The organism is Streptomyces sp. NPDC005811 (assembly GCF_040630405.1).
Lineage (GTDB): Bacteria > Actinomycetota > Actinomycetes > Streptomycetales > Streptomycetaceae > Streptomyces.
Genome location: NZ_JBEXXK010000057.1, coordinates 1 through 57671 on the forward strand (window position 1 = coordinate 1; position 57671 = coordinate 57671).

45 protein-coding genes and 3 pseudogenes (1 of these 48 running past the window's edge) are annotated in these 57671 nt (G+C 73.1%); 28 read left to right on the forward strand and 20 right to left on the reverse strand.

Going from position 1 to position 57671, the window contains the following annotated elements; all coding sequences use genetic code 11:
• Both ABZ490_RS41640 and ABZ490_RS41645 read right to left on the reverse strand, forming a co-directional pair.
• Window positions 1-63: pseudogene (locus ABZ490_RS41640) on the reverse strand (phenylacetate-CoA oxygenase subunit PaaJ); the annotation flags it as partial.
• Between the two features lie 78 nt (window positions 64-141).
• Window positions 142-2457 (reverse strand): glycoside hydrolase family 3 C-terminal domain-containing protein, encoded by a 2316-nt coding sequence (locus ABZ490_RS41645; protein WP_359002728.1) that lies wholly within the window; start codon window positions 2455-2457, stop codon window positions 142-144.
• A gap of 350 nt (window positions 2458-2807) precedes the next feature.
• Here ABZ490_RS41645 and ABZ490_RS41650 point away from each other — a divergent pair, with 350 nt between their 5' ends.
• The 3 genes from ABZ490_RS41650 to ABZ490_RS41660 all read left to right on the forward strand — a co-directional run bounded on the left by ABZ490_RS41650 (window position 2808) and on the right by ABZ490_RS41660 (window position 7051).
• Entirely contained in the window at window positions 2808-5021 is a 2214-nt protein-coding gene (locus tag ABZ490_RS41650; RefSeq protein ID WP_359002729.1) for an MMPL family transporter, read from the forward strand.
• A gap of 138 nt (window positions 5022-5159) precedes the next feature.
• Entirely contained in the window at window positions 5160-6377 is a 1218-nt protein-coding gene (locus ABZ490_RS41655) for a sensor histidine kinase (RefSeq protein WP_359002731.1), read from the forward strand.
• Window positions 6374-7051: a response regulator transcription factor gene (locus ABZ490_RS41660; protein WP_359002733.1), complete on the forward strand. Its 678-nt coding sequence runs from the start codon at window positions 6374-6376 to the stop codon at window positions 7049-7051. The genes ABZ490_RS41655 and ABZ490_RS41660 overlap by 4 nt, the downstream gene beginning before the upstream one ends.
• Window positions 7052-7076: 25 nt before the next feature.
• On the opposite strand, the gene ABZ490_RS41665 is transcribed toward ABZ490_RS41660, so the two are convergent.
• A complete protein-coding gene (locus ABZ490_RS41665; RefSeq protein WP_359002852.1) occupies window positions 7077-8447 on the reverse strand; it encodes a hypothetical protein in 1371 nt (456 codons plus the stop codon).
• Window positions 8448-8591: 144 nt separating this feature from the next.
• Here ABZ490_RS41665 and ABZ490_RS41670 point away from each other — a divergent pair.
• Window positions 8592-9166, forward strand: a pseudogene (locus ABZ490_RS41670) (molybdopterin-dependent oxidoreductase); the annotation flags it as partial.
• Between the two features lie 301 nt (window positions 9167-9467).
• On the opposite strand, the gene ABZ490_RS41675 reads toward ABZ490_RS41670, so the two are convergent.
• The 3 genes and pseudogenes from ABZ490_RS41675 to ABZ490_RS41685 form a co-directional block, all read right to left on the reverse strand.
• Window positions 9468-10208 carry a class I SAM-dependent methyltransferase gene (locus ABZ490_RS41675; protein WP_359002735.1) on the reverse strand — a complete coding sequence of 247 codons (741 nt, stop codon included), beginning with the start codon at window positions 10206-10208 and terminating at the stop codon, window positions 9468-9470.
• Complete coding sequence (locus ABZ490_RS41680; RefSeq protein WP_359002738.1) at window positions 10205-10825, reverse strand: DUF2064 domain-containing protein; 621 nt, start codon at window positions 10823-10825, stop codon at window positions 10205-10207. The genes ABZ490_RS41675 and ABZ490_RS41680 overlap by 4 nt, the downstream gene beginning before the upstream one ends.
• Window positions 10822-11528 (reverse strand): annotated as a pseudogene (locus ABZ490_RS41685) (glycosyltransferase family 2 protein). The gene ABZ490_RS41680 and the pseudogene ABZ490_RS41685 overlap by 4 nt, the downstream one beginning before the upstream one ends.
• Before the next feature lie 115 nt (window positions 11529-11643).
• Here ABZ490_RS41685 and ABZ490_RS41690 point away from each other — a divergent pair.
• On the forward strand, window positions 11644-12351 hold the full coding sequence (locus ABZ490_RS41690) for a response regulator transcription factor (RefSeq protein ID WP_359002740.1): 708 nt from the start codon (window positions 11644-11646) through the stop codon (window positions 12349-12351).
• Between the two features lie 2 nt (window positions 12352-12353).
• A complete protein-coding gene (locus ABZ490_RS41695) occupies window positions 12354-13466 on the forward strand; it encodes a HAMP domain-containing sensor histidine kinase (RefSeq protein WP_359002742.1) in 1113 nt (370 codons plus the stop codon).
• 21 nt (window positions 13467-13487) lie between these two features.
• On the opposite strand, the gene ABZ490_RS41700 is transcribed toward ABZ490_RS41695, so the two are convergent.
• Together ABZ490_RS41700 and ABZ490_RS41705 are read right to left on the reverse strand one after the other, a co-directional pair.
• Complete coding sequence (locus ABZ490_RS41700) at window positions 13488-14489, reverse strand: NAD-dependent epimerase/dehydratase family protein (RefSeq protein ID WP_359002744.1); 1002 nt, start codon at window positions 14487-14489, stop codon at window positions 13488-13490.
• Window positions 14490-14630: 141 nt separating this feature from the next.
• Entirely contained in the window at window positions 14631-15152 is a 522-nt protein-coding gene (locus ABZ490_RS41705; RefSeq protein ID WP_359002746.1) for an N-acetyltransferase family protein, read from the reverse strand.
• Here ABZ490_RS41705 and ABZ490_RS41710 point away from each other — a divergent pair.
• The 3 genes from ABZ490_RS41710 to ABZ490_RS41720 are packed head-to-tail and all read left to right on the forward strand — an operon-like array spanning window position 15151 to window position 17630.
• Window positions 15151-15765, forward strand: coding sequence for an XRE family transcriptional regulator (locus ABZ490_RS41710; protein WP_359002748.1), 615 nt, complete (start codon window positions 15151-15153; stop codon window positions 15763-15765). The two genes, ABZ490_RS41705 and ABZ490_RS41710, sit on opposite strands and share 2 nt — an antisense overlap.
• A complete protein-coding gene (locus ABZ490_RS41715) occupies window positions 15762-17027 on the forward strand; it encodes an MFS transporter (protein WP_359002750.1) in 1266 nt (421 codons plus the stop codon). Before ABZ490_RS41710 ends, ABZ490_RS41715 begins: the two co-directional genes overlap by 4 nt.
• 9 nt (window positions 17028-17036) lie before the next feature.
• Entirely contained in the window at window positions 17037-17630 is a 594-nt protein-coding gene (locus ABZ490_RS41720; protein WP_359002752.1) for a 3'-5' exonuclease, read from the forward strand.
• A gap of 34 nt (window positions 17631-17664) precedes the next feature.
• Here ABZ490_RS41720 and ABZ490_RS41725 read toward each other — a convergent pair whose 3' ends face one another.
• Entirely contained in the window at window positions 17665-21324 is a 3660-nt protein-coding gene (locus ABZ490_RS41725; RefSeq protein ID WP_359002754.1) for a LamG-like jellyroll fold domain-containing protein, read from the reverse strand.
• 255 nt (window positions 21325-21579) lie between these two features.
• Between ABZ490_RS41725 and ABZ490_RS41730 the strand changes: the two genes are divergently transcribed.
• The 5 genes from ABZ490_RS41730 to ABZ490_RS41750 all read left to right on the forward strand — a co-directional run bounded on the left by ABZ490_RS41730 (window position 21580) and on the right by ABZ490_RS41750 (window position 27707).
• Window positions 21580-22602, forward strand: a complete 1023-nt coding sequence (locus ABZ490_RS41730; protein WP_359002756.1) for a LacI family DNA-binding transcriptional regulator — start codon at window positions 21580-21582, stop codon at window positions 22600-22602.
• Between the two features lie 229 nt (window positions 22603-22831).
• Window positions 22832-24079 (forward strand): extracellular solute-binding protein, encoded by a 1248-nt coding sequence (locus ABZ490_RS41735; protein ID WP_359002758.1) that lies wholly within the window; start codon window positions 22832-22834, stop codon window positions 24077-24079.
• A gap of 21 nt (window positions 24080-24100) precedes the next feature.
• Complete coding sequence (locus ABZ490_RS41740) at window positions 24101-25081, forward strand: sugar ABC transporter permease (RefSeq protein ID WP_359002760.1); 981 nt, start codon at window positions 24101-24103, stop codon at window positions 25079-25081.
• Window positions 25078-25887, forward strand: coding sequence for a carbohydrate ABC transporter permease (locus ABZ490_RS41745; RefSeq protein ID WP_359002762.1), 810 nt, complete (start codon window positions 25078-25080; stop codon window positions 25885-25887). Before ABZ490_RS41740 ends, ABZ490_RS41745 begins: the two co-directional genes overlap by 4 nt.
• Before the next feature lie 83 nt (window positions 25888-25970).
• Window positions 25971-27707, forward strand: a complete 1737-nt coding sequence (locus ABZ490_RS41750; protein WP_359002764.1) for a trehalase family glycosidase — start codon at window positions 25971-25973, stop codon at window positions 27705-27707.
• A 99-nt stretch (window positions 27708-27806) separates the two neighbouring features.
• Here ABZ490_RS41750 and ABZ490_RS41755 read toward each other — a convergent pair whose 3' ends face one another.
• Window positions 27807-28493 carry a response regulator transcription factor gene (locus ABZ490_RS41755; RefSeq protein WP_359002766.1) on the reverse strand — a complete coding sequence of 229 codons (687 nt, stop codon included), beginning with the start codon at window positions 28491-28493 and terminating at the stop codon, window positions 27807-27809.
• The gene (locus tag ABZ490_RS41760) at window positions 28490-29746 is read right to left on the reverse strand and encodes a histidine kinase (RefSeq protein WP_359002768.1); all 1257 of its coding nucleotides are present in this window, start codon (window positions 29744-29746) and stop codon (window positions 28490-28492) included. Before ABZ490_RS41760 ends, ABZ490_RS41755 begins: the two co-directional genes overlap by 4 nt.
• A gap of 132 nt (window positions 29747-29878) precedes the next feature.
• Here ABZ490_RS41760 and ABZ490_RS41765 point away from each other — a divergent pair, with 132 nt between their 5' ends.
• Window positions 29879-30466, forward strand: coding sequence for a methyltransferase domain-containing protein (locus ABZ490_RS41765; protein ID WP_359002770.1), 588 nt, complete (start codon window positions 29879-29881; stop codon window positions 30464-30466).
• A 19-nt stretch (window positions 30467-30485) separates the two neighbouring features.
• Here ABZ490_RS41765 and ABZ490_RS41770 read toward each other — a convergent pair whose 3' ends face one another.
• The 3 genes from ABZ490_RS41770 to ABZ490_RS41780 form a co-directional block, all read right to left on the reverse strand.
• On the reverse strand, window positions 30486-30977 hold the full coding sequence (locus tag ABZ490_RS41770; RefSeq protein WP_359002772.1) for a DUF4188 domain-containing protein: 492 nt from the start codon (window positions 30975-30977) through the stop codon (window positions 30486-30488).
• A gap of 37 nt (window positions 30978-31014) precedes the next feature.
• Entirely contained in the window at window positions 31015-31224 is a 210-nt protein-coding gene (locus ABZ490_RS41775; RefSeq protein ID WP_359002774.1) for a 2TM domain-containing protein, read from the reverse strand.
• Between the two features lie 91 nt (window positions 31225-31315).
• On the reverse strand, window positions 31316-32038 hold the full coding sequence (locus ABZ490_RS41780) for an alpha/beta hydrolase (protein ID WP_359002776.1): 723 nt from the start codon (window positions 32036-32038) through the stop codon (window positions 31316-31318).
• Between the two features lie 176 nt (window positions 32039-32214).
• On the opposite strand from ABZ490_RS41780, the gene ABZ490_RS41785 reads away from it, so the two are divergent.
• A complete protein-coding gene (locus ABZ490_RS41785) occupies window positions 32215-34812 on the forward strand; it encodes an FAD-dependent oxidoreductase (protein WP_359002778.1) in 2598 nt (865 codons plus the stop codon).
• A 49-nt stretch (window positions 34813-34861) separates the two neighbouring features.
• Here ABZ490_RS41785 and ABZ490_RS41790 read toward each other — a convergent pair whose 3' ends face one another.
• Together ABZ490_RS41790 and ABZ490_RS41795 are read right to left on the reverse strand one after the other, a co-directional pair.
• Window positions 34862-35521, reverse strand: a complete 660-nt coding sequence (locus ABZ490_RS41790) for a 1,4-alpha-glucan branching protein (protein ID WP_359002780.1) — start codon at window positions 35519-35521, stop codon at window positions 34862-34864.
• 38 nt (window positions 35522-35559) lie between these two features.
• Window positions 35560-36516, reverse strand: coding sequence for an EamA family transporter (locus ABZ490_RS41795; RefSeq protein WP_359002782.1), 957 nt, complete (start codon window positions 36514-36516; stop codon window positions 35560-35562).
• 21 nt (window positions 36517-36537) lie between these two features.
• Between ABZ490_RS41795 and ABZ490_RS41800 the strand changes: the two genes are divergently transcribed.
• Window positions 36538-38142 carry a PLP-dependent aminotransferase family protein gene (locus tag ABZ490_RS41800; protein ID WP_359002784.1) on the forward strand — a complete coding sequence of 535 codons (1605 nt, stop codon included), beginning with the start codon at window positions 36538-36540 and terminating at the stop codon, window positions 38140-38142.
• A gap of 6 nt (window positions 38143-38148) precedes the next feature.
• On the opposite strand, the gene ABZ490_RS41805 is transcribed toward ABZ490_RS41800, so the two are convergent.
• The gene (locus ABZ490_RS41805; protein ID WP_359002786.1) at window positions 38149-38958 is read right to left on the reverse strand and encodes an IclR family transcriptional regulator C-terminal domain-containing protein; all 810 of its coding nucleotides are present in this window, start codon (window positions 38956-38958) and stop codon (window positions 38149-38151) included.
• Between the two features lie 120 nt (window positions 38959-39078).
• Here ABZ490_RS41805 and ABZ490_RS41810 point away from each other — a divergent pair, with 120 nt between their 5' ends.
• Genes ABZ490_RS41810 through ABZ490_RS41845 form a run of 8 tightly spaced genes read left to right on the forward strand, consistent with a single transcriptional unit; the run spans window position 39079 to window position 49314 of the window.
• Complete coding sequence (locus ABZ490_RS41810; RefSeq protein ID WP_359002788.1) at window positions 39079-41157, forward strand: acetoacetate--CoA ligase; 2079 nt, start codon at window positions 39079-39081, stop codon at window positions 41155-41157.
• Window positions 41158-41202: 45 nt separating this feature from the next.
• The gene (locus tag ABZ490_RS41815) at window positions 41203-43023 is read left to right on the forward strand and encodes a PEP-utilizing enzyme (RefSeq protein WP_359002790.1); all 1821 of its coding nucleotides are present in this window, start codon (window positions 41203-41205) and stop codon (window positions 43021-43023) included.
• Window positions 43024-43040: 17 nt separating this feature from the next.
• Window positions 43041-44135 (forward strand): PEP/pyruvate-binding domain-containing protein, encoded by a 1095-nt coding sequence (locus tag ABZ490_RS41820; protein WP_359002792.1) that lies wholly within the window; start codon window positions 43041-43043, stop codon window positions 44133-44135.
• Window positions 44132-44623: a biotin/lipoyl-containing protein gene (locus tag ABZ490_RS41825; protein WP_359002794.1), complete on the forward strand. Its 492-nt coding sequence runs from the start codon at window positions 44132-44134 to the stop codon at window positions 44621-44623. The genes ABZ490_RS41820 and ABZ490_RS41825 overlap by 4 nt, the downstream gene beginning before the upstream one ends.
• Entirely contained in the window at window positions 44620-45984 is a 1365-nt protein-coding gene (locus ABZ490_RS41830) for a biotin carboxylase N-terminal domain-containing protein (RefSeq protein ID WP_359002796.1), read from the forward strand. Before ABZ490_RS41825 ends, ABZ490_RS41830 begins: the two co-directional genes overlap by 4 nt.
• Window positions 45977-47452, forward strand: coding sequence for a biotin carboxyl carrier protein (locus tag ABZ490_RS41835; RefSeq protein WP_359002798.1), 1476 nt, complete (start codon window positions 45977-45979; stop codon window positions 47450-47452). Before ABZ490_RS41830 ends, ABZ490_RS41835 begins: the two co-directional genes overlap by 8 nt.
• Window positions 47433-48296: an HAD-IIA family hydrolase gene (locus ABZ490_RS41840; protein WP_359002800.1), complete on the forward strand. Its 864-nt coding sequence runs from the start codon at window positions 47433-47435 to the stop codon at window positions 48294-48296. Before ABZ490_RS41835 ends, ABZ490_RS41840 begins: the two co-directional genes overlap by 20 nt.
• 52 nt (window positions 48297-48348) lie before the next feature.
• Window positions 48349-49314, forward strand: a complete 966-nt coding sequence (locus ABZ490_RS41845; RefSeq protein ID WP_359002803.1) for a D-2-hydroxyacid dehydrogenase family protein — start codon at window positions 48349-48351, stop codon at window positions 49312-49314.
• A gap of 7 nt (window positions 49315-49321) precedes the next feature.
• Here ABZ490_RS41845 and ABZ490_RS41850 read toward each other — a convergent pair whose 3' ends face one another.
• Window positions 49322-51655 carry an excinuclease ABC subunit UvrA gene (locus tag ABZ490_RS41850; RefSeq protein ID WP_359002805.1) on the reverse strand — a complete coding sequence of 778 codons (2334 nt, stop codon included), beginning with the start codon at window positions 51653-51655 and terminating at the stop codon, window positions 49322-49324.
• Between the two features lie 86 nt (window positions 51656-51741).
• Window positions 51742-52950, reverse strand: coding sequence for a GNAT family N-acetyltransferase (locus tag ABZ490_RS41855; protein ID WP_359002807.1), 1209 nt, complete (start codon window positions 52948-52950; stop codon window positions 51742-51744).
• A gap of 160 nt (window positions 52951-53110) precedes the next feature.
• Between ABZ490_RS41855 and ABZ490_RS41860 the strand changes: the two genes are divergently transcribed.
• Window positions 53111-54313: a cytochrome P450 gene (locus tag ABZ490_RS41860; protein WP_359002809.1), complete on the forward strand. Its 1203-nt coding sequence runs from the start codon at window positions 53111-53113 to the stop codon at window positions 54311-54313.
• Window positions 54314-54325: 12 nt separating this feature from the next.
• Here the strand turns inward: ABZ490_RS41860 and ABZ490_RS41865 are convergent, their stop codons facing one another.
• Window positions 54326-55768: an MFS transporter gene (locus tag ABZ490_RS41865; protein ID WP_359002812.1), complete on the reverse strand. Its 1443-nt coding sequence runs from the start codon at window positions 55766-55768 to the stop codon at window positions 54326-54328.
• A 355-nt stretch (window positions 55769-56123) separates the two neighbouring features.
• Here ABZ490_RS41865 and ABZ490_RS41870 point away from each other — a divergent pair, with 355 nt between their 5' ends.
• On the forward strand, window positions 56124-57386 hold the full coding sequence (locus ABZ490_RS41870) for a tryptophan 2,3-dioxygenase (protein WP_359002820.1): 1263 nt from the start codon (window positions 56124-56126) through the stop codon (window positions 57384-57386).
• Between the two features lie 57 nt (window positions 57387-57443).
• On the forward strand, window positions 57444-57671 hold the beginning of the coding sequence (locus tag ABZ490_RS41875) for a hypothetical protein (protein ID WP_359002822.1). The gene runs 786 nt beyond the window's last position; 228 of the gene's 1014 nt are visible here — the first part of the coding sequence; it begins with the start codon at window positions 57444-57446; the stop codon falls past the right edge of the window.

Sequence of the window (57671 nt, forward strand, 5' to 3'; positions counted from 1 at the left end):
GCAGGCCAGACAGCGGCGCAGCGCCTTGCAGGCGGTGGAGGAGAACCGGCTGAGCAGCTCGGTGATGCGCATCACCGGAAGGCGGCCCCGGGGACGGCGGACCCGCCGTGGCCGGGGCGGGGTGTGCGAGGGCCCCGGCCGTCACCCGGTGGGACGGGTGCGGGCCATCAGGCGCTCCAGGGTCTCGTCCAGGAGCCCGTCGCCGGCCAGTCCGACGACCCGCTTCATCGGTACGTCCTGCACCGCCTGGAGCAGTTCCGGCCTGTCGCCGATGTGGCTGCCCTGTTCCTGGGGCAGGGCGGCGGTCAGCTCCTGGAGGAGGGTGGGGCCGACGACGGGATGAGTGATCCACTCGCCGAAGGTGGAGTCGAGCGTGAGGTGCCCGGCAGCCGTGTCACCGGTGAGGGTGACGGATGCCTCGGCGGTCACCGTTTCGGCGTTCTCGCCGATCTGGACGAGGTAGTCGCCGGGTGCGACCGCCCAGACGGCGTCCTGGACGTCGTAGTACGCGAAGGCGCGGCGGTCCAGGTCGAAGGCGACCGTCCGGGACTCGCCGGGTTCGAGGTGGACCTTGGTGAAGGCGCGCAGCTCGCGGGTCGGCCGCCTGACCGGTCCGGCCTGCGTGGCGACGTAGACCTGGACGACGTGTTTGCCCGCGCGGCCGCCGGTGTTGGTGACGGTGAGCGAGGCGCGGGCGGAGTCGTCGCCGGTGGTCTCCACGGCGAGGTCGCCGACGGCGAAGGTGGTGTAGGACAGGCCGTGGCCGAACGGGTAGCGCACCCGCGTGCGGGTGGTCGCGTACCAGCGGTAGCCCACCATGACGCCCTCGCCGTACCGGACATGCCCCTGTTCGCCGGGGAAGTTGACGAAGCTCGGGTTGTCCTCCAGGCGGAGCGGGATCGTCTCCGCGAGGCGGCCGGAGGGGTCGGCCCCGCCGAACAGCAGGTCGGCCAGGGCGCTTCCGCCGCCCTGGCCGAGCAGGAAGCCTTCCAGGATCGCGTCGACCTCGTCGTGCCAGCCCTCCAGCGAGACGACCCCGCCGTTGGACAGCACCACGACCGTCCGCGGGGCTTGTGCGGCGACGGCCCGGATCAGGTCGGTCTGTGCGGCCGGGAGGTGGAGGGTGTCGCGGTCGAACCCCTCGGACTCCTCGCTCTCCGGCAGTCCGGCGAAGACGACGGCCACGTCCGAGGCGCGGGCGAGGTCCACCGCGGCCGCCCGCAGTCCCTCGGCGTCACCGGAACCGTCCAGGGTGAAGCCCGGCGCGAACTCCACCGGGCTGCCGCGCCCGTCCGCCCACGTCCGGATCGCGTCCAGGGCGTTGTCGAGCCGGGTCGGGTTGAGGTGCGAACTGCCGCCCGCCTGATAGCGGGGGGTGGCCGCGAACTCCCCTATGACGGCGATGCGCTGACCGGAGCCGAGCGGCAGCACGCCGTGCTCGTTGCGCAGCAGCACGGCGCACTCGGCGGCCAGCTCGCGCGCCAGCCGGTGGTGGGCGTCCTGGTCGAACCCATCGGCCCCATCGGCCCCATCGGCCTCGTCGGTCCTGTCGGCCCCGTCGGCCCCGTCGGCCCCGTCGGCCCCGTCGGACGGTCGGGCCGTGCGGTCGGCCAGGGCCAGGATCCGTCGTACGGCCCTGTCGACCACCGATTCGTCCAGCTCACCGGCGCGTACGGCGTCCACGATCCGTCGCGCGTTCTCGGGGGAGGGGCCGGGCATCTCCAGGTCCAGCCCCGCGAGCACCGAGGCCACCGGGTCGTGGACCGCGCCCCAGTCGGAGACCACCGCGCCGTCGAACCCCCACTCCTCGCGCAGCACCTCGGTGAGCAGCCGGTGGTGCTGTGCCGCGTGCACGCCGTTGACCTTGTTGTAGGCGGCCATCACCGTGGCCGGGGCCGCCTCGGTCACGACGTGCTCGAAGGCCGGCAGGTAGATCTCGCGCAGGGTGCGCTCGTCGACGTCGGCGCTGACCCGCATCCGGTCGGTCTCCTGGTTGTTGACCGCGAAGTGCTTCAGCGAGGCGCCCACGCCCTGTTCCTGCTGGCCGCGGACATGGGCCGCGCCGAGCCGCCCGGAGAGCAGGGGGTCCTCGGAGTAGTACTCGAAGTTGCGTCCGCACAACGGGGAGCGCTTGATGTTCACGCCGGGCCCGAGGACGACGTGGACGCCGAGTGCGCGGGCCTCGCGCCCGACCGCGGCCCCGATGCGGTGGGCGACGTCCGGGTCCCAGCTGCTGCCGACGGCCACCGCGGGCGGGAAACACGTGGAGGGCAGGCTCTCGTAGATCCCCATGTGGTCGAACTCCCCGACCTGCCGCCGCACGCCGTGCGGCCCGTCGGTCAGCACGACCGAGGGCAGGCCGGCGTCCTCCGACGGGCGGGTGGACCAGAAGTCCTGACCCGACAGGAGCGAGGCCTTCTCCTCCAGGGAGAGGCGGGACAGGTCGATCTGCGGCATCTGGAAGTCCTTAGGGGTCGAGGCGGCGGAGCCGTGGCGCGAACCGGTCGTCCGTCGGTGCGCCGTGCTGCTCGTGTACGCACCGTCACACGCTGACGTGGTTACTGATGCGCGTCAGTGACCCTAATCGGAAGGCCGTGGCCGGACAAGGGTGGTTGAATCGTTTTATTGCAGCGGGTTCCCCTCGTCATCCCCAGGCACGGTTCGGCCCTCCTCCTCGAGGAGGAGAGGACCGGCGCGTCTGGTGCGTCGGCACCAAGCGGTATTGCCCGCACCGGCACGATGTCCCGGCGGCTCCGGGCCGCCAGGCTGGTGATCCACCCGAAACCAGACCTGGAGACCCGTTTCCCGTGGCTACCTTGCTCTACCGCCTGGGCCGCACCGCGTTCCGGCGGCGCTGGCTCGTGACGTTGTTGTGGGCACTCATACTCGGCGCCGTCGGCCTCGGCGCGGCCCAGGCCCCCGCCTCCTCAGACGACGGCACGTCCTTCATGCCCGGCATCGAGGCGCAGAAGGCCTTCGACCTGATCGGGGAGCGCTTCCCCGGCACGGACGCCAACGGCGCCAACGCGCGCATCGTGTTCGTCGCACCCGACGGCGAGAAGGTGACCGCGGCCGGGAACCGCGCCGCCGTCGACGCCCTCGTGAAGGAGGCCGCGGACGAACCCGAGGTGGCGAGCGCCGTCAACCCGTTCACGGCGGGTGCGGTGAGCCGGGACGGCACCACCGCCTACGCGACGGTGAACTTCAAGGTCGGGGCCTCCGACCTCACGGACGCCGACAAGAAGGCCCTGGAGAAGGCGATCGACGAGGCACGCGCCGCCGGCCTCACCGTCGAGGTCGGGGGGACCGCGCTGGCGGAGCAGCCCGAGGCCGGCGGCTCGGCCGAGGCCATCGGCATCGCCCTCGCCGCGGTCGTCCTGCTGATCACCTTCGGCTCGCTCGCGGCCGCGGGCCTTCCGCTGCTGACGGCGGTCGTCGGCGTCGGGGTCGCGATGGCCGCGATCATGGCCCTGGGCAGCACCTTCGGCCTGTCGCTGACCACGGGCACGCTGGCCTCGATGCTCGGCCTGGCGGTCGGCATCGACTACGCCCTCTTCGTGGTCTCCCGCTACCGGGAGGAACGCGCCCGCGGCCACGCCCCGGACGAGGCGGCCGGGCTCGCCGTCGGTACGGCCGGTTCCGCCGTGGTCTTCGCGGGCCTCACCGTCGTCATCGCCCTGGCCGGTCTGGCGGTGATCGGCGTGCCGATGCTCACCAAGATGGGCCTGTGCGCCGCCGGTGCCGTCGTCGTCGCCGTCCTGATCGCCCTGACCCTCGTCCCCGCCCTGCTGGGCATGTGGCCGGACGCCGTCCTGGCCCGCTCGGTCCGCAAGGGCCGCCCGCAGCCCGGCCCGGACAACGGCGGCTCCCGCTGGGCGCGGTTCGTGCTGCGCCGCCCGGTCGCCGTCCTCCTCGTCTGTGTCGCCGGCCTGGGCGCCCTCGCCGTACCCGCCGCCCACCTGGAGATGGGCATGCCCGGCGCCGAGTCGAAACCCGTGTCGTCCACGGAGCGGCGCGCCTACGACGCGCTCGCCGAGGGCTTCGGGGCGGGCTTCAACGGCCCGCTCACGATCGTCGTCGACGTCAAGGACGCGACCGACCCCGCGACGGCCGTCAGCGGGATCGCAGAGCGGATCGGCGCCACCCGCGGGGTCGTGTCCGTCTCCGCCCCGCAGTTCAACCAGGCCGGTGACACCGCGCTGTTCTCGGCGGTGCCCACGAGCGGCCCCAACGACGAGCGCACCAAGTCCCTCGTCCAGACCATCCGCGGCGAACGCCCCGGCCTGGAGCGGGAGACGGGGGCGACCTTCGAGGTCACCGGCAGCACGGCGATGAACATCGACGTCGCCCAGGCCCTGAAGGACGCGCTCGTGCCCTACCTGGCCGTCATCGTCGGCCTGGCCCTGGTGCTGCTCCTCGTCGTGTTCCGTTCCGTGCTCGTCCCCGTCAAGGCCGCCTTCGGGTTCCTGCTGTCGGTGCTGGCCGCCCTCGGCGCGGTGGTCGCGGTCTTCCAGTGGGGCTGGGGCGCCGCGCTGCTGGGGGTGGAGCAGACCGGGCCGATCATGAGCCTGATGCCGATCTTCCTGGTGGGCATCGTCTTCGGCCTGGCCATGGACTACGAGGTGTTCCTCGTGGCCCGCATGCGGGAGGCGTACGTCCACGGCGACGGGGCCCAGCAGGCCGTCGTCACCGGGTTCCGGCACAGCGCGCGGGTGGTCGTCGCGGCGGCCGTGATCATGATCGCGGTCTTCTCCGGGTTCATCGGCTCCGGTGAGTCGATGATCAAGACCATCGGGTTCGGACTCGCCGTCGCCGTGCTCTTCGACGCCTTCGTGGTACGCATGACCCTGGTGCCCGCGGTGCTGGCCCTGCTCGGCGACAAGGCGTGGTGGCTGCCGCGCAGGCTCGACCGGCTGCTGCCCGACATCGACGTCGAGGGCTCGGGACTCACCGCGCCGCCGGTGCGCGGAGAGGCGCCGGCCTCCGGTGAGCCGGTGGCCCGGGAAACCGCCCGGACGTGAGCGGGGGCGCCCCGGGGGCACGGCATCGGAGACGATGGTGTGACCCCCGGAGCGTCGAGGGGCTCCGCCTGTGACCGGGCGGGTCGCTTCTTCAGCGGACATGAGGCAGATCTTTCGGTGAACACGAGGCGGAGTGCGATGAACGGAGACCGGCCGTGGCAGGCCCTGGTCCGCCGCGGCGGTCCCGGAGCGCTGCTGCTCGCCTTCACGGTCTCCGGTGTGCTCCTCACCCGCGCGCTGATGAAGGACCACCCCTCCGTGTGGCCGGGGATCGCCCTGGCCGTGCTGACCTGCGCGGCCCTGCGCGGGCGCGACCGCCACCCGCTGCGCGTCCTCGCCGTGACCACGCTGTGCACCGTGGCCCAGGGCGCCCTCGGCTATCTGCTGACCCCGCTCCTCATGGGCCCGCTGCTCGTCGCCCAGTACTCCGTGAGCCTGCACACCCCCCGGCGGACGGCCTGGAACAGCGCCCTCGCGGTCGCGGCCGGCATGGTCCTCACGGGCCTGCTGCTCAGCTCGTTCCACGACTCCGTGGTCCTCGGCGCCGTCAATCCGGCGGCCTGGGTCCTGATGTCCGCCGCCTTCGGCAGCTATGTGCGGGTGCGCCGCGAGTACGCCGTGGCCCGCGCCGAACACGCCGACCGGCAGCGGGAGGAGGAGGCGCGGCGCCGGGTGATCCAGGAACGCATGCGCATCGCCCGGGAACTGCACGACGTGGTCGCCCACCACCTCACCCTCGCCGACGCCCAGGCCGGCACCGCCGCCCACCTGGCCCGGCAGGACCCGGACAAGGCCCTGGAGATCGTCGCGAAGCTCCCGGAGACCACGGCGGCGGCCCTGCGCGAACTCAAGGCCACCGTCGGCCTGCTGCGTCAGGAGAGCGACCCCGCCGACGAACTGACCCCCGCGCCCGGCCTCGGCCAGCTGCCCGACCTCACCGACGCCTGTGCCGCGGCGGGCCTGGAGGTCACCGTCACCGCCGAGGGGCCGGCCCGCGACCTCACACCGGTCCTCGATCTGACGGCCTACCGGATCGTCCAGGAGGCGCTGACCAACGTCGCGAAACACGCCGCGCCCCGCACCGCGCGCGTCCGGCTCGCCTACACCTCCCGGTCGCTGACCCTGACCGTCACCAACCCCACCACCGCCGGCCGCACGCCGGAACCACCCGGTGCCGTACGGGGGTTCGGCCTGGTCAGCATGCGGGAGCGGGCCGCCGCCGTCGGCGGCGCCTTCGAGGCCGGGCACCGCCCCGACGGCGGCTTCGAGGTCTCCTGCACCCTGCCGCTCGACAGCCCCGCTCCGCTCGACAGCCCCGCTCCGCTCGACAGCCCCGACGAAAGCCGCGCCCCATGACCATCCGTGTCCTGCTCGCCGACGACCAGGCTCTGCTGCGGGCCACGTTCCGCATCCTCATCGACTCGGTCGAGGACATGACCGTGGTGGCGGAGGCGGCCGACGGGCAGGAGGCCCTCGATCTCGCCGACACCCACCGGCCCGACGTGATCCTCATGGACCTCCGGATGCCGCACGTGGACGGGGTCGCCGCCACCGCCGCGATCTGCGCGCGCCCGGAACTCGCGGAGAGCCGGGTGCTGATCCTCACCACCTTCGAGAACGACCTGAACGTCGCCAAGGCGCTGCGCGCGGGGGCGAGCGGGTTCCTCGGCAAGGGCGTCAGCCCCGAGGTGCTGCTGTCCGGGATCCGCACGGTCGCCGCCGGCGACGCCCTGCTGTCCCCGGCCGCCACCCGGTCCCTGATCACCCGCTTCCTGGCCACACCCGAGGCCCCCGAGTACGGCGACCTCCCCGCGGCCGTCCGCACGCTCACCGAGCGCGAACGCGAGGTCATGGCGCTCGCCGCGTACGGAAAGTCCAACGCCGAGATCGCGGCCGAACTCGTCCTCAGCCCGCTGACCGTCCGCAGCCACATCCAGCGGGCCATGACGAAACTCGACGCCCGGGACCGCGCCCAGCTCGTCGTCATCGCGTACCGCAGCGGCCTGGTGAAGCCGGGGCCCGACAGCTGACCCGCGGGCGTGGACGCCCCAGGTGTCACCAGCCGGTCCTCAGCAGATGGTTGAGGAGGAGCGCGAGCACGGCCTGGGCGGTGAGCCAGGCACGGGGACGGGGGAGGAACGCGCAGGACGGGAGAAGCCACATCGCGAAGGGAAGCCAGATGCGCTCTGTCTCCGCCTTGCTCATGCCGGAGAGGTCGGCGACGAGCAGGGAGAGCAGGGCGGCGGCCACGAGAAGCGCCAGGCGGACGCTGTCGCGGTCCGCGGAGCGCCGCCCCAGCAGGCCGGCCCCCGACCGAAGCAGTCCCCCCGCCGTCGCCAGACCCGTGATCAGGACCGTGCAGGCCGGGTTGGCCCACACCCAGTACGCGTACGGCCGTACGCCGCCCGCGCCCTGCCGGTACCGGGTGACCAGCAGCCGGTACGCCTCCCACCAGTCGAACCCGGCGAGCGTGAACACCGCCGGCACGACGGCCGCTCCCGCGCACAGCGCCACGAGCAGCACCGGCCGTCCCCGCACACCGCGCCGCCCGAGCCACAGCACGGCCGCGGCGATCGGCGCGAGGAGCGTCAGGCCGTACGAGAGATAGCAGGTCAGGCCGAACAGGAGCCCGGACGCCCCGGCCGCGACGGGGGAAGCCCTGGTGACGGCCAGCGCGAGCAGCGCCACCGCCCAGGCCGCCACCGCCGCGAAGTACGCGTCCGCCGACGTGCCCATCCACACCGCCGCCGGGGCCAGCACCAGGAAGGGGGCCGCGCGTCGGGCCAGATGCTCACCGGCCAGGCTGCGCACGGCGACCAGGACCGCCACGCACGCCGTCGCACCCACGGTGATGCACCAGACGCCGGCCCAGCCGCCGCCCCGCAGCCCGATCCGGTCCAGCAGGACGAAGATGAGGGTGGCCGCCGGGGGATGGCCGGCGACATGGGCGGGCCAGTTGTCGGGGGAGTGGAGCAGGATGTGGTGGGTGAAGTCCCGCAGGGTGCCCGGCACGTCGTGGAAGCGGTCGATGACCTGGAGGTATTCGTGGCGGGTGGTGAGGCGCCCGGCGATGCCGCGCTGCCATCCGTCGATCAGCGCCAGGGAGAACGTCCACGCCAGGGACGTTCCCCAGGCCGTCGGGAGCAGCGCCCGCCAGGGGAGACGGGCGGCGAGGGAGGGGCCGTATGCCACGGTGACGGCCGCGACGAGCAGGGCCGCCGGGGTGCCGGGGCCCAGATGGGGTCCCCAGGAGGCCAGCAGCGGAGGCCAGTCGACGCGCAGCGTGTGGTCGGTGTCCTGGACATGGCGGCCGATCAGCACGGCCGCCGTCACCAGCAGGGCCGCGGCTGCGGCGGCGTACAGGTCACGGCGCAGGGCACGGGAGGGGTCACCGGAACGTGGGGCGTGCGGCTCGGCGGAGGGCAGCGTGCGGGTCACACCGGAACGCTAGGCCGACCGACGGGACGCGGACCGCCGTCCGGGCCGGACGTCAGCGTTTCGTCACAGGTCGCGGACCCCTGCCGAGGGGTGGCCGGCCCTACGGTCGGCCCATGCGAGACGATGCGCCGCTCACTGCTGCTGTTCCTGACCACGGTCGGGCAGAGCTTCGACGGGCTGCGCCGCACCGCCCTCCTCGCGCCGCACGGCGGAGCCGATCCCGGCACCGGCCCGAACGGCTTCCAGATCAACAAGACCGCGGCGTACGCCGGCATCGACCCGGCGGAGACGACCGAGGACGCCTGGCGCCTCGTCGTCGTCGGCCGCGCCGGCACGGTCCGCCTCAGCCGGGCCCGGCTCGCCGGACTCCCGCTGCACAGCGCGGCGCTGCCCATCGCCTGCGTCGAAGGCTGGTCGACGTCCGACCAGTGGTGGCGCGGAGTGCGGCTGCGCGACCTCGCCGCGCTCGCCGGGTACGAGGGCGACCCGCCGGACCTCCTCGTCGAGTCCCTCCAGCGGCACGGAGCCTCCGCCGCGCCGCCCTGAGCGCCGACCAGGTCGGCGACCCGCGCTCCCTGCTCGCCCTGTACGTCAACGGCGAGGACCTGTCCCCCGACCACGGTCATCCGGCGCGGATCATCGTGCCCGCCGCGCCCGGTGTGCTGAACACCAAATGGGTCGCCCGGCTGACGTTCGGAGACCTGTGATGCGCACGCCGCGGATCCCTGTCGGAAGTCCCCTGCAACTCCTGCTGCTGGCCTGCTCGTTCGCGCTCGCCGCCTATGCCGGCGTACGACTGTTCGCGGACGACTGGTTCGGTGTGGCCCGGTGGATCGTGGGCGCCGCGCTGCTGCACGATCTCGTCCTGCTCCCGCTGTACGCGGCGGCGGACCGGGCGGTCGCGGGACGGCTCGGGGCGCGGACGCTGTACGTCCGGGTCCCGGCCGCCCTCTCCGGTCTGCTGCTCCTCGTGTGGTTCCCGCTGATCGCCGGCCGGGTGGACCGGCGCTACCGGTCGGCCACCGGACTGTCCCCGGACGGCTTCCTCGCCCGCTGGCTGCTGATCACCGCCGCCCTCTTCGCCGGCTCGGCCCTGCTGCTGGCGCTGAGGCTGCGCAGGGCGAGGAACCGGCGCCCCCCGGCCGACCACTGATCCGCCGGCACCCAGCCCCGCGCGCACCGCAGCAGGGCCGGGGTGCCGAGCCGCGCCCAGAGGAAGGGAGCACCCACGGCGGCGCGGGCGTCGGCGAGACGGACGCGCACGCGTTCGTCGACGTCCGCCGGCGCGGTCTCGGCGATCAGCAGCCCGCCGGGCGCGAGCAGGGCGGCCACTCGCGCGAGGAGCGCGGGCGGGTCGCCGCCGATGCCCACGTTGCCGTCCATCAGCAGGGCCGTGTCCCACCGGCCCTCTCCCGGCAGCGGATCGAAGACCGAGCGGCGCAGTGCCGGGCCCCCGAGGCGGCCGGTGCGCTCGACGGCGGCCCGGCTGACGTCGACGCCGAGGACGGTCCGCCCCCGGGCGGCGAGCTCGGCGACCAGCCGTCCCGGTCCGCAGCCGACGTCCAGCACGGCGCCCTCGCACCGGTCCAGTACGTCACGGTCGACCGCGTCGGCCCGCCCGCACCAGCGTTCGACATCCAGCGGCAGCAGCCGGCCGTCGGCGTGACGCAGGAACAGCGGGCCGCGCCCGGCGTGCAGAGCGGCGTCGTAGGGGTCGGCGGCGGACCACGGGGGCACGGTGGTGCTCACGGGCGGCTCGCGGCGGGCGCCAGACGGGCCAGGCGCCGTGCGAACCGGCCGTGCGGGGCCAGAGCGGCGACCGCGTGGGCGTCGGCGGCGGTGTCGACGTCCCGCAGGCACGGCAGATCACGCACCCGCAGTCCGGCCGCGACGAGCCGCTCCCGTTGCACGGCCCCGGTCACCGGCGTCGACATGGGCACACCCCGCAGCAGGCCGGGATCGGGCTCGGCGAGCCCCAGCGCCCAGAAGCCGCCGTCCTCGGCCGGCCCGAAGCAGGCGTCACAGTCCGCGAAGTCCACGGCGAGCAGTTCCGGGGTCACCTGCGGGGTGTCCATACCGATGAGCAGCGCGGGGCCCGCGCAGCGCGCGAACGCCTGCGCCAGCCGCTCGTCGAGACCGCCCGGGCACTGCGGGACGACGTCGAAGCCGGACGGCAGCCAGGCACCGGGGGCACCGTCGAGGACCAGGACCCGTCGCGCCGCGGGCGCCGCGGCCACGGTGCGCAGGGTGTCGGCCAGTGCCGCCTCCGCCAGCTGCGCCGCTTCCCCGGGCGTGAACGGCGGGGTCAGCCGGGTCTTCACCCGCCCGGCCCGGGGCTCCTTGGCGATGACGAGGAGGGTGGTCACCGTGCGCCTTCCTCACCGACGGGTGCCTCCTGGAGAACGCGGCTCATGTCCCGTACGGCCTGCCAGGTGCCCCGCCAGGTGCCCCCGTCACCTTGGAGGCGCCGGTGCGGGGCAGATACGGCACATCGTGCTCGCTGATGCGCCAGCCCGCGTCGGCGGCCCGCACCACCGTCTGGAGCGGATAGCCGCTGCGCCGGTCGGTCAGGCCGAGGGCGAGCAGCGGCTCCCGGCGGGCCGCCCGCAGCGGACCGAGGTCGTGCAGTCGCAGACCGGTGCGGCGGCGCAGCAGCCGAGCCAGCGCCAGATTGCCCGCACGGGCGTGCGCGGGCCAGGCGGTACGGCCGTGCGGCCGGCGCCGCCCGAGCACCAGGTCGGCGTGGCCCGCGCGGATCTCCTCGACGAAGGGCACGAGCAGCCCGGGATCGAGGGAGGCGTCGCAGTCGCAGAAGCACACGACGTCGGCGCGGGCGGCGCCGAGCCCGGCGTGGCAGGCGGCGCCGAAGCCGCGGCGCGGCTCGTGCACGACGGTCGCGCCGAGGGCGCGGGCGATCTCCGCGGAGCCGTCGGTGGAGCCGTTGTCGACCACGACGGCCCGCCAGCCGGCGGGGATCCGCGCGAGCACCCAGGGCAGTGCCTGGGCCTCGTCGAGGCAGGGCAGCACGACGTCGACGTCGGGAGGTGAGGAAAGGGTCACGGCTTTCACCCTACGAACGCGAATGCCGCACAACGGTCTTCCGGTCCTTACGAAACGCTGACGGCGCGGCCCCACGGGCCCTCGCGCTCCACCCTCTGCGCGGGGCCGGTGGGAGGCTGGAGGCATGCAGCAGCCAGACACCACCGCAGGCTCCGCCCGGGTCCTGGTCGTCGACGACGACCCGACGGTCGCGGAGATCGTCGCCGGCTACCTGGACCGGGCCGGATACGTCGTCGACCGTGCGGACGACGGCCCGACCGCGCTCACCGCGGCCGCCGCGCACCGGCCCGACCTCGTGGTCCTCGACCTGATGCTGCCCGGCATGGATGGCCTGGAGGTGTGCCGCCGCATGCGCGGCCACGGACCCGTGCCGGTCATCATGCTCACGGCGCGCGGCGACGAGGAGGACCGCATCCTCGGTCTGGAGGTCGGCGCCGACGACTACGTCACCAAGCCGTTCAGCCCCCGGGAACTGGTCCTGCGGGTCGAGTCCGTCCTGCGCCGCTCCCGTCCCGACGCGGGCACCCGCCCCCTGCGCGCGGCAGGCCTCACCGTCGATCCCGCCGCACGCCGTGCCACCCGTGACGGAAGCGAACTCTCCCTGACGCTCCGCGAGTTCGATCTGCTCTCGTACTTTCTGCGCCACCCCGGGCGGGCCTTCAGCCGGGAGGACCTGATGCGTGAGGTGTGGGGCTGGGACTTCGGCGATCTGTCCACCGTCACCGTCCACATCCGCCGACTGCGCGGCAAGATCGAGCACGACCCGGCCCGGCCCCGCCTGATCCAGACCGTGTGGGGCGTGGGCTACCGCTTCGCGACGGGCGGTGAATGACCATGGGCGACACCGTCCTGATCGCCCTGTACGCCTTCGCGGGCGCCGCCGTCACCGGCCTCGCCGGAGCCGCCGCGCTGCGGCCGATCCGCCGCCGTTCGCTGACCGCCTCGCTGTCCGTGGTCGCGGCGGTCGGGGTCGTCGCGATGCTCGCGGGCACGCTCGCCGTCGCCTGGGCGATGTTCCTCTCCCCGCACGACCTGACCGTGGTGACCACGGTCGGCGCCATGGCGGCCGTGGTCTCCCTGGCCACCGCGCTGCTGCTCGGACGCTGGGTCGTCGCCCGCAGCCGTGAACTCGCCCTGGCGGCACGCTCGTTCGGCGACGGCGGGGACTTCGCCCCTCCCGCGGGCCCGACGACCGCCGAACTGGACGGTCTCAGCCGCGAGTTGGCGGCCACCAGCGTGCGGCTCGCCGAATCCCGGGAGCGGGAACGGGCGCTGGAGACCTCGCGGCGTGAACTCGTCGCCTGGATCTCGCACGACCTGCGCACCCCGCTGGCCGGTCTGCGCGCCATGGCGGAGGCCCTGGAGGACGGTGTCGCCGCCGATCCCGACCGCTACCTCCGGCAGATCCGCACCGAGGTCGAACGCCTCGACGGCATGGTCGGCGACCTCTTCGAGCTCTCCCGGATCCACGCGGGCACCCTGCCGCTCGCGCCCACCCGGATGTCGTCGTACGACCTCGTCGGCGACGCGCTCGCGGGAGCGGACCCGCTCGCCCGGGAGCACGGCGTACGGCTGGTCGGAGGCCGCATCGAGCCGGTGCCGGTGGAGGTGGACGGCAAGGAGATGAGCCGGGTGCTGGGCAATCTGCTGGTCAACGCGATCCGCCGGACCCCGGCCGACGGGACGGTCGCGGTCGCCGCGGAGCGTTCCCCGGGCGGCGTGGTGCTGTCGGTGACGGACGGCTGCGGCGGCATCCCCGAGGCGGACCTGCCCCGCGTCTTCGACACCGGCTGGCGCGGCACGCACGCCCGGACGCCCCCGGCCGGTGCGGGCCTGGGCCTCGCCATCGTCCGGGGGATCGTGGAGGCGCACCAGGGCCGGGCCACGGTGTGCAACATCCCCGGGGGCTGCCGCTTCGAGGTGGTGCTGCCCGCCGCAGCTCCATGAACGCGGGCAGCACCACCGGCCCTATGCCTCCCGCGTCCCGGCCCGCGCGAACTCCGCCATGCCGTCCTCGAAGGCGACCTCCGGTCTCCACCCCAGTTCGGCCCGCAGCCGCGCGGAGTCCGCGGTGATGTGCCGTACGTCCCCGAGCCGGTACTCACCGGTGACGACCGGGTCGGGCCCGCCGCACGCGGCGGCCAGCGCCCGGGCCATCTCCCCCACGGTGTGCGGCTCGCCGCTGCCGGTGTTGTACGCGGTCAGCGCCCCCGGCGCGGACCCGGCCTCCAGCGCGACGGCGTTGGCCGCCGCGACGTCACGCACATGGACGAAGTCGCGCCGCTGCCGCCCGTCCTCGAAGACGCGGGGAGCCTCGCCCCGGGCGAGCGCGGAGCGGAAGAAGGAGGCCACACCGGCGTACGGGGTGTCGCGGGGCATCCGGGGCCCGTACACGTTGTGGTAGCGCAGCGACACCGCCGACCCGCCCGTCGACCGGGCCCAGGCGGCGGCCAGGTGCTCCTGGGCGAGCTTGGTCGCGGCGTACACGTTGCGCGGATCGGCCGGGGCGGTCTCGCCGACCAGGCCGGGGGAGAGGGCGTCCCCGCACAGGGGGCAGGTGGGCTCGAAGCGGGCGGCGTCGAGGTCGGCGACGGCCCGTGGCCCCGGCCGTACGCGCCCGTGCCCGCGGCACTCGTACCGCCCCTCGCCGTACACCACCATCGACCCCGCCAGCACGAGGTTCCCGACGTCGGCCTCGGCCATGGCGGCGAGCAGCACGGCCGTGCCCAGGTCGTTGCGCGAGACGTACTCCGCCGCGTCGGCGACCCCGTCACCGAGCCCGACCATCGCCGCCTGATGGCACACCGCGTCGACCCCGGCGAGGGCCCGGGCCACGGCGGCAGGGGTGCGGACGTCGGCGCCGGGAGCCTGCCGGACGTCGAACACCACCGGTTCGTGTCCCCGCTCCCGCAGCACGTCGACGACATGGGACCCGATGAATCCGGCACCGCCGGTGACCAGTACGCGCATACGGCCACGCTAGGACGGCCCGCCCGCGACGGGCCGTGACCCGCCGGGTACGTCACCACTCCGTAAGACGTGCGGAGGCGGGCCGCCGTCCGGGCATGGACAACCCCGAACACCGCTGATCCGTTCCGCCGTTCCGTCGGTTCAGCTCAGCCCGAGCCGCAGGAGCGTGAGATCGAGCCGGCGGCCGAACTTGACGCCGACCTCCCGCAGGGTGCCGGCGTCCTGGAAGCCGAACCGCTCGTGCAGCCGGACGGATGCCGTGTTCTCCGTCTCGATGGCGGCGATCATGACGTGATGACCGGCCTCGCGCGCGGCGGCGACCAGCGCGCCGAGCAGCGCCGAACCGATGCCGAGCCCGTGCCGGCCCTCGCGGACGTAGACCGAGTCCTCGACGGTGTCGCGGTAGCCGTCGAGCTCCCGCCAGGGACCGTAGACGGCGTACCCGGCGACCTCCCCGTCCACCTCGGCCACGAACGCCGAGCCGCGCTCCAGATGGGCGGCCAGCCAGGCGGCCCCGTCGGCGGGGGACTGCGGGGTGTCCGTCCACAGCGCCGTCGACGTCGCGACCGCGTGGTTGCGGATCGCGCGGACCGCCTCGGCGTCGCCCGGCCGTGCGGGCCGGACGGTCACCGCCGTCCGGTTTCTCTCGTATATTGGATTCATGTCCAACATAGTAGATCCTCTGGTGCGGCAGATCGCCACCCGCGTCCGCACCGAACGGGAACGCCGCCGCTGGACCCTGGCCCGGCTCGCCGACGCCTCCGGTGTCTCCCAGGCCATGATCAGCAGGATCGAGCGCGGCGAGAGCAGCCCCACCGCCGTCGTCCTCGGCAAGCTGTCGGCCGCGTTCCAGCTCAGCGTCGCCTCCCTGCTCGCCCTCGCCGAAGCCGAAGCAGACACCGAAGCCGTGCGGGAGGACGTGGGAGAGGGGACGGGGACGGGCGTACGCCGGGGCGCCGACGTGCCCGAGTGGCGGGACCCCGGCACCGGCTACCGACGGCGCCAGATCACCGGCCCGCACTTCCCCGCCGAGGTCGCCGAGATCCGGCTGCCCGCCGGCGCCCATGTGCCGTACCCGGCCGCCGCCTTCGCCTTCGTACGGCAGATCGTGTGGGTCCTCGACGGACATCTGACCTTCCACGACGGCGACACCGTCCATGAACTCGACGCCGGCGACACCATCGAACTCGGCGAGCCCAGCGAGCGCGCCTTCGCCAACACCACCGACACCGAGTGCCGTTACGCCGTCGTCCTCGCCCGCGACACCCGGCCATGACCCGCCCTCTGCCCCGGGGCGGCACCCTCCTCCTGGCCACCGCCGCCGGTACGGCCCTCGCGAACAACTACGCCCTCCAGCCCGCCCTCTCCACGGTCGCCGCCGATCTGGACGTCCCCGCCTCCGTGATCGGCCTGGTCCCGACCGCCGCGCTCGTCGGCTGCATGACCGGCTTCGCCCTCCTGCTCCCGCTCGCCGACCGCCTCGCCCCCCACCGGCTGGTGGCCGCCCACCTCACCACGCTGGCCGCCGCCCTCGCCGTCGCCGCGACCGCCTCCGGACCGGCCGTGCTGCTCACCGCGTACCTGTTCATCGGCGCGGCAGCCAGTGTCGCCGCCCAGGCCGGCAGCATCGCCGGCCGCCATGCCCCGCCCGGCCGCCGCGCACGGGGAGTCGCCACGGTCGCCGCCGGCATGTCGGCGGGCATCCTGCTCAGCCGGCTGGCCGGCGGCGCCCTCACGGACCTCCTCGGCTGGCGGCGCATGCTGCTCGTCTTCGCCGGCCTCTCCCTGCTCTGCGCGCTCGCCGCCGCCACACTCCTGCCCCGCGAGCGCCCGCACTCCCCGCAGGGCTACCGCGCCACCCTCGCCGCGCTCCCCCCGCTGCTGCGCGCGTTCCCGCCCCTGCGCCGCGCCGTCCTCGCCGGCGGACTCTGGTACTTCGCCTTCAACCTCGTCTGGGTCGCCCTCGCGCTCGCCCTGGCCGCACCACCGCACTCCCTGGATCCGACCGCCATCGGCCTGTACAGCCTCACCGGACTGCTCGGCCTCGCCGCCCTCCCGCTCACCGGACGCCTCGCCGACCGCCGCGGCCCGGCCACCGTGATCGGTCTCGGCATGTCCGCCGCCGCGACCGGAACGGCCGTCCTGGCCGCAGGCCTGGACACCCCGCCGGCCGTCGCCCTCGGCCTCGCCCTCTTCGACGCCGGCTGCTTCGCCGCCCAGGCCGCCAACACCAGCCGGGTCATCGCCCTCGACCCCCAACGCTCCGGCAGTCTCTCCAGCGTCTACCTCGTGCTGTACTTCACCACCGGCGCTCTCGGCACCGCCGTCGCCGCGCCCCTGCTCGACACCCTCGGCTGGCGGGGGACCGCCCTCACCGCCTGCGCGGCGCTGTCTCTCGCCGCCCTGCTCGGCCGTACCGGACGAGAACACCCACGCACGGTCCCGCCCGCAACCGCCGTACCCGCACAGCGGGTTCCTCCCGCGGTGCGGAGCGAGGGGGCGGAAAAGCGGATGCCGGACGGCCCGGCCCCCTCGTAGCCTCGCCCCATGCGAGACGACCACCCGATCCTCCTCAACGTCATCGACGTCGAAGCCACCTGCTGGGACGGACAGCCCCCGCCGGGCTCGGTGAACGAGATCATCGAGATCGGCCTCACGGTCGTCGACGTGCGGGCCCGGCGCCGCCTGTCCCGGCACGGCATCATGGTCCGCCCCACCCGTTCCACCGTCAGCCCCTTCTGCACCGAACTGACCGGTCTGACGCAGGCGGACGTGGCGCGCGGCACGACCTTCGCCGAGGCGTGCCGCCTCCTGGTCGAGGAGTACGGGGCGGCGGAGCGGCCCTGGGCGAGCTGGGGCGACTACGACCGCCGCCAGTTCGCCCGCCAGAGCCTGGCCGGCGGGGTGGCCTACCCGTTCGGGTATCCCGTCGAGCGCGGCCACACCAACGCCAAGGCGGTCTTCACCACCGCCCACGGCCTGCGCAGGAAACCCGGCATGAGCCAGGCCCTGAAGATCGCCGGACTGCCCCTCGAAGGACGCCACCACCGCGGCGAGGACGACGCCTGGAACATCGCGGCCCTCGTCCTGGACCTGCTGGACCGCGGGGCCTGGCCGGCCCCGGCTCCGGCGGACGGCTGACCAGGCCGACGGCACGCGGGGCCGTCAGGTCACCTCAGCGCACCTCCCTGGCGTACGGCGCGACCGCGATCCGGTCGATCAGCGGTGCGTAGCGCGAGCGCAGGAGCACCCCCGGGAAGGTGTCCGAGGCGTAGGTGGTGCCGTCGAAGTCCGGTAGTTCCTCGGACCGGAAGGCGATCGTGTTCCGTCCCTCGTCGAGCCGGACCGGGACGGTCAGCTCCCAGAAGTTGTTCTGGTGGAAGGTGTGCGGGAAGCCGACCCGCCGTGTCTCACCGCCGTTGACGGAGAGGTCGGCGTGCCGGGCGAGCGGGTCCGGGTTGTAGTGGGTGGCCGGGGACTGCTCGGGGTTGGAGTAGCGGATCCGCAGCGCGTACAGACCGGCCCGGTCGGCCGTGACGGTGAACGTCGCGGTGTTGCCGTTGCCCGGATCGCCGCCGATGCCGGTGATCGCCGTGCCGTCGGTGGCCCGGGTGAGCGGGGTGAGCGAGGCCGTGCCCGCCAGCGTGGCGTCCCGCGCCCCGTACGTCCGCACCGGGAGCGCGCCCTCGGAGGGGGTGACCGTGAGACGGTCGACGAGGGTGGTGGACGAACCGCCGGTCACCGTCACCTTGTTGACGCCGCCCGAGAGGGAGACCGCCACCGCGTTCCGTCCCTCGGCCAGCCGCAGGACGTCGTGCCCGTCGACGGAGAGCCGGGCGCCCGAACCGCCCAGGGTGCCGACCCTCAGCGTGGCCTCCCGGTCGGCGGGGGAGTAGACCCAGAACGTGGCCGTCTGGCCCTTCGCGAGCCGGGCCGCGCCCGAGCCGGTGGCGGGGGCCGGAGTGTGCTTCGGCAGGGTGTAGACGGGGCGCGCCCCGCCGCCCAGCCAGGCCAGCTCGCCCTCGTACACCCGGGTGCCGGCCGAGGCGTCCGGCAGGGACAGGGTGAGGCGGTCGACGATCGCGTCGCCCTTCGTGGCGCCCCTGCCGTCTAGGCTCCTCGCGGCGAGCGTGAGGGTGTGTCTGCCCCGGGTCAGACGGACCTCGGTGTCGGTGTGGTCCCACACCACCCACTTGTAGCCGAGCGGCAGGTACAGCTTCTGCTCGGTGTCCGCCTCGCCGTCGACCCGGAGGAACACATCGGTGGGCCCCCGGTCCTTCACCTTGTCGAAGGTGTTGAGGGAGTTGGCGAAGACGCTCAGGTCGTAGTCGCCGTCCTCGGGCACGTCCACGGTGAAGTCGAGGGTGACGTCGGAGCCGGTGCGCAGGCCGCCCACGTCGTAGCCGCCGGAGGTGTAGAACTTCGACACGTCGCTCGTCGAGCCCTCCGGACCGTTCCTCGAGTAGCCGGACCCGGTGTGCGCGGCGTCCTCCGCCTCGTACGACCCCTGCCAGCGCACGGGTGCGGACTGGGTGCCCTTCGCCTTCCCGGCCGGGCTGAGGACGATCTCGTAGGCCGACGACTCCTTCAGCTCAGGCAGCCCGCCGTCGCCGAAGTCCAGGACCGCCGTGCCGTCCTGATTGACCGTCAGATCGGTCTCCGTCAGCAGCTTCGGGCCGGAGGAGTCGCCGATCTGACCGCTCCACTCGATCTCGCGCACCCAGGCGTGCACCCGGTCCCCGAAGACCTTCGCCGGCACGTCGGCGAAGGTGAGGTGCCCCTTGCCAGCGGAACCGCCGAAGAGCAGCCGGGCCTGCTTCTTCCGCTCGTCCAGCGTGGCCACGCCCTGCATGGTGTAGTTCTCGCCGGGGAACGGCGGGGTCACCGTCACCGTGTGGCCGCTCATCGAGGCGTACGCGTTCAGCAGCCACCACTGGCCGTTGCCGCGGCCCGACTGCACCGCGGAGTCGGACAGGTTGCCGTCGATGTTCCAGTACGCGATGTCGGCGTCGACCTTGGACTCCTCGATCGCCGACACCCACTGGATCATCTGGCCCGGGACGGAGGTGTGGTAGTTGAAGGCGTACTCGTTGATGTTGACGGGGAGTCGGGTTCCCTCCTCGGCCGTGCCCCGGAACAACTCCTCCTCCCACGCCCGGTACTTGGCGACGTTCCGGCGCACCGCCTCCGGGTGGCTCAGCTCGTGCCAGGTGATCACGTCGGGGAGCGTGCCCGCGGCCAGGGTGTGGCCGAGGAAGCCCTTCACCTGGTCGTACAGGACACTGGTGTTGGGGCCGGCGACGCGGGCGTCCGGCATCTTCCCCTTGATGAGCCGGTGGACCTCGTCCCAGGCGGCGAAGAAGTCCTCGGGGTCGGTGAGCCAGCTGACCTTGTCGTAACTCCACTCGCCGGTGCCGAACATATTGCCCTCGGGCTCGTTGAACGGCACGAAGACGATGTTGTCCCGGTAGCGCTCGGGCAGCGCCAGCACCTGGTCGACCTGCTGGGCGATCTTCTTCTCGTAGAGGTCGAGCTTCTCCGCGGGCGTGGCGCCCGGCCACTCGTACGGGAAGCCGCGGTGGATGTCTGTCATGTAGATGTACACGTCACCGTCGGTGGCGTCGGCCAGGGGCCGCACCACGTCCAGCGCGTCGGCGCCCGGGTGCTGCGGGCCGTCCTGGGCCTTGGTGGAGACCGTGCGCAGTCCCATGCCCTCGATGAGGTTGCCGGTGGGGACGTCCGGCCCGTACACGCCGTAGAGGGTGCCGGAGGCGCCGCCGTGGAAGGCGCCGGTGTCCGAGCCGAGGTCGACGGTCAGCGCTCCCTCGCGGACCACGGTGACGGTGGCCCGCACCGGCCGTCCGGCGGCCGTCCCGGCCACCGTGAAGGTCCCCGGCCGGTCGTACGCCCCGGCCGGTACGGCGTCCCAGCCGACGGGGGTGTCGCGGTCGTAGCCGTCGGAGAAGGAGGAGCGGACGGTGGCCGGGAGGGAGGGGGCGGTCCCGGTCGTCGTACGGACCTCGAACGACGTCCGCGAGAGCCGATCGAGGGTGGGCGGCGTTCCGACCGTGCCGGCCACCTGCTCGGCGGTGAGCGCCGAGTGCCAGACCGTGAAGTCGTCGATCGCCCCCTTGAGCAGCGGGTCCTGGTAGAAGGACCGGCCGATGTACCCGGCCGCCGTGGCCGAACCGTCCAGCAGGTCCTTGGCCCGGACGCTCGTCGCCGCGGAGGAGACCGCGACGCCGTCGAGGTAGGTGGTGACCCGGCGGGCGGCGGTGTCGAGGGTGACGGTGACGGTCCGCCAGCCGTCGGCGGGCAGGGGCGCGTAGCCGGAGACCTGTGCCTCCGCGCCGCCTCCGCCGGTGGTCACGGCGGTGCGCAGGACGCTGCCGTTGGAGGGGGTGGTGAACAGGTATCTGCCGGTGTCCGTGCCCAGGTCGAAGAGGCGCTGCCAGGGCGAGGTGTCGCCGCTCCACCGCACCCGGGCCGAGACCGTCAGATCGCTCGCGTCGCCGAGGACCTCGCGGGGCAGCCGGACGTAGGCGCCGCCGGAGGACGGCTCCCCGCCGGGCAGGGAGAGCGCCCTGCCGCCGCCCGTGCCGGTGACGGACTCGGCGGTGGAGGCGTTGACCAGCGTCGCCGTGAGGCCGTTGCCGGAACTGTCGCTGATCCTGCCGGAGGCGAGGTCGTCCTGGTCGAAGGTGTAGTGCGCGGCGGGCGGGGGTGCCTCGGCGGCCTGGGCCGGGACGGCCGGGGCGGCCAGCAGGCCCGCGCCGAGGGCCAGCGCCACGGCGGCCGGGGCCCGGTGGCGGGCCGGTCTGTCAGCGGATGGCATGGATCGCGTCCTCAATCCTTGGGGTGGTCGAGTGGTCGGCAGTCGTCGAACCGGTTCGATGATCTGTTGCCGGGGAGGAGGGCTTGCTCGATGGGGGACGGGTGACGGCCGGGCGAGGCCGTCGAACCGGTTCGCGAAACTAGCACCGGGCGATGCGGCCAGCAATCCTTTGGACGGAAGTCGTCCAGGGTGTTGACAGCAGGGTGGGCGATTCCTACCTTCACTTCACGCGAACCGGTTCGACGAAGGAGTCCCGTGAACATCGGTGAGATCGCCCGCAGGGCCGGTGTCTCGCGGAGCACCGTGTCGTACGCGCTGAGCGGCAAGCGCCCGGTCTCGGACGAGACCCGCCTGAAGATCCAGCAGGTCATCGACGAGCTGGGCTACCGGCCCAACGCCAGCGCACGCGCCCTGGCCAACGGCCGGACCAGCACCGTCGGTCTGGTCTTCCCGCCGGCCGGCAACCACTACACGGGGATGCAGCTCGACTTCATCGGCAGTGTCGTGGAGGCCGCGGCGGCCCACGACCACGACGTGCTGCTCTCACCGAGCGGCGTGGACAGCGACCGCTCGTTCCAGCGGCTGCTGGGGGAGCGGCGCGTCGACGGGGCGATCCTGATGGAGATCAGGCTGGCGGACGACCGGGTCGATCACCTGGCCGCCCTGGATTTCCCCTCCGTCGCCATCGGCCGCACCGCGCACCCCGAGGGCGGTTGGTGGGTGGGCCTGGACCACACCGCGCTGGCGGCGGCGTGCGTCCATCACCTGGCGGACCTCGGTCACAGCCGGGTCGCCTTCGTCAACCGTCCCGAACAGCTGTTGCGGGCCGGGTACGAGTCCGCCCACCGCGGCCTCGACGGCTTCACCAAGGCCGCGGCCGAACGCGGGCTCACGGTCCGGACGTACTGCTGCGGGGACGACGCCGCCTCGGGGCAGGACTGCCTGGAGCGGATCCTCCACGACGACCCGGCGACCACCGCCCTGGTCACCCTGAACGAGGCCGCGCTGGGAGGCCTCTACCGGGGGCTCGCCCGGGCGGGCCGCCATGTGCCGCGCGACTTCTCCGTCACCGGGGTCGTCGCCGCCCGCTGGGCGGAGACGGTCACCCCGCAGCTCACCGCCGCCGACGTACCCGCCGAGGAGATGGGCCGCCGCGCCGTCGACCTGCTGATGGAGCGGCTCGGCCACCCCGGGGCCCAGCCCCGCCACCACCTCCTGACGCCGCCCATCTCCCTGCGGGCCAGCACCGGACCCGCCGGGCCCGTCACCACCATCTGACACCACCGCCGTACACCACCTCACCTCACGGGACGCAACGAACCGCTCGACAGCGCCGTTCGCCGTGCCCGCACTCACCCCGTCACCCCGTGCCTCGGCACCCGTATGCCCGAAACCACCCGTGGCCCCGGCCCCGCAGGCGCCTCCGCACCGCCCGAAGCCCGGCACCCGCACGCGTGAAGACCCCATGCCCTCGGCACCCGCACGCCCGCAGACGAAGGAATCCGCCATGACCCACTCCTCCAGACAGCGCCGGCTGACCACCGCGGCCCTCACCGTCCTCGCCCTCGTCGGCGGTGCCACCGCCTGCTCCTCCGGCTCGGGCAGCACCGACAGCAACGGCGCCGGCAGCGGTACCTACACCGTCTGGGACCCGTACCCGCAGTTCGACAAGGCCTCGGACTGGAAGAAGCTGCTGGACCGGTGCGGCACCGAGGCCGGGGTGAAGATCAAACGGACCGCCTTCGACACCAGCGACCTGGCCAACAAGACGCTGCTCGCGGCACAGCAGGGCAACTCCCCGGACGTCCTCATCGTCGACAACCCGGTAGTCTCCACCCTCGCCGAGGCGGGCGTGCTCACCACGACCGACGACAACAAGCTCGACACCTCCGCGGTCGACCCCAACCTGCTCGCGGCCGGCCAGTCCGGCGGCAAGACCTACGGCACGCCCATCGGCGCCAACACCCTCGCCCTCTACTACAACAAGGACGTGCTGAAGAAGGCCGGCGTCGACATCGCCTCGGTGAAGGACTGGAGTTCCCTGACCGCGGCGCTGGCGAAGGTCAAGAAGTCCGGCGAGAAGGGCATCACCTTCTCCGCCATCGGCACCGAGGAGGGCAGCTTCCAGTTCCTGCCCTGGTTCTGGGGCTCGGGTGCCCGGCTGACCGCACTCGACTCCCCCCAGGCCGAGTCCGCCCTCTCCCTCTGGAAGGGCTGGCTGGACGACGGATACGCCCCCAACTCGGTCCTCGACAACACCCAGACCACCAGCTGGCAGGAGTTCGCCGCCGGCGACTACGCCTTCGCCGAGAACGGCACCTGGCAGCTCGCCAACGCCGACAAGGCCGGCTTCCCGTACGGAGTCCTGCCCGTCCCCGCCGCCGACGGGGGCAACGCCTCCGCCCCGACCGGCGGCGAGTTCGTCACGATCCCCGTCCAGGACGACACCGGCCGCTACACCACCTCCCAGAAGCTGGTGACCTGCCTGACCAGCGGCGACAACAGCTACGCCACCGACACCACGCTGTCCTACGTGGCCCCCACCGGCGCGGTCCAGGACAAGCAGGTGGCCGCGAACGCCGAGCTGAAGCCCTGGGTGGACGCGGTCAAGGCGGCCAAGGGACGCACCAGCGACGACCTCGGCACCAAGTACCCCAAGATCTCGGAGCAGTTGTGGAAGGCCGTCCAGTCCGCCCTGAGCGGATCCCGGTCGCCCAAGGACGCGCTGGCCGCCGCGCAGTCCGCCGCCCGGTAGCCAGGACTCCCCGGAGCACCGATGAACCAGACGAAGCTGCCGGACCCCGGGTCCGTGCGCGTCCGGGGCGGGGCGGCCGGCGCCGCCCCACGCCCGGACCGCGCCACCACCCGGCGACGGCCCACCTCCACCCCGTGGGCCGCCTGGGGGTTCCTCACCCCCGTGACCCTCTACCTCGCCCTCTTCTACGCCTATCCGCTCTACCGCAACCTCGACCTCAGCCTGCGCCACTACACCGTCCGCTCGTTCGTCCGGGGCGACGCGCCGTTCACCGGCCTGCAGAACTACCGGACCGTGCTCGACGACCCGGTCTTCGCCCCGGCCCTGCTGCACACCGTGGTCTTCACCACCGTCTGCCTGGCCCTCCAGTACGCCATCGGGCTGGCGCTCGCGGTCTTCTTCCACCAGCACTTCCGGCTCTCGGCCACCCTGCGGGCCCTGTTCCTGGTGCCCTGGCTGCTGCCGCTGATCGTCTCGGCCTCCACCTGGTCCTGGATGCTCAACAGCGACTCCGGGATCGTCAACGCCGCCCTGCGCGTCGTCGGCGTCGACCCGGTGCACTGGCTGACCTCGCCGTCCTGGTCACTGGCCTCGGTGATCATCGCGAACATCTGGATCGGCGTCCCGTTCAACCTCGTCGTCCTCCACAGCGGCCTGCAGTCCATCCCCGCGAGCCTGTACGAGGCGGCGGCACTCGACGGGGCCGGTGCGTGGCAGCGGTTCCGCCATGTCACCTTCCCGCTGCTGCGGCCGGTGTCCGCGATCACGCTGTTGCTCGGACTGATCTACACGCTCAAGGTCTTCGACATCATCTGGATCATGACCAAGGGCGGCCCGGCGGACTCCTCCACCACCTTCGCCACCTGGTCCTACCGACTCGGCTTCGGCAACCTCCTGCCCGCCTTCGGCCCCGGAGCGGCCGTCGGGAACCTGCTGGTCGTCGCGGCCCTGCTGTTCGGCCTGGTCTACATCAGGGTCCAGCGGAAGCAGGTGCAGTCATGAGAACCGGCTGGAAGACGGCCGTCGGGCTGCTGCTGACCGCGATCATGCTCTTCCCGGTCTACTGGATGATCAACGTGTCCTTCACCCGCGACCAGGACATGCGCAAGAGCCCGCCCGACCTGTTCCCCACCCACGGCACCCTGGCCGGCTACCGCAGTGTCCTCGACGTGCAGCTGCCCTACCTCGGCACCAGCCTCGTCATCGGCCTGGGCACCGTCGCGCTGACCGTCGCGCTGTCCGCGCCCGCCGGCTACGCCCTGGCCAAGCTGCGCCCGCGCGGCGGCGGCCTCCTGAGCTTCCTGCTGCTGGCCGCCCAGATGATCCCCGGCATCATCATGGCGATGGGCTTCTACGCCATCTACCTCGGCCTCGGCCTGCTCCAGTCCGTCCCCGGCCTGATCGTCGCCGACTCCACCCTGGCCGTCCCCTTCGCCGTGCTCATCTTCACCGCGTTCATGTCCGGCATCCCCGGCGAACTCCTCCAGGCCGCGAGGACCGACGGCGCCGGAACGCTGCGCACCTTCCGGTCGATCGTCCTGCCGATGAGCCGCAACGCCGTCGTCACGGTGTCCCTGTTCGCGTTCCTGTGGTCCTGGTCCGACTTCGTCTTCGCCGGCACCCTCGTCAACGGCGGCGCGCACGAACCGATCACCCTCGGCATCTACCACTACATCGGCAACAACAACCAGCAGTGGAACGCCATCATGGCCACCGCCGTCGTGGCCTCGCTGCCGGCCGCGGTCATCCTCGTCCTCGCCCAGCGCTATGTCGCCGCCGGTGTGACCGCCGGAGCGGTCAAGGACTGAGCCGCTCCCCCTGTCCTTGTCACGACGGCCGAGCCCACGCGCCCGGCCGGCCGTCGCCCTGCTGCAGAATCGAGTCACGCCCCATGACCGCCGCCCCGTCCGGCCCGGCCTTCTCCGTCCACGACATCCCGTTCAGCACGTACGGCTCCTGGTTCGGCATCTCGCCCGTGCTGGCGGAGAGGACGCGCGCCGAGGACCTCCACCTCGTCTCGCACCAGAACGGCATGCACGCCGTCCTGCGCCTCGTCTCCCTCGATGCGAGGGGCGGCCGTGCCGAGACCCGCGTGGAGGCGACCCCGGGCCTGCTGAGCTGGATCGGCCGGGACGGCGGCCGTGTCGACCTCGTCTACGCGTCGCCGGACACCGTTCGGCTGCGGGGGAGCGGCCTCGGTCTCGGCGTCCTCGCCGCCGCGCGGACCCTGACCCCCTTCAGCGGGACGTACTTCTTCCACGACCCGGCGGCGAACGCCCATGTGTTCACCTCGTACGAGACCGGACGCCGCTACCGCGTCACGCTCCTGTCCGGCGCCCGCGGGGAGCCGGCCGGTGCCCAGGCACTGGGCGGCGCCGACCGCGGGGTCGCCGTGACCGCGGACGCGGGCGGCACCTGGGAGCTCGCGATCGAGGAACTCGACACCGCCCGCCCGCCGTACGGGTCCACCGCATCCTTCGACGAGATCCTCCGGACCGCGCGGAGGAGCTTCGCGGAGTTCGTCGACGACATCGCCCCCTGGCGCTCGGCCGCCACTCCGGCCGCCGAACTCGCCGCCTACGTCGTCTGGTCGGCCACCGTACGGCCCACGGGCCTGGTCACCCGGCCCGCCGTGCTGATGTCCAAGCACTGGATGGACAAGGTCTGGAGCTGGGACCACTGCTTCAACGCCCTCGCGCTGGCACCCGGACGCCCGCTACTCGCCCTGCACCAGTTCTCCCTGCCCTTCGACCACCAGGACGACAGTGGCGCCCTGCCCGACTCGGTCACGCACTCCGAGGTCCTGCACAACTTCGTCAAGCCGCCCATCCACGGCTGGGCCTTCGGCCGCCTGCGCCGCCGGCTCCCGGTCCCGCCCGGCACGGACGAACTGGCCACGATCTACGACCGGTTGCGGCGCTGGACCGACTTCTGGCTCACCGCGCGACGCGCACCGGACGCCGAACTGCCCTACTACCAGCACGGCAACGACAGCGGCTGGGACAACGCGACCACCTTCGACCCCGCGCGCGTGGTCGTCACCGCCGACCTGACCGCCTTCCTCGTCCTGCAACTCCATCAACTCGCCATGCTGGCCGCCGAGTTGGGAAGACCCGACGAGGCCGGAGGATGGACACGGACCGCCGAGGACCTCCAGGCGGCGTTGCTCGACCAGCTCTGGGACACAGACCGGTTCGTCGCCCGGGACGCCGCCACCGGGGACACCTGGCGCAGCGCGAGCCTGCTCGACCTGATGCCCGTCGTGCTCGGCGAGCACCTCCCCGCCGAGGTCGCCGCCGCGCTCGCCGACCACATCAAAACCCATCTGACGCCGTACGGCCTCGCCACCGAACGGACCACCTCGCCGCACTACCTCGCCGACGGCTACTGGCGCGGCCCGATCTGGGCCCCCGCCACCGTCCTCGTCGAGGACGGTCTGCGCCGCGCCGGCCACCACCGCCTCGCCGACGACATCAGCGCCCGCTTCCGCGCCCTGTGCGAGACCCACGGCTTCGCCGAGAACTTCGACGCCCTCACCGGAACGGGCCTGCGCGACCGCGCCTACACCTGGACCGCCAGCAGCTATCTCCTCCTCGCGGAAGCGCACGCGCACCGGGGCGGCCACTGACCGGCCGTCGCCGTCCTCATCAGGCATGCCTGCTGCAGGCATGACCTCAGGTCCCGAGGAACGGTACGACATCGGCAAGGTCGTTCTTCGGGACGTTGTTCAGTCCCCGGCCCGTATCAGTCCGCTCTCGTAGGCGAAGATCACCGCGTGGATACGGTCGCGGAGGCCGAGTTTGGTCAGGATGCGCCCGAGGTGGGTCTTGACGGTCGTCTCCCCGACGAAGAGGCGGTCGGCGATCTCGCCGTTGGTCAGTCCTCCGGCGACCAGGACAAGGACGTCCCGTTCCCGGTCGGTGAGCGCGGCCAGTCGGGTGCGCTGGGCGGGCACGGAGGCGGGGGCTTGGCGGACGAAGCGGTCGACCAGGCGCCGGGTGAGTGAGGGCCCCACCATGATCTCGCCCCGCAGCACCGCCCGGACGGTCACCAGGATCTCCTCGGCGGGGGCGTCCTTGACGAGGAAGCCGTTCGCGCCGGCGCGCAGGGCCGCGTAGGCGTACTCGTCGAGGTCGAAGGTCGTGACGACAAGGATCCGGGGTCCATCGGGCTGCGCGCAGAGGTGCTCGGTCGCGGCGAGTCCGTCCAGGCCGGGCATCCGTACGTCCATCAGGACGAGGTCCGGTTCCAGGGCCGCCACGCCCGTGATCGCCGTCTCCCCGTCGGCGGCCTCGCCCACCACGGTGAGGTCGGGCTGGCTGTCGATGACCATGCGCAGTCCCATCCGGATGAGTTCCTGGTCGTCGCAGATCAGCACCCGCGACGGTGAGGGGGTCGGGGTCCGGCCGGTCATGGGGTCGCCGTGGTGGGCTCGGACCGAGTGGGGCGCAGGGTCGCGGTGACGCGGTAGCCCCCGTCGGGCGTGGGCCCGGCGTCGACGCTCCCGCCGTACAGGGCGGTGCGTTCGCGCATGCCGGTGAGGCCGTGACCGGGAGAAGGCGGTGGGCTGGGGTGCTCCGGGACGGTTCCCGCTCCGGCTGAGTTCTCCACACGGACGCGGACCAGCCGCCCCGGCCCCTCGATGCCCGTGTCCAGCCGTACATGGATCGTGGCGTCCGGCGGCGCGTGCTTGACGACGTTGGTGAGCGCCTCCTGCACGATGCGGTACGTCTGCGCGGTGAGGTCCGTCGGAAGACCGCCCCGCTCTCCACGAAGGTCCAGCCGGGCGCGCGTGCCGCTCGTGTTGAGGCGCGCGACCAGCCGCCGTAGATCGGCCGCGAGCGAGGCGCCGGCCCCACCGCTGCCGGGGCCGCCGGCCGGGGCGTCCGCGTCGGGGGTACGCAGGACCTCCAGCAGCCGGCGCAGTTCGTCCAGGGCCTCGCGGCCGGTCGTACTGATGACACCGAGCGTGCGGTCGACGACCGTGGGGTCGGCGTGCCGCATCAGCCTGCCGCCCTCGGCGTTGAGCACCATCACGCTCACGCTGTGCGCGAGGACGTCGTGGATCTCTCGGGCGATGCGGGCCCGCTCCTCGGCGACGGCGACCCGGGCCAGGGCCAGGCGCTCCGACTCGGCGAGCGCGGCCCGTCGTTCGAACTCGGCGACATAGGCGCGGCGGGCCCGGACGTACTCGCCGAACACCCAGGCCCCGGCCAGCAGGAGACCGACGGCGAGCGGGGTGAGCCAGGCGCCGCGGGCACCCGGACCCTCGTACTCCCGCTGCCAGGCGGGAATCCACAGCAGGACGCAGCCCGCGGCACAGACCACCGTGGCCGCGGCGGCGCGGCGCAGGCCGCGCACGGTGAGGGTGGCCAGGACCGCGGCCAGGGCGACGGCGCCGCGTCCCGGCTCCTGTCCCCACACCTGCCCGAGGTACTGCGCCCAGAACGCGGCCGTCACCAGGGCCGCGACGAGGACCGGCCGGCGGCGGCGCCACAGCAGGGGCAGCACCAGCGCGGCGTAGACGCCCGCCTGTACCCAGACGGGCCGCCAGCCCGGCTGCGGGCGGATCACCGGGGGCACGGCCACCAGCACGAGCAGCAGAACGTCCGTCAGCCACGGATGTCCGCGCCGCAGGCGGGGCAGGGTCTCGATCAGCCGTTGCACCGCCTCACGCTACGGCCGGGGCCCGCTCCCCGGCATCGTCCTGGCGGGCGTCACCGGGTCCTCCCGCAGTCGTACGGACACCGGCCGGGGATACGACGTGCGGCCACCCGGGGCGCTTCCACCATGGCCGCCATGTCGATCACCACCGAGTTCCTCAGACGGCCCCTCATGACCGGTGCCGTGGCCGCCAGTTCACGGCGGCTGGCGTACGCGATGACCGAGGGCATCGGCCTGGAGGGGGCCCGGCTCGTCGCCGAACTCGGCCCGGGAACCGGGGTGTTCACCGACGCGATCCTCGCCCGGCTCGCACCCGACGCACGGCTCGTCGCCATCGAGCTCAACCCGGTGCTCGCGGCCCGGCTGTCGGCCACCCGGCGCGACAGCCGACTGACCGTGGTCCGGGGTTCGGCCGCCGGGCTGGCCGCGGCGGTGGGCGAACCGGTGGACGCGGTGGTCTCCGGGCTGCCGTGGACGGTCATGCCGCAGGACCGGCGCGGGCACATCCTGGACGCCGTGACCGAAGTCCTCGCGCCCGGCGGCCGGTTCACCACCTTCGCCTATCTGCACGCGGCCTGGACCCCGCCCGCCCGCCACTTCACCGCCGAACTCGCCTGCCGCTTCGACCGGCTGGAGCGCTCGAAGGCGGTGTGGGGGAACCTTCCGCCCGCCTTCGTGCACCGGGCCATCCTCGTCGGACCTGACGGACGGAACGAAAGCTGAGTCGTGCGTGGGACATGGCTCAGCTCTTCGTCGCCCTCAGGCGCTGGGCCGCCGTGTCGCCGCGTCTGCCGACCGGTACGACGCCTGTCGCGGCGGCGAGGCCGTAGGCGGGCATGTCGACGTACACCGATTCGTAGGAGCCCGCCGGGACGATGAACGTCTCGTGCCAGATACCCACGTGCCCCTTCCCGGCGCGGGCCCGGCGGTTGAACGCCGTCCACGCGGGCCGGTGTTCGGCGTCCTGCTGGTGGGCGTAGGCGAGGAGCCGTTCCTTGTCGGTCCAGTACTGGACGACGTAGAAGTCCCGGGGGCTGCCGTAGAGCACCTTGTAGCCGAGAAGCCCGCTGTCCTTTTCCCGTGACAGCTCGCGCAGCATGCGCGGCATCGACATGAACGCCGGGAACCAACTGGAGAAGGCGCGCAGCCGGTTGATCCGCAGCCCGATGTGGAAGACGACGACCTCGCCCTCGGCGGCGGCGGTGTTGCGGCCCGGAACTACTTTCTCGGACATGATGCGTCTCTGTCCTTCCGTGTGGCGGCGGCTCGGGTCATGGCCGGGCGAGTGAGCGGGAATGCGAACGGATCGCCCAGAAGTGGCTCACCAGCCCGACACCCCATCCCACGATCGACCACAGGGGCCAGAAGAAGTGATCCGGGGTGAGGATCGCCCACAGCACCACCTGGGCGAGATTGGCGACGAGGTACCAGAACAGGTGGATCCACAGGCCCCACTTCAGGGCCTTCTCGCTCTTGTGCATGTTCCCTCCCAGGGAAGGGTGGATCGCCGGATGGGTGGATCGCCGGATGGGTGGCTCGGTGGATCGGTGCGCATGTGCGTGTGCAGTGGTGTCATCGCCCGAGCACCCGCTCCTGCGCGGCCGTCTCGATGAGGCCCACCGCCGCGCCCGGCCTGGAGACGAACACCAGGTGCGAGGCCCCGTCGGCCACCTGGATCTTCGCGCCGGAGCGCTGGGCCATGAACTCCTGCGTGGCCGGCGGGATGATCCTGTCGGCGCCGCTGATCAGGTGGTAGCTCGGGATCGTGTGCCAGGCCTGCGGTCCGGCCGCGGGCTCACCGAGGGCGGCGGCGGTGGCCGGGCGCTGTGCGATCGAGTAGAGCGTGGCCTCCTCGGCCGAGACGTCGGCCGCGAAATGGGGATGGAAGACCTTCGGGTCGATGTACAGGTCGACCTGACCGTCGGACAGCGGCACCGGCTTCAGGGACTCGCCCACGGTGCTGCCCGGGAACTTCTCGACCAGTGCCTGCACGCTCTCGCCCGTCTCCGGCACGAACGCCGCCAGGTAGACCAGGGCCTTCACGTTCGCGTTTCCCTCGGCGGCGGCGGAGATGACCGCTCCGCCGTACGAGTGGCCGACCAGCACGATCGGTCCCTCGATGCTGTCCAGCAGCGACCTGACCTGCGCGGCGTCGAAGGCGAGCCCGCGCAGCGGGTTCGGCGCGGCGACCACCGGATACCCGTCGGCGACGAGCCGCTTGGTGACGGCGTTGAAGCCGCTGCTGTCGGCAAAGGCTCCGTGTACGAGCACGATCGTCGGATTCCCGTTCATCATGGACCAACCTCTCCTTCGGACGACGGCCGTGTCCGAAGCTAGGGCGCCGCACTGGACGGGAAGGGAACGCGCCCGAGACGCGGTTCCCGGTGGCCTTCACGGATCGTTCAGTCGACGTCAAGCCGGTGCGGCCAGTGTCTGAGCCCTCGGAGGACGGACGACTGGGGGTGCGGACGGTGTCGAACGAGGAAGCCGATGTCGTGGTGATCGGGTCGGGCATGGGCGGTCTCGCGGCGGCGCGCACGATCGCGCAGTTCGGGGGGAGGCGGGTGCTCGTCCTCGAACAGCACTACACGCCCGGCGGGATGACGCACGAGTTCTCCCGCGCCGGGCGCTACCGGTTCGGCACCGGGCTGCACTACATGAGCGCGAGCGCCGGACCGTTCCTGGGGTTCATGACGGACGGACGGGCGCAGCTCTCGCCCCTGCCGGACGAGTACGACGCGCTCCACTTCCCGGGGTTCGACTTTGCCGTCCCCGCCACGGAGGAACGGTTCCGTGCGCGTCTGAAGGAACGGTTCCCCGCCGAGGCCGACGCCATCGACGCGTTCTTCCGGACCACGCGCCGGGCCATGGCGGGACTGACCGCGCGCAATGTCCTCGCGTCGTTCCCCGCCGGGCTGCGACGAGCGGGTGCGCCCGTCGTCGAGCGGCTGTTCCCGTCGACGTTCCGGTCGTTGCGGGATCAGGTCGCCCGCAGTTTCCGCGACCCGCGCCTGCGCGCCGTTATGGCCGCCCGGTGGGGGCTCTACGGCACTCCGCCGGCGTCGGGCGCGTTCGGCTGTCACGCGGCGGTCCCGCTGACCTTCTTCATGGAAGGCACCGCACACCCCGTGGGCGGCCCGCAGGAGCTCAACCGGGTCGTTCTGGAGATCCTGGGCCGGTACGGCGTGGAGGTGCGCTCCCGGCAGCGGGTCCACGAGGTCCTCGTGGAGCGGGGCAGGGTGGCCGGCGTCGACGTCGAGGACACCGGCACCGGCCGCCGCTACCGCGTACGGACGGACACCGTCGTCTCGGCGGCCGGAGTGCGCAACACCTACGCCCTGATCGGCAAGAGCCACGAACTGGCCGAGCTGCCCGAGGAACGGTCGGCGGTCATGCTGTTCCTGGGGCTGGACCGCTCACCGGCCGCGTTCGGGCTGCGCGGCGAGAACCACTGGTTCATGCCGGATCTCGACGATCACGACGGCACCGGGCGCCCTCCCGGGGACGGCACGCTGTATGTGTCGTTCGCGTCGCTCAACAACCCGGCCGCCCGCTTCCACACCGTGGAGCTGCTGGAACTCGTCGACCCGAAGCTGGTCGACCGGTGGCGCGGGACGCCCGGGACCGAGCGGCCGGAGGACTACCGGAGGTTCAAGGACGAGGTGACCGGGCGGATGCTCGCCCGCCTGGAGGAACGCTGGCCCGGTTTCCGGGACACGGTCGCCTTCGCCGAACTGGCGACACCGCTGTCGTTCGAGACCTATCAGCACAGCGTGCGGGGCTCGTTCTACGGACTCGCGGCGACTCCCCAGCGGTTGCGTTCGGCGCGGGCGGGCTGCCGTACACCGGTCAAGGGGCTCTTCGTGGCCGGGCAGGACGCCTGGGGTTCCGGTGTGGTGGGGGCGCTGGCGGGCGGGTTGATGGCGGCGAACGCCGTGCTGAAACCGCGGCAGCTCGGGACGATGTGGCGGGCCATCCGTTCCGGCGGGGCGGTGGCCCGGGATCCGGCAACGCCCTGGGAGGGCTATCTGCGCGTGGCCGGCATCGAGACGCTGACGCCGACGGTCCGCAGGATCCGCTTCGCACCCCTGGCCGGGGACACGATGCCGTTCTCGTTCGTCGCGGGACAGTATGTGAAGGTCGACCTGCCCGTCGCCGTCGAGCCGATCGAACGGTCGTACTCGATCTGCAGCAGCCCCGCCGAGCACGGCTTCGTGGAGATAGCGGTGAAGCACGAACCGGACGGGCTCGGCTCCGGATTCCTGCACGACGAGCTGGAGGTCGGGCTCGCCCTGCGGGTGAGCGGTCCGCACGGCGAGTTCACCTGGGAGCCGGGGCCGGAGCCGGAGCCGGAGCCGGAGCCGGGTGTCGAGGAGGGCACGCTCCTGCTCATCGCCGGGGGCGTCGGCATCACCCCGCTGATGAGTGTGCTGCTCGCGGCGGCCGATGCCGGGCACACGGGCCGGATCACCCTGCTGGCGAGCCAACGGTCTAAGGACGAAGTGCTGTTCAGGCCGGAGATCACCGCACTCCAGGCCCGGCTGCCGGGCCTGGAGGTGGCGTGCTTCCTGACCGACCGGAAGGGGCGGATCGGGCTGGACGAGCTACGGCCCCATGCCGGCCCGACGACCCGCGTGCACCTGTGCGGACCCGCGTCGATGATGCGGGATCTGATCGGCTGCCTGACGGAACTGAGGGTGCCGCGCGAGGCCATCCACACCGAAGCCTTCGTGTCGGGCCGGAGCAAGGAGACCCGTCGGGAGAAGGCGCACGCCGTCGCTCTTGCCGCCGCGGCGGCCGGTGTCCCCGCATACATGATCGACCTGGCGGGCGGCTCCGCGGCGTTCCCCTGCTCACCCGGGCAGTCGGTCCTCGACGCCGCCAACGCCGTCGGCGTACCCCTGCCGCAGTCGTGCGGCGAAGGCGCGTGCGGCACCTGTCGGGTGCGGGTGCTCTCCGGCACCTTCGAGACCGACGACCGGGGAGTGTTCTCGGCCGACGAACTCGCCGAAGGCTGGCGGCTGGCCTGCCAGACACTGCCCACCGAGAATCTGGTGATCACTCTGTAGGGCGGGTAGGACGGGTCCGCCGTTTACGGCCGACAAGAACCCCGGGAGCCTACGCTCCGGTGCCGGTGTGCAGGGCCGCGAACACGCCCCGGACCCGGGTGTCGTCCGGGAGCCGCCAGGCGCCGGTGACCTGGCCGGCCGCTCCCCGGGCGGCGGCGGACGGGTCGTCCGGGGCGGGCTCCAGGACGCGGTGCAGCCGCAGCGCCGGGCCGTGCGTCGAGGTGAGCGCGGTGCCCTCCCGGTCGTCGGCGGCGGTCCAGTCCGCGGGGAGGGGGCCCTCACCGGTGCGGGCGACGGCCACCTCCCGGTCGGGGGCGTCGCTGACGTTCTGGTCCTGGGCCTGCGCACGCCCCTCGAACAGGGCCGCCAACTGGGCGACCAGCACGGGGTCGTGGCAGCCGTCGTACGCCCATCGCCGTCCCAGCACCCCGTGCTCCATCGTGCCGACGAGGGCGTGTTCCGCGCCGTCGAGCGGGGCGCCGCGATACGTGAGCGGCAGCAGGTAGGTGAGCGGGGGAGCGGCCGACGTGTCGGTGACCACCATGAACTCGATCCCGACCTCGCCCTGCGGATCGTCCAGCCGGAAGCCGCCGGCCTTCGCCAACCGCGGTTCGCCCGCGCCCCTTCGGTACCAGGGGCGGGAGGGCAGCCAGGCGGTGAGCAGTTCCAGCTTGGTCGGCGCGAGGACGGTGCGGTGGATGACGGCCATGCGGGGTTCTCTTCCTTCGAGCGGAGAAAACGGGACGGTCACACCCTGGCATCTGGGCGGCGCGGCGGCAGCGGATATTCGGTGGGGTGCGGGGGCCGTTCCGCGGCGGGAGCCCGGCGGGGGCGGATACCGCCGACCAGGCCGAGGATCACTACGACGATGCCCAGCCATACCGACGCGCTGGGCGTGCCGCCGCCGGAGACCGTGCCGACGGCCGCCGCGGCGAGCGGCGCGATCCCGGTGAGCAGTCCGGCCCGGCCGGAACCCACGGCCCGCACCGTCGAGTACCACAGGACGAAGGCGACCGCCGTCACCATCAGGGCGAGATAGCCGACGGCCGCCCACTGGACGCCGGACAGCTCCCCGACCGCCGACGGCCCTTCCGTCACCGCGCCGAGCACCGTGAGCAGCACGGCCGCCAGCCACATCGCGTGCACGGACACCCCCCACGGCGAATGCCGCCGCAGCACCGGTACGGCGAGCAGCGTGAACGCGGCCTCGCAGCCCAGGGCCAGCGCCGCCCACGCCACCCCGACGGCATCGGTGCGGCCCGTTCCCTCCACCAGCACCGCGCCCGCCATCACGACGGGCGCCGCCAGCAGCACCTGCCGGCTCGGCCCGCGCCGCTCCAGCACCGGGCCCAGCACCCCGAGGACCAGCGGCACGCACGCGACCGCGACGGCGATGACCGCCGGCTCGGCATGGGCGACGCCCCGCACCACGGCCACGTTGAACAGCACCAGTCCGCTCACCGCGATCCCCGCCAGCCACAGCCACTCCCGCCCCCGCGGCCGGAGCAGCCGGGCGCCGGCCAGCCGGGCCATGACCAGGAGGATCGCGGTCGCGGCCGTGTACCGGACGGCCTGGGTGGTGAAGAGCGGGGCGTCGACGAGTGTGCGCGAGACGGTGACGCTGCTGCCGACCAGCGTCATCCCGACCATGCCGGGGACGAGCCGGGCCAGTGAGGCGGAGGAGGGTGTGGAAGGTGTGTCCATGGCGTCCACGGTGCCCGCACAATGGACGTCATGGGCAGGTCCAAGAAGTCACCGTCGCAGGGGTCCAAACCGGCGGACGCTTCGGCGGCCGACGGAGCGGTCGGCGGGGCGGTCGGCTCGGACTTCCTCCAGCTGGACATCGGGCAGGCGCCGCCCGGCGGCCGGATCGCCTGGCTCGCCGACCGGCTGCGGTCCGCCGTCGCCGACGGCCGGCTGCCCGTCGGGACGCGGCTGCCCGCCAGCCGGGTCCTCGCGGAGGAACTGCACGTCACCCGGGGCGTGGTCACCGAGGCCTACCGCCGGCTCGCCGAGTCCGGACAGATCGCCGGCCGCGGCCGGCTCGGCACGGTGGTCGTGGCGGCCCCCGCCGCGCCCCGCAGCCCCGTCCGAGACAGGCCGGTATCCGGCCCCGCACCCGGGTCACCTACCGCCGGCTCACCCGCGCCATCCGTCCCCGGATCACCCCCACCCGGCCCCGCCGTCTTCCGCTCGGCCGACCGGGAGGGCGTCGTCGACGCCCTGCGCGCCACGCCCTGCCGTATCGATCTCTCCCCGGGCGTCCCCGACCTCGCCGCCTTTCCCCGCACCGCCTGGCTGCGCGCCGAGCGGGCCGTCCTCGCGGGGGTCGGCCCGGCCGACTTCGGTTACGGCGATCCCCGCGGCGCCCCCTCCCTGCGCCGGGCGGTCGTCGGCTGGCTGGCCCGCAACCGCGGCATCCGCGCCGACCCGGACGAGGTCGTGGTGGTCGCCGGGGTCGCGCAGGCGCTCGGTCTGCTCGGGCGGCTCCTGCGGGAGGAGGGGATCCACCGGATCGCCGTCGAGGACCCCGGGTCGCTCGGGGCGCGCCAGCAGCTCGAGTACGGCGGCCACGCCCTCGTGCCCGTCCCCGTGGACGCGGGCGGCCTGGACGTGGGCGCCCTGCGGGCCGGGGGCGCCCGGGCGGTGCTGCTGACCCCGGCCCACCAGTTCCCCACCGGTGTCGTCCTCGACGGGGAACGCCGCCGCGAGCTGCTGGACTGGGCGGCCGACGGCAAAGTGGTGATCGAGGACGACTACGACGCCGAGCACCGCTACGACCGGCCCCCGGTGCCGGCGCTGCGCTCCCTGATGCCGGAAGGGGTCTGCTACGCGGGCAGCGTCTCCAAACTGCTCGCGCCCGCGCTCCGCGTCGGCTGGCTGCTCGTCCCGCCGGACCGGCTGGACGCCGTGGTGACCGCCAAGCGGTACGCCGACCTCGGCAACGGCATCCTCACCCAGCTGGTCCTCGCCCGCCTGATGGACTCGGGCGACCTGGAACGGCATCTGCGCCATGTCCGGCGCCGCCACCGCCGTCGCCGGGACGTGATGCTGCGGGCCGTGGAGGAGTACCTGCCCGGCGCCCGGGTGCACGGGGCCGCCGCGGGGCTGCACCTCATGGTCACCTTCGACGACGACGGCCTGCGCGATGTCGACCTGGCCGCGGCCGCCCTGGAACGGGGCGTCAAGGCACACCCCCTGTCCTGGCACCGCATCGCCCCCGGCCCGCCCGGTCTGGTCCTCGGCTACGCGGCGGGCCCCGCCCACGAGATCGAGGAGGGTGTCGCCGTCCTCGGCGCGGCCCTGCGGAGCCTCCCGCGCGCCCGCTGAGGCACCTCAGGCGCCCGGGTCGGCCGGCCCGAGCCGGTGGCCGGCCGACACGGCCCGCTCCTCGATCCGGTGCGCCGCGGCCTGGAGGTCGTCGAGGTGGCGCCGTGCCACCTCCTGCGCGGACATGACCGTCCTGCGCCAGGTGACGTTGACACAGCCCAGCACCTCCCCGTGCAGACGGATCGGCACGGCGATCGAGTTGCGGCCGTCGAAGTCGTACTCCGGTGCCCGCACGCTGTACCCGCGGGACCTGGTGGTCGTCAGCAGCCGCCGCAGCCAGGCCGGGTCGTGCGCGTACGCGTTGCCGGGAGCGTCGTGCTCGCGCAGACGGCGCAGCACCGCCTCCCGCTCCCGTTCGGCGCAGAACGAGATGTAGGCCCGGCCCGAGGCGCCGAGCAGCATGTGGGAACGGAAGCCGATGGGCGCGACGGGGACCACCTCGTCGAAGTACGCCTTCGGGCTGTTCGTGTCGATCGTCTCCATGTAGTCCAGCCGGGGCACGGTCACCACGGAGGGCCACATGACGCGCTCGCACAGGTCCTCCAGCACCGGGGACGCCACCTCGCCGAGCCACTCGGCGTCGTCGGACGCGGCGCGGTGCGCCCTGAGGCTCGCGACGAACGCCCCGTCCGCGAGCCGCTGCCAGACCAGACCCTCCTGGTTGCACGTGTGGAGGATGCGGATCAGGGTGGCCTTGGGGATGCCGGTGACCTGATGCAGGTCGTGCAGGCTCGCGGCGCGCATCTCCTCCAGGGTCTTCAGCACCCGCAGGCCGCGCTCCAGTGAGCCGATCGTCTTCACCTGGTACTGCCGCATGCGACCACCCTCACCTGCAAGGACGTGGAGTGGATTTCACCACGTGAAAAGCAGGCAGGCAACTGTTGCCCGTGTCACGGCTCGTCGGTCACCGTTCCTCCCATGACGCGAGGAGGCGACATGGCCGTCGAGGCAGCGGGGGATTTCCCCGGGACCGCACCGGAGTCCGGCGAGGCCGGCGGGCCCGCCGTGGTCGCCGAGGGCGACCTGCTGTGGACGCCCGGCCCGCAGCGGATCGCCGCGGCCCGGGTCACCCGGTTCACGGACTGGCTCGCCCGGGAGCGGGGGCTGCGGTTCGCCGGCTACGACGCGCTGTGGCACTGGTCCGTCACCGACCTGGAGGGATTCTGGGGCGCGCTGTGGGACTACTTCGGCGTCCGGTCCGCGACCCCGTACTCCGCGGTGCTCGGCAGCCGGGAGATGCCGGGTGCCGAGTGGTTTCCCGGGGCGCGGCTGAACTACGCCGAGCACGTCCTGCGGCAGGAGCGGCCGGACGCCGACGCCATGATCTCCTGCGCGGAGGGCGCCGCTCCCGCCGGCCTGCCCTGGGCGGACTTCGCGGGCCGGGTGCGCGTCCTGGCGACCCGGCTGCGGGCGCTCGGCGTCCGCCCCGGCGACCGGGTCTGCGGATATCTGCCGAACGTCCCCGAGGCCGCCGTCGCGATGCTCGCGACGACCGCGATCGGCGCCGTGTGGGCGAGCGTCTCCCCCGACTTCGGCTCGCGGGGCGTCATCGACCGGCTCGGCCAGCTCCGGCCGAAGGTCATGTTCTGCGTCGACGGCTACCACTACGGCGGGAAGACCTTCGACCGCCGGGACGAGGTGCGCCGTATCGCCGACGCGCTTCCCGGCCTGGAGCACGTCGTCCTGCTGCCCGTCCTCGACGACGGGGACGCGGCACCGGCCGTCCCCGGCGCGCTGCGGTGGGACGAGATGCTCGACCACCCGCCCGTGCCCGCCGAGGGCTTCGCCTTCGCGCACGTGCCGTTCGACCACCCGCTGTGGGTGCTGTTCTCCTCGGGCACGACGGGCCTGCCCAAGGCGATCGTGCACGGGCACGGCGGCATCCTGCTCGAACAGCTGAAGCTCCAGACCTTCCACATGGACCTGGGCCCGGGCGACCGGCCGCTGTTCTTCACCACCACCGGCTGGATGATGTGGAACTTCCTGATCAGCTCCCTGCTGGTCGGCGCCTGCCCGGTGCTCTACGACGGCAACCCCGCCCACCCGGAGCCCGACGTGCTGTGGCGGATCGCGCAGGACACCCGGACCACCTTCTTCGGGGCCAGCCCCGCCTACGTCGACCTCATGACCAGGGCCGGCGTCGTGCCCGGCGAACGGTACGACCTGTCCGCCCTGCGCACGGTCATGCCCGCGGGCTCGCCGGTGTCGCCCGCGTGCACGGCCTGGTTCCACGCCAACGTCGGGGCCGACCTGTGGATCGCCACCGGCAGCGGCGGCACCGACTGCTGCACCGGTTTCGTCGGCGGGGTGCCCACCCTGCCGGTGTACGCCGGCGAGATGCAGGCCCGGTCCCTGGGGGTCGCCGCGTACGCCTACGACGAGCGGGGCCGTGCCGTCGTCGACGAGGTCGGCGAACTGGTGATCACCCAGCCCCTGCCGTCCATGCCCGTGACGTTCTGGGGCCCGGACGGGGACGAGCGCTACCGGCGCACCTACTTCGAGGACTTCCCGGGCAGCTGGCGGCACGGCGACTTCTTCAAGGTCAACGCGCGCGGCGGCTGCTTCGTGACGGGCCGCTCCGACGCCACCCTCAACCGGCAGGGCGTACGCATCGGCACCGCGGAGATCTACCGGGTCGTCGAAGCCCTGGACCAGGTCACGGGAGCCCTGGTGGTCAGCCTCGACCTGCCGGACGAGACGTTCTTCATGCCGCTGTTCGTGGCCCTGGACGACGGTGTCACGCTCGACCCCGTCCTGGAGCGGACCATCCGCGACCGGCTCCGCCGGGAGTACAGCCCCCGCCACGTGCCGGACCGGATCATCCAGGTCCCGGCCGTTCCCACCACCCCGACCGGCAAGAAGCTCGAGGTGCCGGCCCGCCGGATCCTGCTCGGCACCCCCGTCGAGCAGGCCGCCGACCGCAGCGCCGTCGCCGACCCGCGCGCCCTCGACGCCCTCGCCCGGTACGCCCGTACCCAGCGCGACTACCCCCTGCCCACCGCCGCCGTCGTCTGAGCCGCCGTCTCCTCCCCTGCCTGAGCCGCACCCCTGGAGAGCACCATGACAGCTGACAGAACCGCCCCCGGCTTCCCCCTCCCCTCGGAACTCCCCGAGGTGGCGGGTGCCGAGAACTGGGCCTCGATGTACCCCTACTACACCCGGTTCCAGCCCGAGGACGACCAGCGGTTCTGGTTCTACAACGCGATGCACTTCCCCGAGCCGATGCCCGCGTTCGACGCCGTCACGGCCGAGACGCCCTACACCGCGCTCGGCGCCAACACCGCGCGCGTGTTCGCCTTCCCCACCACGCTCGGCATCGAGCACCGCATCGTCAACGGCCGGGTCTACATCACCGCCAACCCGGTCACCGACCCCGAGGAGATCGGGCGCAGGCTCGCTGAGTTCAGCGAGCGGGCGGGGTACTACTACGAGAACTGGGACGACCTCTACCAGGGCTGGGTCACCCGCATCACCGCACTGATCGACGAGGTCCAGCGGATCGAGGTGCCCCGGCTGCCCGAGTTCGAGGACCCGGAGGTCGTGTTCCAGGCGAAGGGCGTCGCCCAGAACCACTACGTCCGCGAGAACTACCACCGCCTGATCGACCTCTACTCGAAGATGTGGCACCACCACTCCGAGTTCCTGATGCTCGGCTACGGCGCCTACGTGGTGTTCTTCGAGTTCTGCAAGACCTCCTTCCCGGAGATCCCCGACCAGGACGTGGCCCGTATGGTCGCCGGGATCGACGTCATCCTCTACCGCCCCGACGACGAGCTGAAGAAGCTCGCCGGGCTCGCGGTCGAGTACGGCGTCGACGACCTCTTCGTCGAGGGCTGCGAGCCCGCCAAGGTGCTCGCCGCGCTCGCCGCCCGCGGCGACGGCGGCCGGCGCTGGCTCCAGGCCCTGGACGACGCCCGCGAGCCGTGGTTCAACATGTCGACCGGCGCCGGTTTCTACCACCACCACCGCAGCTGGAACGACGACCTCACGGTGCCGTTCGCGGCGCTGCCCGGCTATGTCGACCAGGCCAGGAGGGGCGAGCTGCTCGACCGCCCCACCGGCCGGCTCACGGCCGAGCGCGAACGCATCGCCCAGGAGTACCGCTCCCTGCTCGCGGGCGAGGACGAACGGGCCGCCTTCGACCAGATGCTGGGCCTGGCCCGGGTCGTGTTCCCCTTCGTGGAGGACCACAACTTCTACTGCGAGCACTACTTCACCACCAAGTTCTTCGGCAAGGTCCGCGAGTTCGGCGAGCTGCTGCGCGACCGGGGAGTGCTGGCCGACACCGAGGACGTCTTCCACCTCGACCACACCGAGGTCGGCCAGGCCCTGACCGATGTGATGCTCGCCTGGGCGGCCGGCACCCGCCCGGCCGGCACGGCCCATGTGCGGGCCAAGGTCGCGGAGCGCAGGCGGATGCTGGAGGCGCTCGCGGGCTGGTCCCCGCCGCCCGCCCTGGGACCGGTCCCCGAGGCGCTCAACGACCCCGCGGTCCGCATGCTGTGGGGCATCACCGCCGAGACCGTCCGGGCCTGGTCCGCACCGGCCACGGCCGACGATCACGAGGTACGCGGCTTCGCCGCCTCGCCCGGCGTGGTCGAGGGCACTGCCCGCGTGCTGCTCAGCGCCAACGACATCGGCCAGGTCCGGGAAGGCGAGGTACTGGTCTGTCCGGTGACCGCGCCCAGCTGGGGCCCGGTCTTCGGCAAGATCGCGGCCGCCGTCTCGGACATCGGCGGCACCATGTCGCACGCCGCGATCGTGGCCCGCGAGTACGGGCTGCCCGCCGTCGTCGGCACCGGCCACGCCACCCGGCGGATCACCACCGGACAACGACTGCGCGTGGACGGCGACCGCGGCATCGTCACCATCCTCGACTGAGCCTGGGGAGCACGACCATGAACACCTCACCCCATGTCCGCCGGTTCGCGGAACTGCGGCTGACAGACCGTCCCACGGTCGGCGGCAAGGGCGCGAGCCTCGGCGAACTCACCTTCGCCGGCGCGCCCGTACCGCCCGGCTACGTCGTCACCACCGCGGCCTTCGAGGCCTTCCTCTCCGCCCTCGACCCGGACGGCGGGATCCGCACCGCGATCGGGGCGCTCGACTCCGAGGACACCGAGGCGATCGCCCGCGTGGCCGGACCCGTCAGGGAGCGCATCGAGGCGGCCGAGCTGCCCGAGGAGGTCGCGGCGGCGATCCGCGGCCACTACCGCGCCCTGGACGGCGAGTCCGACACCCCCGGCGAGCCCGCTCCCGTCGCCGTACGGTCCAGCGCCACCAGCGAGGACGCCGAGGACGCCAGCTTCGCCGGGCTCCAGGACACCTACCTGTGGGTGCGCGGCGAGGACTCCCTCGTCGAGAACGTCCGCCGCTGCTGGGCCAGCCTCTACAGCGTCGAGTCGGTCAGCTACCGGCGACGGCTCGGCCTGCCGGAGCACGACCTCGCCATGGCCGTCGTCGTCCAGCGCATGATCGACCCGCGCTGCGCCGGCGTCATGTTCACCCGCAGCCCGCTCACCGGGGACCGCTCGGTGGTGGCCCTGGAAGGTTCCTGGGGTCTGGGGTCGGCTCTCGTCAGCGGTGACGTGACCCCCGACAAGTACGTGATCGGCAAGGTCACCGGCGACATCTGCTCCCGCACGGTCTCGGCGAAGCTGCGACAGCACCGGATGGACCCCAGCGGCTCCGGGGTGCTGGAGGAGGACGTACCGGACCACCTTCGCGAGGAACCCTGCCTGTCCGACGAGGAGATCCACGCACTCGTACGGCTCGCCCGCCGGATCGAGTCCCACTACGGGTCCCCCCAGGACATCGAGTGGGCGATCTCCCGCAACCTCGTCCCCGGCCAGAACATCTTCCTGCTCCAGAGCCGCCCCGAGACCGTCTGGGCGAGCCGCGGGACGACCCCGGCGGCCGCGCCGAAGGCCAGGGCGTTCGACCACGTGCTGTCGCTCCTCGGCGGCACGGGCTCCCCCGGGGGCACGCGGTGAACCTGACCGGTGAGGACGTCCAGGACATCCTGCGGATCATCGACGGTATGGAGGTCGACCGCCTCCATCTGCGCACCGGCCGCTTCGAACTGACACTGCGCCGAGGCGACGACGGCGCCTGGACACAGTCCACCCGGACGACGGCCGAGCCGGTACGCGTCGACGCCCCCGAGGCACCCGCCGCCCAGAACGGGGCTGCCCCGGAGAAGCGGACGGAGCCGGCCCGCGAGGGCCTGACCGAGGTCCGCACGCCGCTGCCCGGCGCCTTCTACCGGGCCCCGAAACCCGGCGCGGCCCCCTTCGTGGAGCCCGGGGACGAGGTCACCGGGACCACGGTCGTCGGGATCGTCGAGACGATGAAGCTGATGAACTCCGTCTACGCCGGGGTGTCCGGCACGGTGGCGGACATCTGCCTGGAGGACGGCGACTTCGCCGAGAGCGGCGCCGTGCTGATGTTCGTCGACACCCGGGCGGGAGGCACGCCGTGATCCTGCGCCGTGTCCTGATCGCCAACCGTGGCGAGATCGCCCTGCGCATCCTGCGCACGTGCCGGCGGCTCGGCATCGAGACCGTGCTCGCGGCGTCCGACGCCGATCTCGACTCCGTACCGGCCCGGCTGGCCGACCGGGTCGTCCGCCTCGGCCCGGCACCGCCCTCGGCGAGCTACCTCGACGTCGACGCGGTCCTCGCCGCGGCCAGGGCCGCCGGAGCCGACGCCCTCCACCCCGGGTACGGCTTCCTCTCCGAGAACCAGCGGCTGGCCCGCGCCTGCGCCGAGGCGGGCATCGTGTTCATCGGCCCGACCGTCGAGCAACTGGCCGCCGTGGGCGACAAGCTGGAGGCCCGTCGGCACGCCGTCGCGGCCGGCCTGCCGGTCGTGCCCGGCGGCCCCCTGGAGGACACCGGGGACGCGGCGCGGCTCGCCGCCGCGATCGGCTTCCCCCTGCTGATCAAGGCGGTCGGCGGCGGCGGGGGCCGGGGCATGAAGCAGGTCCACGATCCCGCCGACCTCGCCGCCACCGTCGATCTGGCCGTCGCCGAGGCGGGCGCCGCCTTCGGCGACCCCCGGGTCTACCTCGAACGCTTCGTCGCCACCGGACGGCACGTCGAGGTGCAACTCCTCGCGGACGGCGAGAACGTCGTCCACCTCGGCACCCGCGACTGCTCCGTGCAGCGCCGCTACCAGAAACTCATCGAGGAGGCCCCCGCGCCCGCCCTCGACCCGGAGCTGCGCGAGGAGATGCACCGCGCCGCCGTGGCCCTCGGCAAACACCTGGAGTACCGGGGCCTGGGCACGGTCGAGTTCCTCGTCGACGTCGACCGGGGCACCTTCTACTTCCTGGAGATGAACGCCCGCATCCAGGTCGAGCACCCCGTCACCGAGGCCATCACCGGGCTCGACCTCGTCGCCGAGCAACTCGCCGTCGCGGAAGGACGACCCCTGTCCTTCGGGCAGGCGGACGTGTCCTTCGGCGGCCACGCCGTCGAGTGCCGGATCAACGCCGAGGACTGGGCCCACGACTTCCGGCCGAGCCCCGGCACCGTGACCGGGGCGGTCTGGCCGCTCGGTGACGGCATCCGCGTCGACACCCACCTCCAGACGGGCGCGAGCGTGCCGCCGTACTACGACTCGCTGCTCGCGAAGCTGATCGTGCACGGCCGGGACCGCGCCGACGCGCTGGCGCGGCTGCGCGGCGCCCTCGCCCGGTGCGCGGTCGACGGGGTCACCACCAACCTCGCCCTGCACCGGGCGGTCCTCGAGGAAGGCGATTTCACCGAGGGCGGGGTGGACACCGCCTGGTTCACCCGCTTCCTGCGCGACCACCCCACCGGGAGCAGCCGTGGCTGACATCCAGCTCGTCGACGTGTCGCTGCGCGACGGCAACCAGAGCCTGTGGAGCGCGACCGGACTCGACACCGGCAGGATCCTCCAGATCGCGCCGGTCCTGGACCGGGTCGGCTTCCGCGCCCTCGACTACACCTCCAGCACCCATATGGGCATGGCGGTGCGCACCCACCGCGAGGACCCGTGGGAGCGCATCCGGCTGACCCGCCGCGCGATGCCCCGTACCCCCTTGCAGTTCATCGGCACCGGGCTGCGCTTCATTTCCTGGGAGGTCGCGCACCCCGAGTTCATGCAGCTCGTCTACGACCGGCTGGTCGCGTCCGGTGTGACCCGGTTCGTCGTCCTCGACCCCATGCACGACCTGGACGCCGTACGCGAGTCCGCCCGGATGATCCGGGCGGCCGGCGCCACCGAGATCGTCGGAGCACTCACCTACACCGTCAGCGACGTGCACGACGACGCCCACTACGGCTCCCTCGCCGCACAGCTGGCCGCCTGCCCCGACATCGACCGCGTCTACGTCAAGGACCCCGGAGGCCTGCTGACGGCGGAACGCGCCGCCACCCTGATCCCGGCCGTCCTGAACCACCTCGCCGGCACACCGCTGGAGCTGCACTCCCACTGCACCGTCGGACTGCCGGGACTGACCTACCTCAAGGCCGCCGACCTGGGCGTACAGGCCCTCCAGGTCGCCTGCGGGGCCCTCGCGGGCGGCACCTCCCTGCCCGACGCCCAGCAGGTCGTGGCCAATCTGCGCGAACTCGGCCACACCGTCGACATCGACGACCGGCTGCTGGGCGTGGTCGCGGACTACTTCCACCGCATGGCGGCCGCCGAGGGGCTGCCCGTCGGCGGCCCCCGGGACTACGACGCCGCGTTCATGCGCCACCAGGTGGCCGGCGGCGTGATGACCACCCTGCGCCGCCAGCTCGACGAACTGGGGTTCGGCGACCGCTTCGACGCGGTCATCGAGGAGGTGACCCGGGTCCGCGCCGAACTCGGCCACCCCATCATGGTCACCCCGTTCCCCCAGATGGTGTGCACCCAGGCGCTCTACAACGTCATCGGCGCCGCACGCTACGAGAACGTCTCCGACCAGGTGATCCGCTATGTGCTGGGCAGCTTCGGCAGACCCACCGCCCCCGTGGACCCCGAGGTCGCCGACCGCATCCTGGGCCGGCCCCGGGCGAGGGAACTGGCCGCGGAACCGCCCCCGCCCACCGTCGCCGAACTGCGCCGGCGCTTCCCGCGCGGCATCAGCGACGAGGAACTGCTCCTGCGGGCCACCATGCCCGCCGAGCAGGTGGACGCCATGGTGGCGGCCGGTCCGGCCCGACGGCACTACAACCCCGACGTCACACCGGTGCTCGACCTGCTCCACGGCCTGCGGACCCGCCCGGCCGTCCCCGAACTGGTCCTGGACCGGCCCGACTTCCGACTGGAGCTGCACCGTGACCGCCGAGACGGCTGACGAGACCGCCCGCCCCGCCGACCGCCTGCGGACCGTCCGCGGCATCGTCCTCGACCTCGACGGCACCCTCGTCCTGGGCGACCGGCGCAACCACGGGCTCACCCCCCTGCCCGGAGCGCTGGAACTCACCGCCGCGCTCACCGCCCGCGGTCTGCCCTGGCTCACCTTCACCAACGGCACCACCCGCACACCCGAGGCCTACGCCCGGACCCTGCGCGCGATCGGCTTCGACCTGCCCGACGACGCCCTGCTCACCCCCGCCACCAGCGCCGTCGACCACTTCCTGGCCGAGGGCCACCGCAGCGTGCTGGTGCTCGGCGGCGACGGCCTGAAGGAGCCGCTCCGGCAGGCCGGCATCGAGGTCGTCGCGCCCCGGGGCAGGCCCGTGGCCGACGCCGTACTGGTCGGCTGGTACCGGGAGTTCACCCTGGACGACCTGGAAGCCGCCTGCCACGCCGTCTTCGGCGGCGCACCCCTGTACAGCAGCTCGCAGTCGGTGTTCTTCGCCAGCGCCGACGGCCGGGCCCTGGGCACCTCCCGGGCCATCTGCGCCATGATCAGCAGCGTCACGGGCGTCACCGAACAGATCGTGGGCAAACCCTCCCTGGCCGGACTGCGCTGCGCCGCCCGGCGGCTGGGCGCCGCGCCGCGCGAGCTCGCCGTCGTCGGCGACGACCCGGAACTGGAGATGGCGATGGCCCACCACGCGGGCGCGCTCGCCGTCGCGGTGGCCACCGGCATCCACCCGGCCGGCCACTACACCGCACTGCCGCCGGAACAGCGCCCGCACCTCACCCTCGACGGCGTCGGCGAGCTCCTCGACCTGCTGCCCACGGCCGGCTGACGACACGGCCACCCGACGACACGGCCCTCCCCCTGCCAGGCAGAATGTCCGCATGACCCTTCGCTGTGCCGTGCTCGACGACTACCAGGACGCCGCCCTCACCCTGGCGGACTGGAGCGTCCTCGACGACCAGGTCGCGGTGCGCGTCCTGCGCGAGTACATCGCCGACCGGGACGTACTCGCCGCCGAGCTGGCCGACTGCGAGATCGTCGTGATCATGCGGGAGCGCACCCCCTTCGACGCCGAACTCCTGGGTCGGCTGCCCCGGCTGCGGCTGTTGGTGACGACGGGCATGCGCAACGCCTCCGTCGACCTCGCCGCGGCGGCGGCCCAGGGGGTGACGGTCTGCGGCACGGCGAGCAGCCCGACCCCGCCGGTGGAGCTGACGTGGGCGCTGCTGCTCGGCCTGGCCCGGCACCTCACCACCGAGCACCGGGCCCTGCGCGAGGGCGGCCCCTGGCAGTCCACCGTCGGCCAGGACCTCGCAGGCCGCACCCTGGGCGTGCTCGGCCTCGGGAAGATCGGCACCCGGGTCGCCCGCGTCGCCACCGCCTTCGACATGGAGGTCCTGGCCTGGAGCCAGCACCTCACCGCGGAGCGCGCCGCCGAAGCGGGAGTCCAACTCGCGCGGAACAAGGAGGACTTGCTCCGCCGCAGCGACTTCGTGTCCCTCCACCTCGTCCTGTCCGACCGCACCCGCGGCCTGCTGGGCGAACCCGAACTGCGCGCCATGCGCCCCCACGCCCACCTGATCAACACCTCGCGGGCCGCCCTCGTCGACCGGACGGCCCTCCTGACCGCCCTGCGCGAGGGCTGGATCGCCGGAGCGGGCCTCGACGTCTTCGACACCGAACCGCTCCCCGCCGACGACCCCCTGCGCACCCTGCCCAACGTCCTCGCCACCCCGCACCTCGGTTACGTCAGCGAGCGCAACTACCGCACCTTCTACACCGAGGCCGTGGAGGACATCGACGCCTTCCTCGCCGGCAGCCCGCTGCGGCGGCTGACGGCCGGCTGAGTCCTCGTCACCCTCCGATCGCGCGGGCCAGATACGGTCCGCTCACGCTGCCCGCCGCCCGCGCCACCTCGGCCGGCGGTCCCACCGCCACGATCCGGCCGCCCGCGTCGCCGCCGCCCGGCCCCAGGTCGATCACCCAGTCGGCGCCCGCGACCACGGTCATGTCGTGCTCGACGACCACCACGGTGTGCCCGGCGTCGACGAGGCCGTGCATCTGCCGCATCAGCACCTCCACATCGGCCGGGTGCAGGCCGGCCGTGGGCTCGTCGAGGACGTACAGGGTGTGGCCGCGGCGCCCGTGCCGCAGCTCCCCGGCCAGTTTGATGCGCTGGGCCTCGCCGCCGGACAGCTCGGTCGCGGGCTGCCCGAGGCGCAGATAGCCGAGGCCCACGTCCAGCAGGGTGCCCAGGGTGCGGGCGGCGGCCGGGACGTCCGCGAAGAACTCCGCCGCCGCCTCGACGGTCAGGTCCAGCACCTGCGCGATCGTGTGCCCCCGGTACGTCACCTCCAGCGTCCGCGGGTGGTAGCGGGCGCCCCCGCACTCCGGGCAGGGCGTGTACGTGCTCGGCAGGAACAGCAGCTCCACGCTCACGAAACCCTCGCCCTGGCAGGTCTCGCAGCGCCCTCCCGCCACGTTGAAGGAGAACCGCCCGGCGCCGAAGCCGCGCTCGCGTGCCCCGTCGGTGGCCGCGAACACCTTGCGCACGACGTCGAAGAGGCCGGTGTACGTCGCCAGGTTCGAGCGCGGCGTACGGCCGATCGGTCTCTGGTCGACCGACACCAGCCGCCCCACACCCGGGAGGTCCTCGCCGATCTCCCCGATGAGCGTGGACTTCCCGGACCCCGACACGCCCGTGACGGCGGTGAACACACCCAGCGGGAACTCCGCCGTCACCCCGCGCAGGTTGTGCCGGGTCACCGGTCCGACCCGCACCAGGCCCCGAGGGGACCGGACCCGGCGGTCCGGGGCGGGGGAGCGGCCGAAGAGGTGGCGTGCCGTCGCCGACTCCGCGGCTCCGGCAAGCTCCGCCACCGGCCCGCTGTGCAGCACCCGCCCGCCGTGCTCGCCGGCCAGCGGCCCCACGTCCACGAGCCAGTCGGCGCCGCGCATCACCTCCAGGTGGTGCTCCACGACGAACACCGAGTTGCCCGCCGCCTTCAGCCGGTCCAGCACGGTGAGCAGGGCCTCGGTGTCCGCCGGGTGCAGTCCCGCGGACGGCTCGTCGAGGACGTACACCACACCGAACAGCCCGGACCGCAACTGCGTGGCCAGCCGAAGCCGTTGCAGCTCTCCCGCCGACAGGGTGGGCGTCGCCCGGTCCAGGCTGAGGTAGCCGAGGCCCAGTTCGAGGACGGGTCCGATGCGGGAGGCGAGGTCCTCGGTGAGGACCCGTGCCGTCGGCGAGGTGCCGGGCGGCAGCGCGGCCAGTTCCGCGAGCGGCAGCGCGGCCAGCTCGGCGATCGTCCGGCCCGCGAACGTCACCGCCAGCGCCTCGGGCCGCAGCCTGCTCCCGCCGCACGCCGGGCAGGGCGCACTCTCCAGGAACCGCTCCGCCTTCGCCCGCAGGGCCGGGCTCTTCGTGTCCGCGAACGTCTTCATCACATACCGGCGGGCACTCATGTACGTTCCCTGGTACGGCCGTTGGATGCGATCGGCGTCCCGGACCGGATGCACCGTCACCACCGGCTGCTCGTCCGTGAACAGGATCCACTCCCGCTGCTCGGCGGAGAGCTCGCGCCAGGGCCGGTCCACGTCGTACCCGAGCGCGTCGAGGATGTCGCGCAGGTTCTTGCCCTGCCAGGCGCCGGGCCACGCGGCGACGGCGCCCTCGCGGACGGACAGCGAGGGATCCGGGACCAGCGACGCCTCGCTCGTACGGTGCACCAGGCCGAGCCCGTGGCACTCCGGGCACGCGCCGGCCGCCGTGTTCGGGGAGAAGGCGTCCGAGTCGAGCCGCTCCGCGCCCGGCGGGTAGTCGCCCGCACGGGAGAAGAGCATCCGCAGCGAGTTGGAGAGATGGGTGACGGTGCCGACCGACGAGCGGGACGTGGGGGTGGCGCGCCGCTGCTCCAGCGAGACGGCGGGCGGCAGGCCGGTGATCTCCGCGACCTTCGGCGCGCCGACCTGGTGGATGAGCCGGCGCGCGTACGGCGCGACCGACTCGAAGTAGCGGCGCTGCGCCTCGGCGTAGATCGTGCCGAACGCCAGCGACGACTTCCCGGAGCCGGACACCCCCGTGAACACGACCAGTACGTCACGCGGGATGTCGACGTCCACGCCCTTCAGATTGTGCTCGCGGGCGCCGCGGACGCGGACGTACGGGTCGTGGGGACCGGGCATGGCGACGGGCTCCGAACAGGTCGTGGGCCGAACGGGGGACAAACCCTGCCATATTACGCGAGGGTGCCGCCGTCGGCGTCACGGGCTCAGAACCAGTGCAGGCAGTGCGGGGGACGCTCGGCCCGGAAGAGGGCGTCGGCGAGGGGGGCCGCGTCCGGGTGGTGGGCCCGGATGTGGCCGGCGCGGACGAGCGTGCTCGGGCTGGTGCCGCCCAGGTAGACCGAACCGAGATCCCGCACGTCCAGGGAGAGGTCGGGCTCCCGGTCCGTCGGGACGCAGTCGGCCTTGCCGTCCCGGACGGTCAGCAGATGGCGGCCGTGCTCGCCGAGGAACGGGTCGTCCACGTCGAGGACCAGCTCGCCGTCCGTGCACCAGCCGCGCGCGGTCAGCGCACCGGGCACGTCCAGCAGCCGTACCCAGAGCCAGTCCATGTCGCCGCCTACCCCACCGGCACGGAAGTCCGCGAGCTGCCAGCGCAGCGGGTGTCCCGGCGGGACGTGCTTGAACACCACCTGACCGACCAGGTCGTGTCCGAGCACGAACCGGGCCAGGGCCGTGAAGACCGCGTCGTCGCCGGCGACGATCTCGTCGACGGTCAGGGTGTCGGGATCGCCGATCGCATAGCCGGCGTATCCGTCCGGGACCCCGTCGGCGTCCCGGTGGACGGCGATGTAGCGCGGCGCCGACGAGACCGGGGGCTGACCCGCGCCCAGGTCCCACCAGCGGTGCGGCCGGGACAGCGCGCCGGGCTGGGCGCGGCGGTAGCGGTCGTAGACCTCTTCCAGGACCGCGCCGCACTCGGCACGCCGCAGCACCTCGATCGTGCCGGTGTCCGGACCCGCCGCCCGCGGACGGGCGAAGGCGCCCCGGTGCCGCGGCACCGTCAGCTGGTGCGTGTACGTCGCCGGTCCGTAGCCGAACCTGCCGTAGATGGAGGCCTCGGAGGCCAGCAGCACGGACAGGAACTCCCCCCGGCCCCGCAGCTCGGCGAGCTGGTACCGCATCATCGCCGTGAGCACGCCCCGGCGTCGGTGCGAGGGCAGGACCCCGACCATGCTCACCCCGCCGACCGGCACGGGGATCGCTCCCGGCAGGGTGAGCTCGAAGGAGTACGCCCCGGCCGTCCCGATGGCCCGCCCGTCGTCCGCCGTCGCGAGGACGCCACGCTCCATCTCGACCGCCGACCACCACACGCCCCGGCCCTCGTCCGGCGTCTCCGGGAACCGCCCGAACGCCGCGTGGAGCGTGTCGACGTAGACCCCCCGGTCCTGCTCGCTCGTGGAACGGATCTCCATCGCCGGCACAGCCTCCCCGCCTCTCGGACCCGCACCACCCGGCACGGGACCCGGTCACCATGCATCGCCAACCACCCGCCGGGTCAAGCGAATTACCCCTGGGGCCATGGCCGGACGAGGCCGCTCGGAGATCCCGCCCACTGCCTCTAGGGTGAGGACCATGCCGACCTCGACTCCCGCGCAGCCGCCCCTTGTCGACCCCGCCGAACTGGTCGCGGACCCCTATGCGGTGTACGGACGACTCCGCGAGGCCGGATCCGTTCACCGCATCGCCGGAACGGACGGGCTTCCGGCCTGGCTGGTCACCGGCTACGACGACGTACGCCAGGCGTTGTCGGACCCCCGGCTCTCCCTCGACAAGCGCCACGCGAAGCCCGGCGGCTACCGGGGGCTCACCCTGCCGCCGGCGCTGGACGCGAACCTGCTCAACATGGATCCGCCGGACCACACCCGTATCCGGCGCCTGGTCACCCACGCCTTCACCCCGCGCCGTGTCACCGGCCTGCGCGAGCCGATCAGGAGGACGGCGGAGGCGCTGCTCGACGCCATGGCACCGCTCGGCCGCGCCGATCTGATCGCCGCGTACGCCGCGCCCCTCCCGATCACCGTGATCTGCGAGCTGCTGGGGGTGGCCCCGCAGGACCGGCCGGACTTCCGGTCCTGGACCGATGCCCTCGTGGCCCCCGACCCCGCCCGCCCGGACCGGGCGCGGGACGCGGTCCGGTCCCTGCTGACGTACTTCACCCGGCTCCTCGCCGACAAGCGTGCCGCCCCCGCCGACGACCTGCTGTCCGCCCTGATCGCCGTACGCGACGACGAGGACCGGCTGAGCGAGGACGAACTGACGTCCCTGGCCTTCCTGATCCTGTTCGCCGGATACGAGAACACCGTCCACCTCATCGGCAACGCCACCCAGGCCCTGCTCCGCCACCCCGGCCAACTGGCCGCCCTGCGCGCCGATCCCGGCCTGATCGGCGGCGCGGTCGAGGAACTGGCCCGCTACGACGGTCCGGTGCCCCTGGCCATCCGGCGCTTTCCCGTCGAGGACATCACCATCGGCGGGGTCACCGTCCCGGCCGGCGAGACCGTCCTGCTGTCCCTGGCCGCCGCCCACCGCGACCCGCGCCGCTTCACCGATCCCGACCGGCTCGACCTCGGCCGCGACGCGACCGGCCATCTCGCTCTCGGCCACGGCATCCACTACTGCCTCGGCGCACCCCTCGCCCGACTGGAGACCGAGATCGCACTGGCCGCGCTCCTCGACCGGTTCCCCGGACTGGCCCTCGACGTACCGCCGGACGCACTGCGGTGGCGCCCCTCGATGAGGTCCCGCAGCCTTCAGGCGCTGCCCGTGCGCTTCTGACGACGGGCCGGCTCAGCCCTCCACGGACGGGGCCGAGCCCGGGAGCGGGCGGCCTGCCGATTCCGTGGTGAACCAGACCGCCAAGCCGCCCACGACGGCCGCGGCCATCATGTAGTACGCGGGCATCATCAGGTTTCCGGTCGCGCCGATCAGGGCCGTCACCACCAGCGGGGTGGTGCCGCCGAAGAGGGAGACGGAGACGTTGAAGCCGAGGGAGAGCGATCCGTAGCGGACGTTCGTCGGGAACAGCGCCGGCAGCGTGGCCGGCATCGCCGCCGTGAAGCAGACCAGCAGCAGGCCCAGCGCGCCCATGCCCAGCGCGATCGCGAGCAGGCTGCCCTGGCGGATCAGCAGCAGGGCGGGGACGGAGAGCAGCAGGAAGCCCGCGCAGCCCGCGGCGATCACCGGCCGGCGGCCCACCCGGTCGGTGAGGGCGCCCGCGAAGGGCTGGACGACCATCATCAGGGTCATCACGCCCAGCACGACGAGCAGTCCGTGCGTCTCGTCGTAGGCGAGTTCGCTGGTCAGATAGCTCGGCATGTACGACAGCAGCATGTAGTCCGTGACGTTGAAGACCAGCACGAGGCCGACGCACAGCAGCAGCGCCCGCCACTGTCCCGTGACCATCCGGCGCAGCGGCACCTTCGGGCGGCCGGTCCCGGCCTTCTCGATCTCCGCGGCGAACGCCGGGGTCTCCTCCAGCCGCATCCGCAGGTAGAGGCCGACGATGCCCATCGGGCCCGCGATCAGGAACGGGATCCGCCAGCCCCAGCTCAGCAGGTCCTCGGTGGACAGCAGCGCGGTCATCACCGTGACCAGGCCGGCGCCGCCGATGTATCCGGCGAGCGTGCCGAACTCCAGCCAGCTGCCGAGGAAGCCGCGCCGCTTGTCGGGCGCGTACTCGGCGATGAACGTGGACGCCCCCGCGTACTCGCCGCCGGTGGAGAAGCCCTGCACCAGCCGGGCGGCCAGCAGGAGCAGCGGGGCCCCGACGCCGATCGAGGCGTACGACGGGATCAGCCCGATGGCGAAGGTGCCCGCCGCCATCATGATCATGGTGAGGGCCAGCACCTTCTGCCGGCCGACCCGGTCGCCGAGCGGCCCGAAGACCATCCCGCCGAGCGGGCGGACCAGAAAGGCCGCGGCGAACGCGCCGAAGGTGGAGAGAAGCTGGGCGGTGGGATTTCCGGAAGGGAAGAAAACCTTTCCCAGAGTGACCGCGATATAGCTGTAGACGCCGAAGTCGAACCATTCCATCGCGTTCCCCAGCGCGGCGGCTTTCACGGCGCGTTTCACGAGTGCGGGGTCGGTGACGGTCACCGTCTTCGGAGCGGTCGGGGGAGCCGGGGGCGCTGAGGTGGGAGTCGCGGTCGGCAAAACGTCGCTCGCCTGCTTTCGTCGGGGACGGAAACGGGCCTGCTCGACGGCGCCGGCGGCAGGCCAAGGAGCGACCATAGGCACAACGGCGCCGCTCACGGGACGTGCACGCTTCGTTGCATGCTGCACCTAAAGGGCGTCCGGGCAGGCCGGACGCCCCGTTCGGGGAGCCACCGAGGCGCAGGGCGTTGTGAGCTATTTCGCTTCGCGGGAATGTGTCACGCGAACCCGGAACCGCACCTGCGTGACCGGGTCGGCGTGACCGGATATCGGTGACTTCAAGACCCGCGCCCGGAGGCGGAGGATCTCGTCCAGAAAGACTCGTCCCGAGTGAAGGACACCTCTCCATGGGCTCTCGAAATTCCCGCTCCCGTGTGCGGAAAGCAGGCACGGCAGGCGGAGGATCCGGTACGCCGACTTTCCGGAAACAGGCATGACGTCCGCGCCCCCCACGGCCGCCGGGGTCGTCGACGAACTGCGCGCCTGGACGGCCTCCGGGACCCCCGCGGAGTTCCCCTACACCCCGCTGCTCACGCATCTGCGGACGGTCGGCAAGCACTTCCTCGACCCCGCGCTCCTGCACCTGCTGGACGGGATACGCGGTGCGCTCCCCACCTCCGCGGACCCGGACGGACCCTCCTTCCTGCACCGGTTCCTCGACGTCGTCCTCGACAAGCACGACGGGCGCTACGACTACGCCAGCTACACCGCCCTGTCCCTGCTGACCCGGCCCGTCCCGGCCGACCGGCACGCGGCGCTCCGCTCACGCGACGAGGTGCTGCTGCTCCTGCTCGCCGACCTCCTGCGCTTCGAGCGAAGGTCGGCGACGGACACCCCGGACGCGCCGCTCGGCATGCCCCCCTCGCCCGAACTCGTCGCCAAACGCGCCCGGTTGGCCGTACGGGTGATGGAACCCGCCGCCCTGCGCACGCTGCCGCCGGGCCCGGCCGTCGACCCCGCGGCCGTCGCCGCGGTCCCGGGCCGCACCCCCGCCGGCCCGCTCGCCGCGGAGATCCTGCGCACCGCCGGCCCGGAGGAGGCGCGCGTACTGGCGGCCAGCGTGCAGCCGGTGTACGTCCTCCACGACGAATACCTGTTCCTGCGCACCCTCCAGTCGTTCGAGACGACCTTCACCTTCATGTCGTCCGCCCTGGCCACGGCCGTACGGCGGCTCGACGGCGACCGGCCCCGGGAGGCCGCCGACCTCGTCGGCGTGGTCGCCGACATCCTCAAGGAGTCCCTGCCGCTGTTCTCGCTGCTGGCGACCATGCGGCCGGAGGCCTTCCAGACCTTCCGCGTGTTCACCGAGGGCGCGAGCGCCATCCAGTCCGCGGGCTACAAGACCTTCGAGTCCCTGTGCTCCACGCCCAGCCGCGCCCGGCTCGCCTCCTCCGCCTACACCTCCGTACCGCAGGTGCACGCCTGGGTGACGGACGGACAGGCCACCGTCGAGGACACCTGGCACGGGCTGATCTCCGCACACCGGCTGGACCCCGCGGACGACGCGGCGCTGCGGGCGGCGGCCGACCGGCTGGAATCGGTGCACCAGCGGTGGAAGCAGACCCACTACCGCCTGGCCGTACGGATGATCGGCGAGCGCTCCGGCACCGGATACACCCAGGGCGTGCCCTACCTCGCGGCGGTCCTCGACAACCGGCTCTTCCCGGCCAGGGACCGGCACGGCGCCCTCGTCTGAACCGGCCGAACCGGCCCCCCCACGCCCACGCACACCCGCCCGGAGGCGTCCCCAGCGATGAGCAGACGAGCACAGCCCGGCAGGCCCGGAACGGCCCGCCGGACCATGAACCCCGCGGAGAGCAACCGCCTCTTCGTGTACGAGTACGACCGGGGCAGCAACTACGAGGAGGACACCCGGCTCACCGCCGCGCTGTCGGCGCTGCTGCCCGAGGACGAACTGGTCCACCCGGACCAGCGGCTGTTCCAGACGGTCCATCTGATCACCGAGTACGCGTGGTGCGAG

Excerpts from the sequence above, each read along its gene's own strand:
- ABZ490_RS41855 (WP_359002807.1), bottom strand. The coding sequence starts at position 52,950 with ATGGAGATCCGTTCCACGAGCGAGCAGGACCGGGGGGTCTACGTCGAC.
- ABZ490_RS41860 (WP_359002809.1), top strand. The coding sequence starts at position 53,111 with ATGCCGACCTCGACTCCCGCGCAGCCGCCCCTTGTCGACCCCGCCGAA.
- ABZ490_RS41705 (WP_359002746.1), bottom strand. The coding sequence starts at position 15,152 with ATGAATCCAATATACGAGAGAAACCGGACGGCGGTGACCGTCCGGCCC.
- ABZ490_RS41735 (WP_359002758.1), top strand. The coding sequence starts at position 22,832 with ATGACCCACTCCTCCAGACAGCGCCGGCTGACCACCGCGGCCCTCACC.
- ABZ490_RS41865 (WP_359002812.1), bottom strand. The coding sequence starts at position 55,768 with ATGGTCGCTCCTTGGCCTGCCGCCGGCGCCGTCGAGCAGGCCCGTTTC.
- ABZ490_RS41725 (WP_359002754.1), bottom strand. The coding sequence starts at position 21,324 with ATGCCATCCGCTGACAGACCGGCCCGCCACCGGGCCCCGGCCGCCGTG.
- ABZ490_RS41655 (WP_359002731.1), top strand. The coding sequence starts at position 5,160 with ATGAACGGAGACCGGCCGTGGCAGGCCCTGGTCCGCCGCGGCGGTCCC.
- ABZ490_RS41850 (WP_359002805.1), bottom strand. The coding sequence starts at position 51,655 with ATGCCCGGTCCCCACGACCCGTACGTCCGCGTCCGCGGCGCCCGCGAG.
- ABZ490_RS41700 (WP_359002744.1), bottom strand. The coding sequence starts at position 14,489 with ATGCGCGTACTGGTCACCGGCGGTGCCGGATTCATCGGGTCCCATGTC.
- ABZ490_RS41745 (WP_359002762.1), top strand. The coding sequence starts at position 25,078 with ATGAGAACCGGCTGGAAGACGGCCGTCGGGCTGCTGCTGACCGCGATC.
- ABZ490_RS41810 (WP_359002788.1), top strand. The coding sequence starts at position 39,079 with ATGGCCGTCGAGGCAGCGGGGGATTTCCCCGGGACCGCACCGGAGTCC.
- ABZ490_RS41820 (WP_359002792.1), top strand. The coding sequence starts at position 43,041 with ATGAACACCTCACCCCATGTCCGCCGGTTCGCGGAACTGCGGCTGACA.
- ABZ490_RS41800 (WP_359002784.1), top strand. The coding sequence starts at position 36,538 with ATGGACGTCATGGGCAGGTCCAAGAAGTCACCGTCGCAGGGGTCCAAA.
- ABZ490_RS41780 (WP_359002776.1), bottom strand. The coding sequence starts at position 32,038 with ATGATGAACGGGAATCCGACGATCGTGCTCGTACACGGAGCCTTTGCC.
- ABZ490_RS41775 (WP_359002774.1), bottom strand. The coding sequence starts at position 31,224 with ATGCACAAGAGCGAGAAGGCCCTGAAGTGGGGCCTGTGGATCCACCTG.
- ABZ490_RS41710 (WP_359002748.1), top strand. The coding sequence starts at position 15,151 with ATGTCCAACATAGTAGATCCTCTGGTGCGGCAGATCGCCACCCGCGTC.
- ABZ490_RS41720 (WP_359002752.1), top strand. The coding sequence starts at position 17,037 with ATGCGAGACGACCACCCGATCCTCCTCAACGTCATCGACGTCGAAGCC.
- ABZ490_RS41845 (WP_359002803.1), top strand. The coding sequence starts at position 48,349 with ATGACCCTTCGCTGTGCCGTGCTCGACGACTACCAGGACGCCGCCCTC.
- ABZ490_RS41740 (WP_359002760.1), top strand. The coding sequence starts at position 24,101 with ATGAACCAGACGAAGCTGCCGGACCCCGGGTCCGTGCGCGTCCGGGGC.
- ABZ490_RS41795 (WP_359002782.1), bottom strand. The coding sequence starts at position 36,516 with ATGGACACACCTTCCACACCCTCCTCCGCCTCACTGGCCCGGCTCGTC.
- ABZ490_RS41765 (WP_359002770.1), top strand. The coding sequence starts at position 29,879 with ATGTCGATCACCACCGAGTTCCTCAGACGGCCCCTCATGACCGGTGCC.
- ABZ490_RS41690 (WP_359002740.1), top strand. The coding sequence starts at position 11,644 with ATGCAGCAGCCAGACACCACCGCAGGCTCCGCCCGGGTCCTGGTCGTC.
- ABZ490_RS41870 (WP_359002820.1), top strand. The coding sequence starts at position 56,124 with ATGACGTCCGCGCCCCCCACGGCCGCCGGGGTCGTCGACGAACTGCGC.
- ABZ490_RS41770 (WP_359002772.1), bottom strand. The coding sequence starts at position 30,977 with ATGTCCGAGAAAGTAGTTCCGGGCCGCAACACCGCCGCCGCCGAGGGC.
- ABZ490_RS41805 (WP_359002786.1), bottom strand. The coding sequence starts at position 38,958 with ATGCGGCAGTACCAGGTGAAGACGATCGGCTCACTGGAGCGCGGCCTG.
- ABZ490_RS41790 (WP_359002780.1), bottom strand. The coding sequence starts at position 35,521 with ATGGCCGTCATCCACCGCACCGTCCTCGCGCCGACCAAGCTGGAACTG.
- ABZ490_RS41660 (WP_359002733.1), top strand. The coding sequence starts at position 6,374 with ATGACCATCCGTGTCCTGCTCGCCGACGACCAGGCTCTGCTGCGGGCC.
- ABZ490_RS41750 (WP_359002764.1), top strand. The coding sequence starts at position 25,971 with ATGACCGCCGCCCCGTCCGGCCCGGCCTTCTCCGTCCACGACATCCCG.
- ABZ490_RS41755 (WP_359002766.1), bottom strand. The coding sequence starts at position 28,493 with ATGACCGGCCGGACCCCGACCCCCTCACCGTCGCGGGTGCTGATCTGC.
- ABZ490_RS41695 (WP_359002742.1), top strand. The coding sequence starts at position 12,354 with ATGGGCGACACCGTCCTGATCGCCCTGTACGCCTTCGCGGGCGCCGCC.
- ABZ490_RS41815 (WP_359002790.1), top strand. The coding sequence starts at position 41,203 with ATGACAGCTGACAGAACCGCCCCCGGCTTCCCCCTCCCCTCGGAACTC.
- ABZ490_RS41715 (WP_359002750.1), top strand. The coding sequence starts at position 15,762 with ATGACCCGCCCTCTGCCCCGGGGCGGCACCCTCCTCCTGGCCACCGCC.
- ABZ490_RS41645 (WP_359002728.1), bottom strand. The coding sequence starts at position 2,457 with ATGCCGCAGATCGACCTGTCCCGCCTCTCCCTGGAGGAGAAGGCCTCG.